The sequence below is a fragment of the Hymenobacter sp. 15J16-1T3B genome, from assembly GCF_020711235.1.
In the GTDB taxonomy this organism is placed as follows: Bacteria; Bacteroidota; Bacteroidia; order Cytophagales; family Hymenobacteraceae; genus Solirubrum.
Genome location: NZ_JAJFAV010000018.1, coordinates 56721 through 113372, shown reverse-complemented (window position 1 = coordinate 113372; position 56652 = coordinate 56721). Strand labels below are relative to the sequence as shown.

General features: G+C 61.2%; 54 protein-coding genes (1 of these 54 cut by a window edge). 33 read left to right on the top strand and 21 right to left on the bottom strand.

The annotated features are described in order from the left end of the window. A protein-coding gene (locus LJ737_RS23555; protein ID WP_227769224.1) for a hypothetical protein crosses the window boundary here: on the top strand, window positions 1-56 show its 3' portion. The gene continues 334 nt to the left of window position 1, outside the view; 56 of the gene's 390 nt are visible here — the last part of the coding sequence; its start codon lies beyond the left edge, outside the window; it ends in the stop codon at window positions 54-56. 138 nt (window positions 57-194) lie between these two features. Here LJ737_RS23555 and LJ737_RS23550 read toward each other — a convergent pair whose 3' ends face one another. Further along, window positions 195-455, bottom strand: a complete 261-nt coding sequence (locus LJ737_RS23550) for a hypothetical protein (RefSeq protein WP_227769223.1) — start codon at window positions 453-455, stop codon at window positions 195-197. Window positions 456-1000: 545 nt separating this feature from the next. Here LJ737_RS23550 and LJ737_RS23545 point away from each other — a divergent pair. The 3 genes from LJ737_RS23545 to LJ737_RS23535 are packed head-to-tail and all read left to right on the top strand — an operon-like array spanning window position 1001 to window position 2205. Further along, complete coding sequence (locus LJ737_RS23545) at window positions 1001-1444, top strand: hypothetical protein (RefSeq protein WP_227769222.1); 444 nt, start codon at window positions 1001-1003, stop codon at window positions 1442-1444. Window positions 1445-1496: 52 nt separating this feature from the next. Then, on the top strand, window positions 1497-1826 hold the full coding sequence (locus LJ737_RS23540) for a hypothetical protein (protein WP_227769221.1): 330 nt from the start codon (window positions 1497-1499) through the stop codon (window positions 1824-1826). A 1-nt stretch (window position 1827) separates the two neighbouring features. Next, entirely contained in the window at window positions 1828-2205 is a 378-nt protein-coding gene (locus tag LJ737_RS23535) for a hypothetical protein (RefSeq protein WP_227769220.1), read from the top strand. A 204-nt stretch (window positions 2206-2409) separates the two neighbouring features. On the opposite strand, the gene LJ737_RS23530 is transcribed toward LJ737_RS23535, so the two are convergent. From LJ737_RS23530 to LJ737_RS23485, 10 genes are all read right to left on the bottom strand, one after another. Beyond that, window positions 2410-3738, bottom strand: coding sequence for an ATP-binding protein (locus LJ737_RS23530; RefSeq protein WP_227769219.1), 1329 nt, complete (start codon window positions 3736-3738; stop codon window positions 2410-2412). 277 nt (window positions 3739-4015) lie between these two features. Then, entirely contained in the window at window positions 4016-5788 is a 1773-nt protein-coding gene (locus tag LJ737_RS23525) for a hypothetical protein (protein WP_227769218.1), read from the bottom strand. Window positions 5789-5905: 117 nt separating this feature from the next. Next, window positions 5906-7156: a type II restriction enzyme NmeDI-related protein gene (locus LJ737_RS23520; protein ID WP_227769217.1), complete on the bottom strand. Its 1251-nt coding sequence runs from the start codon at window positions 7154-7156 to the stop codon at window positions 5906-5908. 125 nt (window positions 7157-7281) lie between these two features. After that, a complete protein-coding gene (locus tag LJ737_RS27210) occupies window positions 7282-7752 on the bottom strand; it encodes a DUF6122 family protein (protein ID WP_227769216.1) in 471 nt (156 codons plus the stop codon). A gap of 384 nt (window positions 7753-8136) precedes the next feature. Then, a complete protein-coding gene (locus tag LJ737_RS23510; protein ID WP_227769215.1) occupies window positions 8137-8751 on the bottom strand; it encodes a DUF305 domain-containing protein in 615 nt (204 codons plus the stop codon). A 137-nt stretch (window positions 8752-8888) separates the two neighbouring features. Next, window positions 8889-9887 carry a DUF4396 domain-containing protein gene (locus tag LJ737_RS23505; protein WP_227769214.1) on the bottom strand — a complete coding sequence of 333 codons (999 nt, stop codon included), beginning with the start codon at window positions 9885-9887 and terminating at the stop codon, window positions 8889-8891. Window positions 9888-9985: 98 nt separating this feature from the next. Beyond that, a complete protein-coding gene (locus LJ737_RS23500) occupies window positions 9986-10615 on the bottom strand; it encodes a DUF305 domain-containing protein (protein ID WP_227769213.1) in 630 nt (209 codons plus the stop codon). A 116-nt stretch (window positions 10616-10731) separates the two neighbouring features. Continuing rightward, window positions 10732-11337: a helix-turn-helix domain-containing protein gene (locus tag LJ737_RS23495; RefSeq protein ID WP_126696167.1), complete on the bottom strand. Its 606-nt coding sequence runs from the start codon at window positions 11335-11337 to the stop codon at window positions 10732-10734. Window positions 11338-11363: 26 nt separating this feature from the next. Next, the gene (locus LJ737_RS23490) at window positions 11364-11741 is read right to left on the bottom strand and encodes a cupredoxin domain-containing protein (protein ID WP_126696168.1); all 378 of its coding nucleotides are present in this window, start codon (window positions 11739-11741) and stop codon (window positions 11364-11366) included. A gap of 40 nt (window positions 11742-11781) precedes the next feature. Further along, a complete protein-coding gene (locus tag LJ737_RS23485) occupies window positions 11782-14112 on the bottom strand; it encodes a heavy metal translocating P-type ATPase (RefSeq protein WP_227769212.1) in 2331 nt (776 codons plus the stop codon). Window positions 14113-14507: 395 nt separating this feature from the next. Between LJ737_RS23485 and LJ737_RS23480 the strand changes: the two genes are divergently transcribed. The 12 genes from LJ737_RS23480 (at window position 14508) to LJ737_RS23430 (ending at window position 25751) form a co-directional block, all read left to right on the top strand. After that, entirely contained in the window at window positions 14508-15008 is a 501-nt protein-coding gene (locus tag LJ737_RS23480; protein WP_227769211.1) for a hypothetical protein, read from the top strand. A 130-nt stretch (window positions 15009-15138) separates the two neighbouring features. Then, window positions 15139-15270 (top strand): hypothetical protein, encoded by a 132-nt coding sequence (locus tag LJ737_RS27000; protein WP_262510241.1) that lies wholly within the window; start codon window positions 15139-15141, stop codon window positions 15268-15270. A 64-nt stretch (window positions 15271-15334) separates the two neighbouring features. Next, window positions 15335-16300 carry a DUF8832 domain-containing protein gene (locus LJ737_RS23475; protein ID WP_227769210.1) on the top strand — a complete coding sequence of 322 codons (966 nt, stop codon included), beginning with the start codon at window positions 15335-15337 and terminating at the stop codon, window positions 16298-16300. Between the two features lie 50 nt (window positions 16301-16350). Next, window positions 16351-17082: a DUF305 domain-containing protein gene (locus LJ737_RS23470; protein WP_227769209.1), complete on the top strand. Its 732-nt coding sequence runs from the start codon at window positions 16351-16353 to the stop codon at window positions 17080-17082. Between the two features lie 49 nt (window positions 17083-17131). Beyond that, a complete protein-coding gene (locus LJ737_RS23465; protein WP_227769208.1) occupies window positions 17132-17677 on the top strand; it encodes a heavy metal-binding domain-containing protein in 546 nt (181 codons plus the stop codon). Window positions 17678-17779: 102 nt separating this feature from the next. Further along, a complete protein-coding gene (locus LJ737_RS23460; RefSeq protein WP_126696174.1) occupies window positions 17780-19030 on the top strand; it encodes a TolC family protein in 1251 nt (416 codons plus the stop codon). Window position 19031: 1 nt separating this feature from the next. Next, window positions 19032-19658: a hypothetical protein gene (locus tag LJ737_RS23455; RefSeq protein WP_227769207.1), complete on the top strand. Its 627-nt coding sequence runs from the start codon at window positions 19032-19034 to the stop codon at window positions 19656-19658. A 13-nt stretch (window positions 19659-19671) separates the two neighbouring features. Next, window positions 19672-20817, top strand: coding sequence for an efflux RND transporter periplasmic adaptor subunit (locus LJ737_RS23450; RefSeq protein WP_227769206.1), 1146 nt, complete (start codon window positions 19672-19674; stop codon window positions 20815-20817). A gap of 16 nt (window positions 20818-20833) precedes the next feature. Continuing rightward, window positions 20834-21322: a YybH family protein gene (locus LJ737_RS23445; RefSeq protein ID WP_227769205.1), complete on the top strand. Its 489-nt coding sequence runs from the start codon at window positions 20834-20836 to the stop codon at window positions 21320-21322. Between the two features lie 81 nt (window positions 21323-21403). Then, window positions 21404-24631: an efflux RND transporter permease subunit gene (locus LJ737_RS23440; RefSeq protein ID WP_227769204.1), complete on the top strand. Its 3228-nt coding sequence runs from the start codon at window positions 21404-21406 to the stop codon at window positions 24629-24631. A gap of 11 nt (window positions 24632-24642) precedes the next feature. Continuing rightward, entirely contained in the window at window positions 24643-25263 is a 621-nt protein-coding gene (locus LJ737_RS23435; RefSeq protein WP_227769203.1) for a helix-turn-helix transcriptional regulator, read from the top strand. A gap of 146 nt (window positions 25264-25409) precedes the next feature. Further along, window positions 25410-25751: a four-helix bundle copper-binding protein gene (locus tag LJ737_RS23430; RefSeq protein ID WP_227769202.1), complete on the top strand. Its 342-nt coding sequence runs from the start codon at window positions 25410-25412 to the stop codon at window positions 25749-25751. 63 nt (window positions 25752-25814) lie between these two features. Here LJ737_RS23430 and LJ737_RS23425 read toward each other — a convergent pair whose 3' ends face one another. Both LJ737_RS23425 and LJ737_RS23420 read right to left on the bottom strand, forming a co-directional pair. Next, window positions 25815-27803: a RecQ family ATP-dependent DNA helicase gene (locus LJ737_RS23425; RefSeq protein ID WP_227769201.1), complete on the bottom strand. Its 1989-nt coding sequence runs from the start codon at window positions 27801-27803 to the stop codon at window positions 25815-25817. After that, window positions 27793-28782: a hypothetical protein gene (locus tag LJ737_RS23420; protein WP_227769200.1), complete on the bottom strand. Its 990-nt coding sequence runs from the start codon at window positions 28780-28782 to the stop codon at window positions 27793-27795. Before LJ737_RS23420 ends, LJ737_RS23425 begins: the two co-directional genes overlap by 11 nt. Before the next feature lie 220 nt (window positions 28783-29002). Between LJ737_RS23420 and LJ737_RS23415 the strand changes: the two genes are divergently transcribed. From LJ737_RS23415 to LJ737_RS23400, 4 genes are all read left to right on the top strand, one after another. Next, the gene (locus tag LJ737_RS23415) at window positions 29003-29212 is read left to right on the top strand and encodes a heavy-metal-associated domain-containing protein (protein ID WP_110980459.1); all 210 of its coding nucleotides are present in this window, start codon (window positions 29003-29005) and stop codon (window positions 29210-29212) included. A 290-nt stretch (window positions 29213-29502) separates the two neighbouring features. Continuing rightward, a complete protein-coding gene (locus tag LJ737_RS23410) occupies window positions 29503-30654 on the top strand; it encodes a DUF2231 domain-containing protein (RefSeq protein WP_227769199.1) in 1152 nt (383 codons plus the stop codon). Further along, window positions 30641-33130, top strand: coding sequence for a multicopper oxidase domain-containing protein (locus LJ737_RS23405; protein ID WP_227769198.1), 2490 nt, complete (start codon window positions 30641-30643; stop codon window positions 33128-33130). The genes LJ737_RS23410 and LJ737_RS23405 overlap by 14 nt, the downstream gene beginning before the upstream one ends. A gap of 78 nt (window positions 33131-33208) precedes the next feature. Then, on the top strand, window positions 33209-33658 hold the full coding sequence (locus LJ737_RS23400) for a DUF305 domain-containing protein (protein WP_227769197.1): 450 nt from the start codon (window positions 33209-33211) through the stop codon (window positions 33656-33658). A 56-nt stretch (window positions 33659-33714) separates the two neighbouring features. Here the strand turns inward: LJ737_RS23400 and LJ737_RS23395 are convergent, their stop codons facing one another. Next, window positions 33715-34641, bottom strand: coding sequence for a toxin-antitoxin system YwqK family antitoxin (locus LJ737_RS23395; protein ID WP_227769196.1), 927 nt, complete (start codon window positions 34639-34641; stop codon window positions 33715-33717). Window positions 34642-34796: 155 nt separating this feature from the next. Here LJ737_RS23395 and LJ737_RS23390 point away from each other — a divergent pair, with 155 nt between their 5' ends. The 6 genes from LJ737_RS23390 (at window position 34797) to LJ737_RS23365 (ending at window position 42756) form a co-directional block, all read left to right on the top strand. Further along, on the top strand, window positions 34797-35810 hold the full coding sequence (locus LJ737_RS23390; protein WP_227769195.1) for a tyrosine-type recombinase/integrase: 1014 nt from the start codon (window positions 34797-34799) through the stop codon (window positions 35808-35810). Window positions 35811-36037: 227 nt separating this feature from the next. Further along, window positions 36038-37294, top strand: a complete 1257-nt coding sequence (locus LJ737_RS23385; RefSeq protein WP_126696185.1) for an ImmA/IrrE family metallo-endopeptidase — start codon at window positions 36038-36040, stop codon at window positions 37292-37294. Between the two features lie 6 nt (window positions 37295-37300). Beyond that, window positions 37301-37834: a hypothetical protein gene (locus tag LJ737_RS23380; protein WP_227769193.1), complete on the top strand. Its 534-nt coding sequence runs from the start codon at window positions 37301-37303 to the stop codon at window positions 37832-37834. Window positions 37835-37857: 23 nt separating this feature from the next. Next, complete coding sequence (locus LJ737_RS23375; RefSeq protein ID WP_227769192.1) at window positions 37858-38388, top strand: hypothetical protein; 531 nt, start codon at window positions 37858-37860, stop codon at window positions 38386-38388. Window positions 38389-38498: 110 nt separating this feature from the next. Beyond that, window positions 38499-40082: a site-specific DNA-methyltransferase gene (locus tag LJ737_RS23370; protein WP_227769191.1), complete on the top strand. Its 1584-nt coding sequence runs from the start codon at window positions 38499-38501 to the stop codon at window positions 40080-40082. A gap of 10 nt (window positions 40083-40092) precedes the next feature. Continuing rightward, on the top strand, window positions 40093-42756 hold the full coding sequence (locus tag LJ737_RS23365; protein ID WP_227769190.1) for a DEAD/DEAH box helicase: 2664 nt from the start codon (window positions 40093-40095) through the stop codon (window positions 42754-42756). Window positions 42757-42793: 37 nt separating this feature from the next. Here LJ737_RS23365 and LJ737_RS27205 read toward each other — a convergent pair whose 3' ends face one another. After that, window positions 42794-43387, bottom strand: coding sequence for an ImmA/IrrE family metallo-endopeptidase (locus LJ737_RS27205; RefSeq protein WP_184094132.1), 594 nt, complete (start codon window positions 43385-43387; stop codon window positions 42794-42796). Between the two features lie 15 nt (window positions 43388-43402). Further along, complete coding sequence (locus LJ737_RS23355) at window positions 43403-43771, bottom strand: helix-turn-helix domain-containing protein (RefSeq protein WP_126696191.1); 369 nt, start codon at window positions 43769-43771, stop codon at window positions 43403-43405. A 121-nt stretch (window positions 43772-43892) separates the two neighbouring features. Between LJ737_RS23355 and LJ737_RS23350 the strand changes: the two genes are divergently transcribed. The 4 genes from LJ737_RS23350 to LJ737_RS23335 are packed head-to-tail and all read left to right on the top strand — an operon-like array spanning window position 43893 to window position 47018. After that, the gene (locus LJ737_RS23350) at window positions 43893-45041 is read left to right on the top strand and encodes a CBASS cGAMP-activated phospholipase (protein WP_227769189.1); all 1149 of its coding nucleotides are present in this window, start codon (window positions 43893-43895) and stop codon (window positions 45039-45041) included. A gap of 17 nt (window positions 45042-45058) precedes the next feature. Continuing rightward, window positions 45059-46516: a CBASS cGAMP synthase gene (locus tag LJ737_RS23345; protein ID WP_183405412.1), complete on the top strand. Its 1458-nt coding sequence runs from the start codon at window positions 45059-45061 to the stop codon at window positions 46514-46516. 17 nt (window positions 46517-46533) lie between these two features. Then, a complete protein-coding gene (locus LJ737_RS23340; protein WP_183405411.1) occupies window positions 46534-46728 on the top strand; it encodes a hypothetical protein in 195 nt (64 codons plus the stop codon). Window positions 46729-46739: 11 nt separating this feature from the next. Then, window positions 46740-47018 carry a DUF3892 domain-containing protein gene (locus tag LJ737_RS23335; RefSeq protein ID WP_183405410.1) on the top strand — a complete coding sequence of 93 codons (279 nt, stop codon included), beginning with the start codon at window positions 46740-46742 and terminating at the stop codon, window positions 47016-47018. Between the two features lie 78 nt (window positions 47019-47096). On the opposite strand, the gene LJ737_RS23330 is transcribed toward LJ737_RS23335, so the two are convergent. The 5 genes from LJ737_RS23330 to LJ737_RS23310 all read right to left on the bottom strand — a co-directional run bounded on the left by LJ737_RS23330 (window position 47097) and on the right by LJ737_RS23310 (window position 52693). Further along, window positions 47097-48461 (bottom strand): Fic/DOC family protein, encoded by a 1365-nt coding sequence (locus LJ737_RS23330; RefSeq protein ID WP_183405409.1) that lies wholly within the window; start codon window positions 48459-48461, stop codon window positions 47097-47099. Next, a complete protein-coding gene (locus LJ737_RS23325) occupies window positions 48461-48733 on the bottom strand; it encodes an antitoxin VbhA family protein (RefSeq protein ID WP_183405408.1) in 273 nt (90 codons plus the stop codon). Before LJ737_RS23325 ends, LJ737_RS23330 begins: the two co-directional genes overlap by 1 nt. A 79-nt stretch (window positions 48734-48812) precedes the next feature. Beyond that, window positions 48813-51068 (bottom strand): type IV secretory system conjugative DNA transfer family protein, encoded by a 2256-nt coding sequence (locus tag LJ737_RS23320; RefSeq protein ID WP_227769188.1) that lies wholly within the window; start codon window positions 51066-51068, stop codon window positions 48813-48815. Window positions 51069-51093: 25 nt separating this feature from the next. Then, window positions 51094-52128: a DUF5712 family protein gene (locus tag LJ737_RS23315; protein WP_227769187.1), complete on the bottom strand. Its 1035-nt coding sequence runs from the start codon at window positions 52126-52128 to the stop codon at window positions 51094-51096. A gap of 7 nt (window positions 52129-52135) precedes the next feature. After that, window positions 52136-52693: a BfmA/BtgA family mobilization protein gene (locus LJ737_RS23310; RefSeq protein WP_227769186.1), complete on the bottom strand. Its 558-nt coding sequence runs from the start codon at window positions 52691-52693 to the stop codon at window positions 52136-52138. 885 nt (window positions 52694-53578) lie between these two features. Between LJ737_RS23310 and LJ737_RS23305 the strand changes: the two genes are divergently transcribed. The 3 genes from LJ737_RS23305 (at window position 53579) to LJ737_RS23295 (ending at window position 56649) form a co-directional block, all read left to right on the top strand. After that, window positions 53579-54346 carry a ParA family protein gene (locus LJ737_RS23305; RefSeq protein ID WP_123823395.1) on the top strand — a complete coding sequence of 256 codons (768 nt, stop codon included), beginning with the start codon at window positions 53579-53581 and terminating at the stop codon, window positions 54344-54346. A gap of 311 nt (window positions 54347-54657) precedes the next feature. Further along, on the top strand, window positions 54658-54831 hold the full coding sequence (locus LJ737_RS23300) for a hypothetical protein (RefSeq protein WP_227769185.1): 174 nt from the start codon (window positions 54658-54660) through the stop codon (window positions 54829-54831). Between the two features lie 873 nt (window positions 54832-55704). Next, complete coding sequence (locus tag LJ737_RS23295) at window positions 55705-56649, top strand: replication initiation protein (protein ID WP_227769184.1); 945 nt, start codon at window positions 55705-55707, stop codon at window positions 56647-56649. The last annotated feature ends 3 nt before the right edge of the window (window positions 56650-56652 follow it).

Genomic DNA, 56652 nt, shown 5'->3' with positions numbered 1-56652 from the left:
AAACCGGGCGCGGTGCCAATGCGCAGGCCGTTCCGGTGTATGTGATTGGGCAGTAGGGAAGAATTGTACCCCGTCCTGCCCACGGACAGCCCCGGGCGCTGCCGGCCTCCCGCCGTGGGTGCGGCTGGCCCCAACCAGAGGTCCCAACAAAGGCCGACCAGGTTTCCTGGTCGGCCTTTGTTCTTGGGGCTTGATTACTCCGCTTCGACCAGCTCGCGCTGCAGGCATGCCCGCAGCTGCTCGTAGGCTTCCGGGCACAGCCGGATAACCGGCTCCTGGGCGGTGCAATACAGCAAGGTGGGGTCGGCCAGCGCCACGGCCCGGGCCCAGGCAGCCGCGGGCACTTCCGCGGAAAGGGGTAACAACGGGGTGAACTCTTCTTGGATAAGCCGAATCACCAGCGCCTGCACGGTCGGGCAGAAGCTGGAAAAGCGGCGATAGGGGCTCGCGGCCATAGCAGTAACGTCAACGGAAAGGAATGAAAACGCCTCGCCTGCGGCCAACTTGGGGGCCGGGCGGGAAGTGGGACAGCAGCCACCCGGCTACCGAGTAGGGCGCGGGGCAGAGCTGCGGCGGGGTAGCGTTACGCGAGGGAGCCCACAAACAGGGCGGGCCGCTGCTGGATGGGCAGCGGCTGCCGGCGAGCCCAGCTCAGCCAGTCTGCGGCAAGGCCTGCTGACGAGGGGCTACTAGGCAAAGCGTAGGATTTCAGAGCCAGCATACTCGGCAATCAGTTTGTCAGGCAAAGCTAGCCATTCCGCCCAAACCGGACGGGAGTTTGGCATTTAAGCCTGCAAAATTGTTAGGTACCGGGCCCGAATGTTGCCATGAGCATAGCCGACGCTCGTCACGGCCGGTGCCTTACTCGGTTGAAGCCGAGCTTGAGCACCCGTCGCACGCCTCGTCAGAACGCCGGCACTCGCTCTTTATTGGAAATTATTTGCCAATTTCAGCTTCTTCCTTACGTTTTATCCCCATCAGCTATCCTAGAGCTCCGTCCATGGAACAACAGAACGCCTTGGCCAACCTGCCGGAGCTTTTGCACCAGCTCGAAGCGGACCTGAACGACCCGGCCGTGTATTACTTACTGGGCGGCCACTACTACGACCGCGACAACCACCCGCGGCGCCGACATTATCCGGCCGTGTTTTCCCTGCACCACGGTGAGGTTGCCAACCTGGAGGTCGGGCCGGACTTTCTGGCCTTCGACGCGGAATTTGTGCGCTACCCGGAAGACAACGAGCCGCACGCGCCCGGTCCTTGGGTAGACCGCTTTCGGGCGACTATTCCCTTTGCGCAGCTCTACCAGCTGCTGCGCAAAGTCGTGCCTGCCGGGGAGGCAGTAGGCGAAACGCTTACCTTTCTGCCGACTGAGGCGGTGTACTACAACGAGCGGGTTCACCGCGAGCATTACCCGACCCCGTGGACCATGAACCAACTCTGATTGTTGCCTTATGCCCCGTGAGCCGCACGCATTAGTCGCCGTTCTGCACCACGTGCATGCCGGCCTTGCCAACCCGCAGCACCATTACCTGGTGTGCACGAACTACTTTCAGACCGAAAGCGGGCCCGTCATGCTCGGTACTCTGCACCTGCACCAGAGTACGGTCTGGCAGCTGGTCATCGGCGCGGAAGACTTCACCTGCGAAGTGCTGCTTGATTCCACCGACCTCCAGCACCGCTCGCCCATCCGGGTGTCCTACGACCAGGTCTGGCAGGTCATGCAGGGCGACGGTCCTCAGTTTGACGGGGATAACCAGGAAGACCTGCTCTACGAAAACACCGGCGCCCTCTCGGCCTTTGCCCAGCAAGGGCTGCCCCAGTAAGATGGAAGAACTGCTCCAGCCCCGCCACCCGCTCGACCAGCACCACCAAGCGCAGCTGCAGGCCCTGCAGCAGCTGACCGAAAGCCAGCGGGCCGAAATGGCCCGGCTGTTCCGCTTGGGCAACGCCACCTACCGCTACCAGCAACTGGCCGACGGGGAGGTGACGGAAGCGGATTACCAGCACTGGCTGGAAGGACTTCCGGAGCGCTTTCGCCAGGCCATGGAGCGGGACGGCTTTGAAAGCGCCAAACGCAGCCTGGCCCTGCGCCGGCACGCGCTGGAGCGGCGCGACGTGGGCTACGCCGCGTTCATGCAGGCCATTCTCTCCCCGGAGGACTGGGCCTTTGAGCAGCAACAGCGCGCAGCTACAGGCTTGTAGCCAGGCTTCAACAGCGCCTAGCTGTCTCACTATTCGCGCCCAGCAGCGCACTAGCCGTGCCTCTAGGTGGTCATGTTAGTAGCCCCGTGAGCCCATGATGAGCCCATTTCAATGGCACTGAAACGTACCAAAAATGGCGTTTACACGCTCTGTTGGCACTTTTAGCAATTCCTACCCGCGAGTGGTGAGCCCTTTGTGAGCCCTTTAGGATTCGGTGAGCGTGTACTGCGTGCCCACCCCTGTTTTGCCGGACTTCTGCAGCCAGCCGCCCTTTTCTAACTCGCTCAGGTAGCGGGTGGCGGTGGGCTTGCTTACGCCCAGCTGCTGCTGCACCACGGTGTTGGTGATGCTGCCGTGCTGCGCGGCGTAGAGGAGCACCGGCGCCAGGTCGGCGCGCACGCCCTGGGCCTGCCAGTAGGCCACCGAGTAGGCGGCAAACGCCACCACGAAGCCCGAGGCCTCGAAGTAGAAGCGCGGGGCCGGCAGGTGCGCCGCGCGGCACTCGTTCAGCATCTTGATGGTGCCGCGGCCCCAGGATTCGATGTAGCCGGCCCGGAACAGGGTGTTGGCCACGTCCGGGTTGAAGGGCTTGGACGGGTGCTTGCGCAGCAGGTTCTCCACCGTCCAGCTGTCGGGCAGGTGGCCCTCGTTCCAGAACTGCAGGCGGTCCTGGTACACGCTAATCTGCACGGGCGCGCCGCCGCTGTAATCTTTGTGAGCCAGCGCGTTGAGTAGCGCCTCGCGCAGGGCCGCCGCCGGAAAGGGCGGCTCCTCGACCCGGCCGGCGCCTTCGTAGCGCACCTGGGCCCGGGCGTACTTGGTTTGCAACAAATCCAGCGTGCGCTCCACCTGCACGAGCAGGGGCCCGTGCACCTCGTCCTGGTAGCGTAAATCGTCGTCGGTGGCAAAGAAGCCAATCTTGACGTAGGCACCGGTGATGAACCGCTCGGGCGTGGGGTGAAACAGCAGCACGGCGGCCCGCTTCAGGTACTCCCCGTCGATGAGGTTCAGGTTGTCGAGCAGGGCTTCGTTACCATCGTGCAGCACCTGCTCGTCCACGCGCCCGCTTCTAGCGGCGCGCTGGCGAAACAAGTCAAAGGCTTCCGCCGACAAATCCGCCGCCGCGACGCCCGGTACCAGCACGCCGTCCCAGCGCTTGCCCTGCTTTTGCAGCAGAAACGCGCTCAGCGCCGGTCCGCGTAGCTCCTGCTTGGTGCTGCCGCTGCGGAAATGGTACTGACCGCGGTAGCTGATGGGGTAGGGGTACGGCTCAACGACAATTTCCAGAAACTCCAGCCCGCCTTCCTCGTGGCGGTTGACTTCCACCAGGATGCCCATCAAATCGCGCACCTGGTTGGGCAAATCTTCCAGCAGTTTGCGGATGCCCGGCAGGCCCACCACCTGCCCGTCGTCGTTTTTGCCGATGAAGATGCGGCCCCCTTGGGCATTGGCAAAGCCGCAAATCCACTGAAAGTACTCCGGCCGCCACGATTCCTTCCACTCGATGTTTTGCTGCTCGCGGGTGGTGCTCATGGATAAAGGAGAGGCGACGGGTACAGGAACAGGCTGGCTAATAGGTGGGCAAGTTACCCAATTCCAAGGCGGCAAAAAGCACGAAACAGCCCGGCGTTAGTGGCCCTGCAGCTGCCGCAGGAAGCCCACTATCTTAACCAGGGGCTAGTTGGCTTGGACCGGCTCAGCAGGCGGTGGCAGAAGCTTGCAGAGAATAACTTCAACAGGACCAAGTGCTAAGGAGCTTTAGCCGTTCGGAAAGGTTTTGGAGAAAACGCTAAACAGGCGCGTACCCTTGTTATTCATCCGTTGCCCCTTTGTTGATAATGGGCAACAATCCATAAAGACTTTGCATTGGGAGCGGCGCCATCCCTCTTTCGCTCGCGTAATTTTCCAAGAACAAAGCAAAAGGATGAGCCTGCTGCATCATCAGCTTCTCGGCTTCCGCATCGTTTTTCACCACGCTGAGGTCGGGATGTATGTAGCTATAGTACTCCTCCAGAACGTCTTCAAATGCAAGTTGCTGGTCCCGGAAATGCTCATGAAAGGCCAAAACCGTGTCAACGTCCACCATCACCAGCGGACGCACGTTGTGCACAGGCAAGCCTTTTTCGGCGCGCAACGCCAACTGCTCTTGGAACCAATCGTTAACCAACACGTTCAGGCCGGGCACGTTGTAGAGGCGGTCATGAAGTACCAACACCGGGTAGATGACCAGCTCTGCCGGGTCGTAGTCGGTATCCAGTGGAAACTCTTTTTCCAACAGCCGGGCTACGTTGCGCAGCAGCTGCCGAGCGGCCTTGTCTACGAGTCTGCCTTTTTTGTTGGTTTCGTAATCAAACCGCTTGCGCACCTCTTCAAAGTAGGCCGTAAAATCAGTTCCGGCCTTTGCGTTCTTCGGCACCAAGACATCTTTTGATTCGAATAGAATAGCACGCTGTCCGTTGCGGAAATAGTAGTCCGGTTCACCCTGACCTTTTAATGTCTTGCTTTCCTTGATGACGGTGCCAGTAAGGGCTAAGCCACGGCCTTGAAAAGCGGCATCAAGCAAACCGTAGAGCAGGTGCTGCTCCGAGAAGAAGTCGCAGTAAACCGAACGCCAATCGCTTACCTGCTCCGCCTCCGGGAGCAACTTATTGAGCCTATTGAATTGAAAGTACAGTCCCTTGTGCAGCATTTCCACCACCAACACGGGGTAGATGAGCACGAAAACTCCCGGCTCTTCCTCATACAAGGGCGTTTCCCGCAAACTCGTGAAATCCTCCTTGTCCAGCTCCTGGCCGGGCTGCAGCGCAAAATGGTTAAGAAACGCTCGACTGGCTTCAAATTCTGGCCCGGGTGCAACCGCAACGCTGATACGGCCCGGCTTGTCTGCATAGATTACCGGCTTGACCAGCCCAGCAATTTGACGGGTGTACTCCTGCCAAGTGGTACACCCGTAATAAGTCAGGAAAGACTGAAGTAAAGGACTGAATCTCTCATCTGACTCCAAAAATTCAAAAAAACGCGCCGACTTGATGAGCTGCGCCCACAACACCTGCACCGGTTGCTGATTTATCAGCTCAAAGTCCGAGAACATACTCGTGAGCGCGAAGCGCGGTACAGTCGGTGTAGGCAGCAGCTGTTTAGCGGCGGCGCTGGCGGCACTCTGTTGGTCGATATAAGGCGTGTTAACTAGTATGCAGGCCAGAAAGAGACTGGCTTCCAGTTCCTCGTCACTTACTGTATGCGGCTCGTCCGGTCGCTCGAAGGCATATTCAAACAGTTGCAGCAAGGGCTTGGGATGAAGCACATTCAGGGCGTCTTTTCCGTACTGCTGGCCAAAGCTTAAGACGTGGGCATAGGCGCGCTGCGCAAAGGGCTTTTCGACGAGTCCACGCTCTCCGAAAATGCGCTCAAAGTCCATTTTTAGGGTACGCTCGGCAGCCGGCACGCGGTTCTGATAGCCAAGCAGTTGCGTGACGCATCGTAAAAGCCAGAAACGACTGACCCCGCGAAGCAAATCAGCTAAAGTAGGAGGGGTAGCGCTATCAAAAAGGTCGTTAAATCCAACAATCAGTCGTCTGGTCATTGCGTAAAGTAAATTGTGTCGAAGGGTCTATTGGTATCAACAACTTCTACCCCCTTCAACAAAACAATGACCTTCGCCGTTAGCGTTCGGCTTCATGGGTGAAGCTGTTTCACTACGCTACGCCACTGCGCGCGCAATCTTGAGCATGGCCTCCGGCGAATGGCCGAACTTGCACAGCGCCTCGCAGTGCTGGCGCAGCTCCGAAAACAGGATGTAGCGAATCGTGGCCCCAGCCGCGCGGATGGCCGGGCGCGAGAGTTGGGCCTGCACTTCCTTTTCGCGGGCGTCGGGCACGACCAGGTAGAGGGCCGTCTCGTGCTCGGGCATGGAAAAGGCTAAATCCGTCAGGCGTAGAATACCGCTGTAGATGCTGGTGCTTTTCTCCACTTCGAAAGCGGCTACCACGCGATTGGTGCCGGGCGCAAACCACACCACGTCAATCAGGCGGATGGTGGTGGCCACCTCGGCCGATACGGGCAGCTCGGGGTGCTGGTCGAGGCACAAAAACGAGAGCTTCTGGCCGGCGCATATCCGGTTGCGGTCGTTGATGGCCGTCGTCACGTCGCAGCCCAGGGCCTTGCCCACGCGCAGCAGGTGGTGCTGCATCTCGGTGTGCTGGTTTTCCTCCTGGGCCTCGGTCTGCACCTCCTGGTGGCGCTTGCGGGCCTGCTGCTGGTACTTGTCGCGGTCCTCGTCGCTGGCAAACTGCTGGTCGCCGGCAATCATCTTCTTCACGCCCACGTCGAAGAGCAGCCCGCTTAGGGCGCCGTAATCGAGGCTCAGGTGCTGGCGGTGCTCCTGGTTCAGGTCGCGCAGCCGCGCGCGCATGCGCAGGTACTCCGACCAGGAGCCCAGCTTGATTTTCTCCCCGAACAGCGCGTTGAAGCCGTTGACGATGGCCGTGTTGAAGGGCGGCATCAAGGTGGGGTGCAGGAAATACAGGATGCTGGCCACGGCCGGCCCCAGCCCCTTGATCTTGCGGCGGTCAAGCAGGTCAATTTCCTTGAGCAGCTGCTGCTCGGTGGTGGCCGCCAGGCAGCTCTCCAGAAACTGGCCGAAGGCACGCTTGTTCTCCTCGTGCTCGTAGATGTCGGGAATGCGCAGCTTGGGCTTCCAGTAGAAGGGGTGGGCCGCGCCCTGAAACACCTGCTTCTGCTCGCTGATGACGCTGAGCACGAACTCCAGCGAGGTGCCCTTGAAGTCGTTGCCGAAGCTGCCCGCCTTGATGTCCTTGACCACCTGCTGCACCCCGCGCCGGATGGAGCGGAAAGCCTTCAGGCGCTCCTCGTTGTTGATGAACCAGGTGTTGTAAACAGACTCGGAATCGGCCTTGTATTGCTGAATAAGGGACGGTAGCGCAGCGGACATAACGCGGAACGGTGAATTAAAACCCTAAGATGGACAGAACCTGCGTACCGCCCAACCAGAGGCCAAGCACGGGGGCTGGTACGTCGCCTTAGCGGCCGGCATGGTTGCTCGTAACACAAGCGGCGTCACCCGTCTGCCTTACGGCCCAGCAGCTTCCGCACCCAGTCGACCACTGGCCGAATGCGAGCGTTGAGGTAGCACTCGCGGCAGTAGCGAAAGGTCCACAAGCAGTCCACCGTATCCGTGAACAGGTGAAAGAGCACGCCCACGCCGATAATATTCACCGGCGGGGGCAGCAGCAGCAGCGCATACACCGGGATGGCATAAAACGAGTGCAGCGGATGATACCCCACACTGCAGCGCATGGGGTCGAAGACGGGGGTGGCCAGCAGGTGGTCCAGGTCGATGAGCATGGTGGCCAGCAGAATGAGGTAGGCGCTGGGCCACATCGCGGGGAACAGCACCAGCGCCAGCACCGCCGGAAACAGAAAGTGCAAGCTGTAGTGCACCAGCGTTTGCGCCCGGAAAAACCGACGGGCGGGTAGCTGATGGGGCTCGCGCAACGCCGCCGCCCGGGTGGCGGTATCGCCGGCCACCGTGCTGGTGTCAGACGGCCTTTCGGCTACCCGGCTCGCCTGCTGCTCCCGGGTAGAGGGACGGGAGTTCCCCGTGTCCGCAACCCGGGGCTGGGGCCGCACTGGCACCGCTACCGAGCGTGGTGCGCTGGCGGGCAACGCAGGGCCGACCACCCGTGCCGATTCCGGGCGCGGCGCCGACCGCGGCGGGGCGGCTCCGGCCGCGCCGGCAAACCGGGGCACGAATGCGGCAGCACGGCACCCACCGAGTAGCAGGGCCAGGCCGGCGGCGATACACCGAAGCAGGCAAAGCACGGGGAAAGGATGCATGGGGGTGCAGTACAAGAGGACGAAAACGAAAAAGGCAGCTCGGGCGGAGCTGCCTTTCCCCAAACCGGCCGGCGCCTACCGGTTGCGGGTCAGCCAGTTCTGCAGGGTTGCAATTTCCTGGCGCTGGTCGGTAATGATGGCCTGGGCCAGGGCGCGGGTCGTGCTCTGGCGGCCGTGCTGCAGCAAGGCCTCGGAGTTGTCAATGGCCGCCTGGTGGTGGTCGACCATGAGCTGGGCGAAGTCGTAATCCGGCCGGCCCGTCATCGTGCGCGCGTCACTGGCGGCCATCATGCGGTCCATGTTGGTTTTCTGCAGCTGGTTGAACTGCGGCACCAATGGGGTTTGCGGCTGGTGGCTGCTCAGAAAGGCGTTGAACTGCCCAATCTCTCCCTGCTGCTTGGTGATGATGTCCTGGGCAAGGGTTTTCATTTCCTGGTTCGAGCCGGTGCGCAGCTCTTCCTGGGCCATCTGGATGGCGGCCTCGTGGTGCAGCACCATCTGCGCGGCAAAGTCGTGGTCCGGGTCCTGGGTCTTGGCCTGCGCGTCCATCTGCGTCATCATGTCCATCATGATTTTCATGTAGGGACTCTCGTGGTTCATGTCGTCCATGTCGTGGTCCTTCTTGCAGGCGGTCAAGAAGAGTCCCAGCGCGAGGAGGCACAGCAGGGGCAGGCGTAGGTAACGGGTCATGGGGAGGGTACGAGGTGGAAACAACTCCTCAGAAACGTCGAGCTTAGTCTGCTTGGTTCTACATCAAAACCGCCATTGGCTTGCATAATTTCCAGTGTAACGCTAGCCAGGGGAACTGGCAAGCCACCGCGGCACCGTCACATCTGGTGCCCGGGCATCGCCATGCCGGGCATGTCCATCATGGGCTCGCCGGGGCGCATGGACAAGTCGCCGTAGCGCGCCGCCAGCCAGTAGCCCACCGCCAGCATCAGCAGGGTAAGCACCGTGACCACGGCCTTGCGCCCGCTGGACACTTGTTGCCCACCGCCCATCGCCATACCCGGCATATCGTGGGCGGACGCGGCCATCGTGTGCCCGGCGTGAAGGGAAGCGGCTGGATCAGCGGGCGCCGCGTGGTGCATACCGGCCATTGGACGCCCTGCAGGCGCAGCCGGACTTACCTCTTCCCGGGAGGCCCCGCCTTTGCCCAAGGCCCGCTCGGTGCCCATGCCGTGCTTGAGCTGGTTTTTGACCAGCCAGTAGTTCACCGGGTACGACACGACCACGCCCACCAGCGTCGCGGCCGACATCACCGCCCAGAACCAGGGCGAGGTGGCTTCCATGGCCCGCATGTCGCGGCTCATCAGGATGACCATCGTGGGCAGCATGCCGGCCATCATGGCGTTCATCGACATCCACTCCGGCAGAAAGGATTCGCGCAAGGCCTGGCCGTAGCTCATGCGCATCATGTCCTTCATGAACAGGGCCTGGAAGATGAACAAGCCGAAGACGAAGCCCGCCAGGTACTCCACCCAGATGTCCACGCCCATGCGCAGCCGGAAGTAGCCGGTGATGGCCGCGGCCACGATGATGCCCGTGGCGTCGCCGGCCGCGCAGTGAATGGTGGAGCCCACCGCCTGCTTCCACATGGGGGCCACGAACTGCTCGTGCGTACCGGGCGCCGGCTCCCGGCAGGAAAACCAGTAAATCAGCAGCCCCACGGGGCCGGTATAGAGCGTCACCAGCACCCAGCCGTACTTCATCACCTTCATCTCCGGGGTGCTGGTAAACAGGTCCCAGGCCACGTAGGCCACGGACAGGGCCGTCAGGGCAAACCACACCCACAGCAGGTACTCGGGAAACAGGGGCGTATTCATGGCGTGTAGCAGCGGGGCAGTAGGGTAGAAAGGGGGCGGGAACAGAAAAGAGCGGCTTTGGGGAAAGCCGCTCTTAGCAAGTGGGGAAGGAAAACCGGTTAGAATTTCTTGTGGGCCAGCAGCCAGGCCTGCAGGTCCTTGATTTCCATTTCCTGGTCGTCGATGATGTTGTGGGCCAGCGTTTTCATGGCATTCTCGCGGCCGTACTCGATTTCCGCCTGGGAGTTTTCGATGGCGCTGCGGTGGTGGTCGACCATGAGCTGGGCGAAGTCATAGTCAATGTCGCCGGTGAGCGGCCGCAAGTCGTTGGCTTGCATCATGCGCTCCATGCTCTCCATCTGCTTCGTGTTGAACGCGGGCACGGCCGGGGCGTGGGCGGGGTGGCTGCTCAGAAACGCGTCGAGCTGCTGAATCTCGGCCTGCTGCTTGGTGATGATGGTCTGGGCCATCTGCTTCATGTCGGCGTCCTTGCCGCTGCGCAGCTCCTCCTGGCTCATGGTGATGGCGCCCTGATGGTGCATCTTCATCATCATGGCGAAGTCGTTGTCCGGGTCCTGGGTCTTGGTCATGGCCATCATCTGCGTCATCATGTCGTGCATCATGCGCATGAAGACGTTGTCGTCGTGGGCCTGCACTTTCAGGCCGTCGGAATCGTCCTTGTTACACGCGGTCAGGGTAGTGAAGGCAAGCAGGCAAGCAAGCAAGGGGAGGCGAAGGGAGCGAAGCATAGCAACTGGGGTTTAAAGCGTCGGCAACAAAAACGTTACCAGGCTAAACGGCGGAGTACAGTGTCCGTTTGCGCACGATTGGCCCGAAACCCTTGCAAAGTTTCCAGCCCAGAGCCCTACGTGAGCTCGGCCAGGCTCAGGCGCCCGGCGCTGCCCGGCCCCAGCCGCTGGTAATCCGAGGGCGACATGCCCGTGACCTGCCGAAACTGGTTCGTCAGGTGGGCTGCGCTGCTGTAGCCGAGCCGCTTGGCCACGCTGGCCACGTTTTCGTCCTGGTAGCTGAGCAACTCCTTGGCCCGCTCCACTTTTTGGCGGATGATGTATTTCTCCAGCGTGAGCCCCTCGCGCACGGAGAACTGGTGCGACAGGTACGCGTACGAGCGGCCCACCCGCTCGCTGATGTAGTGCGAGTAGGTGTGAAACGGCTGCTGCTCGGCCGGCGTGTAGTGCACCAGCTCCACCACCACGGCTTTTACCTGCTCGATGAGCTGGTCGCGCGGGTCTTCGACCAGGGCGAAGCCGTACGCCTGCAGCGCCTCCTGCACCCGCTGCTCGTCCACGGGGCTACCGTCGGCGGTGCGCACGTTGGCCGCGCCCAGGGCCACGGCGTCCACCAGCAGCCCGGCCTTTTCCAGCTCGCGCTGCACCACGCGCAGGCAGCGGGGGCACACCATGTTCCGGATGGACAGGCGCACGCCCCCGGCCGCGGGAGCGGGCAACACGGACGTGGCGGACTGCGGCATCATCATCATTTTACGACCAGGCTGCCCCGCAGCATGTGCATGCCGCAGGTAAACTCAAAGGTACCCGCTTGCTGGGGCAACAACTCAATGGCCGTGGTTTTAAACGGCGCCAGCTCGCGCCGGATGTTGAAGTCGGGCAGCAGCAGCTCCTCGGAGCAGGAGTTTTCCTCGTCGCGGTAGAAGTTGAGCTGCACGGGCTTGCCGTGCTCCACCTCAATAACGTTGGGCGAGTAGCCGCCCTTCACCACGATGTCGACCTGCTGAATGCCGGCCGACGTCGAAACCGCCGCAGCCACCCGGTGCGGAGCCAGAAAGAAAAACCAGCCCACGAAGCCCAGCAGGCCCACGCCCACCAGCGTCACGATTATCTGCGTCGTATCCATCAGAAGAAGAAACAAAAGGGAAAGAACATTACCGCCGGCCCTAGGCCGTCCGCTTGTAGCCGCGCAGGCGCAAGGAGTTGGTCAGCACCGACACCGAGCTCAGGGCCATGGCGCCGGCCGCCAGCATGGGCGAGAGCAGCCAGCCGGTGATGGGGTACAGCAAGCCCGCCGCAATGGGAATGCCCAGCGTGTTGTAGATGAAGGCGAAGAACAGGTTCTGCTTGATGGTGCGCATGGTCTGGCGCGAGAGGTCCATGGCCGTGACCACACCCTGCAGGTCGGAGCGCATGAGGGTAATGCCGGCCGCTTCCATGGCCACGTCCGTACCGCCGCCCATCGCCAGGCCAATGTCGGCCTGGGCCAGCGCCGGGGCGTCGTTGATGCCGTCGCCCACCATGGCCACGGTGCGGCCCTCGGCCTGCAGCTGCTTCACCTTGCCGGCCTTGTCGGCGGGCAGCACTTCGGCAAAGTAGCGCGTGATGCCCACCTGCTCGGCCACCTTGGCGGCCGTCTGCGGGTTGTCGCCGGTCATCATCACCACCTCGATGCCCTCGGCCTGCAGGGCCTGGATGGCGGCCCGGCTGGACTCGCGCACGGTGTCGGCCACCCCAATCAGGGCCACGACCTGCCCGCCGGTGGCGGCGTAGAGCACCGTCTTGGCCTCGCTGAGCAGCCGGGTGGCGGCCTGCTCGGTGGCGGCCGATACGGCTACCTGGTGCTCGTCGAGCAAGCGGCGGTTGCCCAGCAGGTAGGCCTGGCCGTCCACGGTGGCGCCGGCGCCCCGTCCTTCAAACGCGCGGAAGCCCGTGGCCGGCAGCAGCGCGGCGCCCTGCGCGTCGGCGTAGCGCACCACGGCTTCGGCCAGCGGGTGCTCGCTCTGCCGCTCCACGGCGGCCAGCCGCGGCAGCAGCTGGGCCGGGTTGGCGCCGGCGGTGGGCAGGAAATCGGTGACGCTGGGCTCGCCGCGGGTAATGGTGCCGGTTTTGTCGAGCAGCACGGTGGTTACCTTCTCGGCTTTTTCCAGCGCTTCAGCGTTGCGAATCAGCACGCCGTGCTCGGCGCCCTTGCCGGTGCCCACCATGATGGCCGTGGGCGTGGCCAGGCCCAGCGCGCAGGGGCAGGCAATGATGAGCACGGCCACGAAGTTGACCAGCGCCAGCGGCAGGCGCGAGGCGTCGGGGGCGAAATCAAACCAGAGGATAAACGTGCTGATGGCAATCATGATGACCACCGGCACGAACACGGCGCTGACCTTGTCGGCCAGCTGCTGAATGGGGGCGCGGCTGCCCTGGGCTTCCTCCACCAGTTTCACAATCTGGGCCAGCATCGTCTCCGAGCCCACCTTGCTGACGCGGAAGCGGAAGGAGCCGGTTTTGTTGAGCGTGGCCCCGAACACCGCGTCGCCTTCCTTCTTTTCCACGGGCAGGCTCTCGCCTGTGAGCATGCTCTCGTCCACGGCCGAGTGGCCGGCGAGCAGCACGCCGTCGGTGGCCACCTTCTCGCCGGGCCGCACCAGCACTTCGTCGCCAATCACCACGTCTTCAATCGGCACGTCCACTTCCTGACCGCCCCGCACCACGCGGGCCGTCTTGGCCTGCAGGCCCATCAGGGCTTTAATAGCCGCCGACGTCTTGGTCTTGGCCCGGCTCTCCAGCACCTTGCCCAGCAGAATGAGGGCAATGATGGTGGCCGTGGTGTCGTAGTAGACCTCGGGCATAATGCCGTGCTGCATGAACCAGTGCGGAATCAGCGTGGCGGCCAGGCTGTAGCCAAAGGCCGCGCCCGTGCCCACGGCAATGAGCGTGTCCATGCTGGCGGTGCGGTGCTTGAAGCCGTTCCAGGCCGACACGTAAAACTCGCGGCCGCTGTAGAAGAGCACCGGCAGGGTCAGGGCCAGCAGCACGTAGTTCAGCAGGGGCATGGAGATGCGGCTCATCAGCGCCGGCCAGAGCATGAGCATGCTCAGCGGCATGATGACCACGGCCAGCGCCACGGCCACCTGAAAGCGGCGCTTCAGCTTCTGGTAGGCCTGGGCTTTGCGCGCGTCCAGCTCCTGGTCGGAGGCCAGCACATTGGGCGACGCCGGGGCCGCGGGCTCGTGCACGCCGTAGCCGGCCTGCTCCACGGCGGCCTTGAGGCCCGCGCGGTCAATCTGGCCCGGCAGGTATTCAATGGTAGCCTTTTCACTGGCCAGGTTGACGGTGGCCCGCTGCACGCCGGGCGTGCGGTTGAGGGCCTTCTCCACGAAGTTGGAGCAGGAGGCGCAGGTCATGCCCTCGATGTTGAGGGTGGCCGTCTGGGTCCCGCCTGCGGGGGCCGCGGGCTGGGCCGGCTCCGCCGGCGCGGGGTGGTGATGGGGTATGGTATCCACGGGATGTCGCTTTAAACGGGCGGCGGTGCCGCCGCTTGCAATGGGAACACGAAGTAAACTCGGTTCGGTACCCATTGGATGTGCAGAATTGCGCTTGGCGCTTGCAACATTTGTACTTGCCCGGGGCCTGACGCCTCGCACGTGTACAATTCTGCCCGGGGCTTACATAATTTCCACGTCGGCCAGCCGACGAACCGGCTCCGCAGGCACAGGTGTACGCCTGATTCGGCGCGTAAACGCCACGCAGCCCCCTTTTTCGGGAAAGTGAAGCGAAAGGAGGTAGCAGAGGCCGCAAGCCGGCCCCGCGTCGCGGTGAAGTACTATTTAAACCTTTCGAATAATTTTGCCGTTGCTTCAGACCAATGTTCCGACTCAAGACCCATTCTAGACGCGCTGTGGCGGCCTCCTTGCTGGTGGTCTTCCTCAACGTGTTCTTTGGGCAAGTCGTGTGCGCGCTGGCGATGCCGGCCGCGCCGGCGCCGGTCGCCGCCCACAAGCACCCGGCCGGCACCCCGGCCCATCAGCACGGGCACGGCCACGGGCATAAGCACGACCACGGGCACCAGCATTCGGCGACTCACGCGCACGGCAAGGGCCACGACGCGGCCAGCACGCACCACCACGACGATAAAGCCCCGGGCTCGCACCAGCACGGCCCCAAGGGCGCCTGCTGCCAGGACGACGCCGCGGCCGTGTGGGCCGCGCTGGGCCACCCGCCCAAGGCCGGCATTGAAAAGATGACCTTCATGCCGGTGGCCTTGCCGCCGGCCCCCCAAGGCGTGGTGGTTCGCTTTCAGCAGTGGGACCGCACGCAGCCCGTGCTGCTGGTGGCCCGCCGGCACCTGAAGCCCAAAATACCCGACATCCGCATTTTCATTCGGTCCCTGACGGTCTGATTGCTCCGACGCGCTACGGCTCGCGCCGGCACGGCTTTGCTGTGTCCGGGGCGGGCCTTTTCGTTTGCCCGTCGCGCCGGTTTCCCGGCCCCCCTCCTCCCCCCATTTTCCTGGTTTTCATCTCCCGGCAATGAAGAGTTGTTGCGAAGAAGCCGGTGCGCCGCCCCCGCGTGGGCCGGGCCGCCGCCTGCTCGCTTACCTGCTCTACGCCGTGCTGGCCGCCGCCCTGGGCTTCGTGCTCTGGCAACAGTGGCAGGCCTAAGCGCACGCGAGAGCCCCCCGCCGTCCAGTTACGGCCCCGATGTGTATCACTCATTTCCCACACCATGTTTCGCGTACCCGTTACCCTGCTGGCCGTAGCCAGCGCCCTGACCATCACCGCCGGCTGCTCCTCCGACTCCGCGTCGAGCAGCGCCACCAACTCCGTGACCACGCCGACCGAGGGGCCGGCCGAAGGCACGGCCGAGCACAGCGGCGGCCACACCTACGCCTGCCCCATGCACCCGGAAGTCACCAGCACCAAGGCGGGCGAGAAGTGCCCTAAGTGCGGCATGAAGCTCGAACACAACGACCACGCGGCCGGCAACGGCAAGACCTACGCCATACAGTTTGCGGCGGCGCCCGCCCCGCCCACGGCCGGCCAGCCCGCGCAGCTGCTGTTCACGCCCCAGGAAGTGGGCAACGAGGCCGCGCCCGTGCCCCTGGCCGTGGTGCACGAGAAGAAGATTCACCTCATCATCGTCAGCAAGGACCTAGGCCAGTTCTACCACGAGCACCCCGAGTACACGGCCGAGGGCAACTACAAGGTCAGCTACACCTTCCCCAAGGGCGGCGACTATGTGCTGTTTCAGGACTACACGCCCACCGGTGCCGGCCACCAGCTGGGCCGCCAGCCCCTCACGGTGAAGGGGCCAGCTTATGCCCCGGTAAAGTTCAAAAACGACGACATGCAGTGGGCCGGCGACGGCTACCAGGCCACGCTCAGCTTTGACAAGCCCCTGCAGACCGGCCAGCTGCTGGGCATGAAAATCAACATCACCAAAGACGGGCAGCCGGTGACGGACCTCGACAACTACCTCGGTGCCCTGGGCCACGTGGTGGTCATCAGCGAAGACACCGAGCGCTACCTGCACGTGCACCCCAACGACCAGGCCGACAAGGGCCCGGCCATCGGCTTCAACACCAACTTCGAGGCCCCCGGCCTGTACCGCGTCTTCCTGCAGTTCAACCACGGCGGCCAGATTCACACCGGCGACTTCACCATCAACGTGAAGGGCCCGGCCGCCAGCTAAGACCAGCTGTTTTCAATTCCTTTTTCCAACCCCTCAACCAAACCAACCCCATGAAAAAGCCTGCTTTTTTCCTCGCCGCCCTCTGTTCGGGCACCCTGCTGCTGGGCAGCTGCAACAGCGATAAATCAGCCGACAGCACGGCCACGACCACGGAAACCACGTCGACGGACGCCACGGCTTCCGGGGACATGGCCGGCATGAACCACGACGCGCCCGCCGGGGAAGGCGCCGCGGCCACTGGCAGCGACTCGCCCATGGTGACGGCCATGAACGACATGATGGCCAAGATGCACGCCATGAAGCCCAAGGGCAACACCGACCACGACTTTGCCCACCACATGATGGAGCATCACCGCGGCGCCATTGCCATGGCCGACATCGAGCTGCGCGACGGCAAAGACGCCACCATGCGCCAGATGGCCGAGAAGATTAAAGCCGACCAGCAAAAGGAAATCGGTGAGTTGGAGCCCATTGCCGAACGCCTCGACAGCGCGCCCACCAATTACAAGCCCCAGGACCCGGCCGACCCCTTCACCAGCAAGATGAAGGCGTCGATGGACGCCATGATGAAAAACATGCCCCCGATGGTAACCAACCCGGACATGAACTTCAACATGATGATGACGGTGCACCACCAAAGCGCGGTGGACATGGCCCAGGCCGAGCTGGCCCACGGCAAGGACACCAAGCTCAAGGAAATGGCCCAGAAGATGATTGACGCCCAGCAGAAGGAAATCGCCGACTTCAAGGCCTGGCACGAGCAGAACGCCGACAAAATGTAGCCCCGGCTACCGCTTCCACTTTCCCATTACCCCCCTTTTACTCCTTCCCATGAAGATGTTGCATTTGCTGGCGGCCACCCTATTGCTCGCCGCACCGCTCTCCCTCTCCGCCCAGCACGCGCACAAGCCCGGTGCCGCGGGCCACGGCCACAACGCCGCCGGCGAAACCCACGCCCACACGGCCCCGCACGGGGGCATCGTGCGCACGGCGGGCAAGTACCACGTGGAACTGGTGCTCCAAGGCGGCCAGATGACCGTGTACCTGCTCGACGGCAAGGAGCAGACCCAAGCCAACAAGGGCCTAACGGGCACGGCCATGGTCCAGCAGGGCGGCAAAACCACCACCGTTCCGCTGGCGGCGTACGGCGATGACCAGCTGCGCGGCGCACTGCCGGCCGGGGCGACGCCCACCACGGCCATTATTACGCTGCGCCGCGGCGGCGAAACCATCAGTGCCCGCTTCGACAAGCTGGCCAGCACAAGCGCCAAAGCCAAAGCCGCGGCCTACGAGTGCCCCATGAAGTGCGCGGGCAGCGCCAGCGACAAGCCCGGCTCCTGCCCCACGTGCGGCATGGCCCTGGTGAAAAAAGCGTAGGCGGAGCCTGTTTTTCGGACGCCCGGCGTCCGGGCCCTCTCCGTCCGGGCCGTCCGCCGCTGCCACGGCGGGCGGCCCCCTGACGGGCCCTAACCTGAACCTATGAAGTATCTGACCATGAGAAGCGCGGTGAGTAGCGTGCTGGTGCTGGCCTGGCTCCTCCTGCTGGGGCCGGGCCGGGAAGCAGCGCGCGCGCAAACCCCCATCCGCCTCGACAGCGCCGAAGCCCAGAGCCTGCGCCGCCACCCAAGGCTGCGGCAGGCGGAGCGGGAAATTGAGGAGCAACGCGCCCTCAAGCGCGGTTCGTTCGCGCCCGCCAACCCGGACTTTCTGTTTTCGGCCCCCACGGGGGAAATGTGGGCCCCGGGCGTGGTGCAAACCATTGACCTGCCCAACGTGTACCGGCGCCAGCGCCAGGTGGCCCAGGCCGGCGTGAGCTTGGCCGAACGCAACCGGGAGGTAAGCCGGGCCACGGTGCTGCGCGACACCCGCCTGGCGTACCTGAACCTGCAATTCGCCGAGGCGCAGGTGCGGCAGCTCACCTACCAGGACAGTTTGTTCCGGGCCCTGCGGCTGGCCACCGAGCGCCTGTTTGCCGCCGGCGAAGTCACCTCCCTGCAGCGCATCAGCACCGATGCCGAGGCCCGGCAGGTCACCGTGCAGCTGCAGCAGGCCACGGAAGACCAGCGCGCCGCCCAGCGCCGCCTGGGCTTGCTGCTGGGCCGCCCCGACGAGGCCCTGGCCACCAGCACCGACCTGCGCCGCAGCGGCCCGGAGCTGGCCCAGGCGGGCGGGACCCTGCTGGGCAGCTTGCCCGCGGCCGACAGCGCCGCCCTGGTGCGCAGCCCCACGCTGGCCGCCGCCCAGCAGAACGTAGCCCTGAGCCAATCGGGCATCAGCCTGGTGCGCGCCCGGCGCACGCCCGCGCTAACGCTGGGGTATCAGAACCAGGCGTTTGAGAATTCCCAAATCAAGTACCGCTTTCAGTTCGGCGTGTCCGTGCCCATCTGGTTCTGGACCTACCGCTCCCAACTGCAGGCCGCCACGGCCCGCAGCCAGGCGGCCGGCTACCAGCTGCAAACCCAGCGCCTGGAGCTGGGCACCCAATACCAGCAGGCCCTGGCCGACACGCGCAAGTTCTCGGCCTCGCTGGGCTACTACGAGCAGACCGGTGTGCCCCAGTCGCGGGCCATCATCAGCCAATCCCAACGACTTTTCAAGGCGGGCGAAATCAGCTATCTGGTGCTGATTCAAAGCCTCAACCAGGCCTTTACCATCCAGAACACTTACCTGACCACCATCCGCGATTACCGTCAGGCCCTCATCGAACTCAACTACCTGCGGGGTGAATAACATGAAACAACTCCTGATTCTGCTGCTGGGCCTGCTGCTCGCGGGGGCGGCCGCCGCCCACGGGGGCGAAGACCACGGCGACGGCGCCAAGGCCTCGACCCCGGCCGGCGCCACCTCGTTCTCGGTGGCGGCGCTGTCGGAGCAGTTCGAGGTGCTGCTGCGCTACGAGCCGCTGGAAGGCGGCCAACCCGCCGACCTGCGCCTGTTCCTCTCCGACTACGCCACCAACGCGCCTATCAAAGGCGCCAAGCTTACCCTGACCAATCCCGAAGATGCGTCGCTAAAGTGGGCGGTGACGGAAAAAGGGCCGGGCGAATACCTGGTCGAAGGCCAGTTTCCGGCCAACAAGGCCTACAGCTTCGCCCTCAACGTCGTGGCGGGCGAGCAAGCCGACCTGCTGCTGCTGGAAGGCATCAAGGTGGGGGAGAAGCTGCCGGTGGCGGCGGTGCCCGCGGCCGCCACGGCGCCCGGGCTCTTCTCCTCCTGGAAAACCGTGCTGGCCCTGGTCGGCGCCTTTCTGCTCGGCATCGGCCTGACGGCCCTGCTCATGCGCCGGCGGCGCGAGCCTGCCCTTTCCCACACCTCGGAGCAGGCGCTGACCGCCACCCGCCGCACGCCCCTCACTTAAGCCCTCTTGTTGTATGAAAACCACGCATAAGCTACTGGCGGCCACGGCCGCCGCCGGGCTGGTTCTGACGGTATTGCTTCCCCCACCGGCCCCGGTGCTAGGGCACGGCGGCGAAGACCACGGGGGGGAGGCCAAGGCCAGCACCGGCGTGGCCCTGACCGACGAGGTGCTGCTGCCCAAGGAAAGCCAGTTCCTGTTTGAGGTGCGCACCAGCCTGGCCAGCTACTCCTCGACCTACAGCCGCGCCACGCTCTACGGCACCGTGTCGGCCGCCGCCGGCGGCGAGGGCCGCATCGTGGTGCCCCAAACCGGGCGCATCGTGAGCCTGAGCGCCCAGGTAGGCCAGCCCGTGCGGGCCGGGCAGACCCTGGCCGTGCTGGAGCAAACCCTCGACGCCACCCAGCAGATTGGGCTCAGCACCGAGCGGGCCAACGCCCAAGCCGAACTGCGCGCGGCCCAGCAGGACTACGCCCGTCTGCAGAGCATCGCCGACATCGCCGCCCGCAAGGACGTGGTGGCCGCCGAGCTGCGCCTGCGCCAGGCCCGGCAAAACGCGGCCATCCTCAACGGGCAGGCCCGGCAGCGCCGCGTGCCCATCACCGCGCCCGTGAGCGGGACGGTGGACGTGTTCAACCTGGCCGTGGGCCAGCAGGTCAACCAGGGCGACGAGTTGCTGCGCGTCATCAACCCCGGCAAGCTGCGCGTGGAAGCGCAGGTGTTTGCCCAGGACCTGCCCAAGGTTACGCCCGGCGCCCAGTTTCGGGTGGAAGGCCTGCAGGGCCAGGCCGGGGTGCCCGCCCGGCTGGTGGTGTTTTCCAACGTGGTGAACCCGGTGAACCAGGCGCGCCAGCTTATCCTGGAGCTGGACGCCCCCGCCGGCAGCGCCTACCGGGCCGGCCAGGCCGTGAACGTGCAAGTGCTGGGCCAGAGCGGCAGCGGGCAGAAGCAGCTGGTGGTGCCCACCTCGGCCGTGACCGACCTGAACGGCAAGCCGGTGGTGTTCGTGCACACCGAGCCCGAGCACTTCAAGATTCGCTACGTGCAGCCCGGCGCCATCAACGGCGAGCAGACCGTGCTGGCCCAGGGCCAGGTCAACGAAAACGACCGGGTGGTAACCAGCGGCACTTACCAGCTTAAATCCATCTACCTCAACCAGTAACGTTTTTCTGCCTGCCATGCGCCGTTTCCTCCTTGCCCTGTTTGCCGCGCCGGCTCTGCCGGCCCTGGCCCAGCCCACGCCACCGGCGGCGGCGACGCCTTCGGCGGACGAAGCCGCCGTGCGGGCCGTGCTGCAGCAATACCAGCGGGCGGTGCAGCGGCTCGATACCACCGGCACCACCCGGCTGTTCGTGCCCACCTCCGTGGTCGTGGAATCGGGCAGTCGGGAAGGCACCTACGCCCACTACCGGGACCACCACCTCGGGCCGGAGCTCAAGGAGTTCAGCTCGTTCACGTTCAGCGACTACCAAGCCGACGTGACAGTGGACGGGCCCTACGCCTTCGCCACGGAGAGCTACACCTACACCATCGGGCTCAAGAAAGGCCCCAAAGAGGCTGCCGCGCCGGCGCCCATCAAGCGGCGCGGGGTGGCCACCAGCGTGCTGCGCAAAAACGCGGCCGGCCAGTGGCAGTTCGTGGTCACCCACTCCTCGGCGCGCAAGTAGCGCCGGCCCCGGCCCCCTGGGGCTACCCCTTACCCGACCGGGCGCCGCCGAGGCGCCCGGCCCGACTTTGCTTTTTCAACCATGCTTGACAAGATAATTCGCTTTGCCCTGCAGAACCGGCTGCTGATGCTGGCCTTTGCCGTGGGCCTGCTCATTGCCGGCACCTACACCGCGCGCCAGCTCCCGGTGGACGTGCTGCCCGACCTGGACCGGCCCCGCGTGACCGTGTTCCTGGAAGCGCCCGGTATGGCCCCCGAGGAAGTAGAGGCCCTGGTAACGCTGCCCGTGGAAACGGCCCTGAACGGGGCCACCGGGGTGGCGGCCGTGCGCTCCAACTCGGCCATCGGCCTGGGCATGGTGTTCGTGGAGTTCGACTACGGCACCGACATCTTCACGGCCCGCCAGATTGTGAGCGAGAAGCTGCAGACCACCGGGGAGCAGTTGCCTACCGGTATCACCCCGGTGCTGGGCCCCATTTCCTCGGTCATGGGCCAGATTATGCTCGTCGGGCTGTCGGGCGGGCCGCAGACCCACGCGGCCGACTTGCGCACGCTGGCCAACTACACCGTGCGGCAGCGCCTCTTGTCCATTCCCGGCGTGGCGCAGGTCATTCCCATCGGCGGCGACAACCTGCAGTACCAGGTGCTGCTGGACATGCCCCGGCTCAACGCCACCGGGCTAACGGTGAACCAAGTGGAAGAAGCCCTGCGCCAATCCAATTTGAACACCACCGGCAACTTCTTTGACCGCAACGGCTCGGAGGTGCTGATTCGCAACCTGGGCCGCCTGCGCTCCGTGGCCGACATCGAGAACATCATCGTGGGCTACCGGGAGCAGTCCCCCATTCGGGTGGCCGACATTGCCCAGGTCGAGTTCGGGGCCCGCTTCAAGCGCGGCGACGGCAGCGTGAACGGCAAGCCGGCCGTGATTCTGAGCATCGAAAAGCAGCCCGGCGCGGCCACCGTAGGCCTGACCGAAGCCGTGGAAAAGGCCCTGGTGGAGCTCAAGCCCTCCCTGCCCAAGGACGTGCAGGTGAACACCCGCCTGTTCAAGCAGTCGGAGTTCATCGAATCTTCGATTACCAACGTGGAAGAGGCGTTGCGCGACGGGGCCATCCTGGTGGTCATCGTGCTGTTTGCCTTCCTGCTGAACGTGCGCACCACCTTCATTTCGCTGGTGGCCATTCCGCTGTCGTTGCTGGTCACCGCGCTGGTGTTCCGCTTCGCCGGCATCAGCATCAACACCATGACGCTGGGCGGCTTGGCCATTGCCATCGGGGAGCTCGTGGACGACGCCATCGTGGACGTAGAGAACGTGTACCGGCGCCTGCGCGAGAACAAGCAGCGGGCCAACCCGCAGCCGGTGCTCAAAGTCATTTACGCGGCCTCCTCGGAAGTGCGCAACTCCATCGTGTACGCCACCATCATCGTGGTGCTGGTGTTTTTGCCGCTGTTTGCGCTGGAAGGCATGGAAGGCCGCATTTTCGCCCCGCTGGGCGTGGCCTACATCACCAGCATCGTCGCCTCGCTCTTCGTGTCGCTGACGGTCACGCCGGTGCTCTGCTACTACCTGCTGCCCAAGATGAAGCAGATGGACCACCCCGAAACCGACGGCGGGCTGGTGCGCTGGCTGAAAAAGAAGGACACGCGCCTGCTGGGTTGGGGCCTGACCCACCCCAAGCTGATTCTGGCTTCCACGGCCCTGCTGTTCGCGATGGCCGCGGCCATGGTGCCCTTCTTCGGCACCGAGTTCCTGCCGCCCTTCAACGAAGGCTCGCTGACGGTCAACTTCTCCGCGCCCGCCGGCACCTCACTGGCCGAGTCCAACAAGCTGGGCACGCTGGGCGAGCAGCAGATGCTCAAGATTCCGGAAGTGGCTTACACGGCCCGCCGCACCGGCCGCGCCGAGCTGGACGAGCACGCCGAGTCGGTCAACAACTCGGAAATCGAAGTAGCCTTTAAGACCGAAGAGGAGCTGGAAAAGGAGGGCAAGCAGATGCGCAGCCGCGAGGAGATTCTGGCCGACATGCGCCAGAAGCTCAGCCTGATTACCGGCGTGAACGTGAACATCGGCCAGCCCATCTCGCACCGCCTCGACCACCTCTTGTCGGGCGTGCGGGCCCAGGTGGCCATCAAGGTGTTCGGCAACGACTTGCTGGAGCTGCGCCGCTACGCCAACGAAATCCGCGCGGCGGCCGGCGCCGTGCCCGGGGTGGTGGACCTGCAGGTGGAAAAGCAGGTGCAGATTCCGCAGCTGCTCATCCGCCCGCGCGACCAGGCCCTGCAGGCGTACGGCATGGCCCGCGGCGAGGTAGTAAAGGACTTGGAAACGCTGTTTCAGGGCACGGTCGTGTCGCAGATGCTCGACGGGCAGAAGCGCTTTGACCTGGTCGTGAAGCTGCCCGAGGCCCAGCGCAACGACATGGCCGCCATCGGCCAGACCCGCATCGAAACCCCTACCGGGGCCATGATTCCCGTGAGCCAGGTGGCCGACATCAGCTACGAGCCGGGTCCCAACACCGTCAACCACGAAAACACCCAGCGCCGCATCACCATCTCGCTCAACGTGGCCGGGCGCGACCTGGGCTCCACCGTGAAGGAGATTCAAGCCAACATCGGCCAGCAAGTCAAGCTGCCCCCGGGCTACTACCTGACCTACGGCGGGCAGTTCGAGAGCCAGCAGTCGGCCTCGCAGAAGATTCTCTGGCTGAGTCTGTTTTCGCTGGCCGGCATCTTCCTGGTGCTCTACTCGCACTTCAAGTCCACCTACATGGTGGGGCAAATCATGCTCAACATTCCGCTGGCTCTCATCGGCTCGGTGGTGGCCGTGCTGCTCACCGGCGGCACCTTCAGCATTGCCTCGCTGGTGGGCTTCATCACGCTCACCGGCATCGCCTCGCGCAACGGCATCATGATGATTTCCCACTACATCCACCTGGTCGAGCACGAGGGCGAGCAGTTCGGCAAGCCGATGATAATCCGCGGCTCGCTGGAGCGCCTGGTGCCGGTGCTGATGACGGCCCTGGTGGCCGCGCTGGCCCTGGTGCCGCTCACGCTGGCCAAGGACGCGCCCGGTAAAGAAATCCTCTACCCCGTGGCCACCGTCATCCTGGGCGGGCTGCTCTCCTCCACCTTCCTCGACATCATCGTGACGCCGGTGGTGTTCTGGCTGGTCGGGGAAAAGGCCCTGGCTCAGTATTTCGCCGCGCACCGGGAAGTAGGCCTCGACGAGCACCCGCAAGAACTCGACGCCCAGCCGCTCACGCCCCCGTCAGACCAGGACACCTTGTCTCCATCTCCGGCCCTGTAAGCCCCTAGCCCATGGCCTCCACGCTTCTTTACATCCGGCACATGGTCTGCGCGAAGTGCATCCTGGTGGTGCGCGAGCTCCTGGTGGACCTGGGGCTGGTGCCGCTGCGCGTGGAGTTGGGGGAGGTCGAGCTGCTGGGCGAAGCCACTGCCGTGGAGTGGGACCGGCTGCGCCAGGCCCTGGAAGCGGAAGGCTTCGCCCTGCTGGACCAGCTTTCCCCGCAGCAGCGCCTGGTCGCCCACGTCAAGGAAGTGATTGCCGAGCTGCTGCGCGACGAGCCGGCCGCGCTGCGCAGCGGCCACTTCTCGCGGCGGCTGAGCGCGCGGCTAGATAGGCGCTTTGCCTACCTAAGCGACGTGTTTTCGGCTACCGAAGGCCTAAGCCTGGAACAGTACGTGATACGCCAGCGGGTGGAAGCCGCCCGGTTGTTGCTTCGGGACGGCACCCTGCCCGTGGGCCGGGTGGCGCGCCTGCTGGGCTACAGCAACCTGGGGCACCTGTCGCGGCAGTTCCAGCGCGAAACGGGCATTTCCCCCCGCGACTACCGGCGCCGGTGCCGGGAAGAAACCGACTTGTCCGCGCCCCCGCTGCCAGCGAGTCCCCTGCCCAGGCGTGATGAGCGGCCGCTGTAAACCAGGCCCGGGTAAGCAGTAGCCGGTCTGGCAGTAAATAAAGGAACAGTTGAATTATGCAGGGCATCCCGGGCAATCGTGCAAAACCAGCGACTCCGGGGCCGAGTACAGCCAGGGTAGCATCTTTCACTTAACCCTCCGTTCCCATGCACGCACAAAACCAAAGCCTCCTGGCCGCCCTCAATGCCTGCATCGCCTCGTGCGAACACTGCGCCTCGGCCTGCCTGCAGGAGCCGAACGTGCAGATGATGGCCCGCTGTATTCAGCTCGACCGCGACTGCGCCGACATCTGTGCCCTCACGGCCCGCCTGCTGGCCCGCGGCTCCGAGCACGCCCAGCACCTGCTGCGCGAGTGCGCCGAGGTCTGCAAAGCCTGCGGCGACGAGTGCGAAAAGCACGCCGCCCACATGGAGCATTGCCGCGAGTGCGCCGAAGCCTGCCGCCGCTGCGAAGAGGCCTGCCGCCAGGGCATGAGCGTTACGGCATAACAAGTTTTAGCTTATTTTAAAAAGGCGGTCTAACTACTGTTAGACTGCCTTTTTACATTATGACTAGTTACCCAAAATTTTATCGATGAGGTGTTGCGCCTGCTGACTCAGCGAAGCATTCTCTTCTGTCGTTATTAAATATCCTGGGAAATCCCGCTTATAGTGGTTCTGCTTGATGGCCCAACGGCGGGCATACTCTGGGTCGTCAAGTAAACCAAGGTGCTCCCAGTAGTAGGTGCCTGTTTGCGTTGTCACGGTGAAGTCTGGCAGGAGCAGGTATTTGCCATTCTGGTATATCGGCCGTTCATACGCATAGTCGGCACCGTTTTTATGAAGTAGATTGGCAATGATGACCTCGGATTTGGAACGCACCCATTCGCCACGCAAGGTGCGAAGCACAGGGCTGGCCCCAGCTGGGCTCACTTTCAGGTAGTCGCCCACGGCACCATGCAGTCCCTCTGAAGTGGCACTGGAATCCAGTACATGTAGCAATTGGTCCAATAAGTTGTGCTTGTATGCACGCTTCTCGGCAATGGCTGCTTCAATCTGCTCGGCAGCAGTGGTGCTGAGTGCTTCCGTGCCAGCTCTTATCAATAAGCATTTATCTAACGTGCGCCCCTTCGCCAAACGGCCTGCTCCCGTACGTAGTGCCTCGTAAAACAAGGAGAAGAACTGAGCAGGAGTGAGTTGTGGACTACGATTAAGAGTGACTACGGCAGTCCCTAAAGGCGTAATCTTTTGCAAACGGTGCACCTCGCTACCTGCTGCTACTTGAATAGCATCCAGCCGATTAAATCCTTTCGCCTCAAGCGAAACAAGACCAGCTTCCAAAAAGAATGGCAGTGCTTCCAGCACTTCGTCATCCGCGAAGGGCACCCACGTTTGTAGAGTAGTTTTACCGCTGGCGAGTTTGTGATACAAGTGCGCCAACTCCTCGGCTTTTGGAAACGATTTATCAATGAACGTGTCACGGCGTACCTGCACGTTCTTCTTGGAGTACAACAGCCAGCAGTCGGCTCCCTGATGGTCACGACCGCCACGGCCAACTTCCTGATAATATTGCTCCACGGACTCCGGCATCATAAAATGAATAACCGTGCGGATGTCCGGTATGTCGATGCCCATCCCGAAAGCATTGGTAGCAAACACCACCGTTGTGTTTCCTGAGCGCAAATCATGAAGCGCATTTTGGCGTTCCGCTGCCGACATGTCTCCATGAAAGTGAGTTGCGTTCAAGCCTCGCTCCTGAGCACGAACAGCCAAATCCTCTACGCCCCTTTTGTTGTATTTGCGGTAGAGGTAAACCAGCGTTTTAGTTTGAGGTGGCTGAGAAGTTAGTAATTCCCAGAGTCGTTCTTCCTTCTTTTCCTCCGAGGTAAAGCGTTCTACATGTAGACGAAGGTCATGACGGAGCAGGGAGCGGTCACGAAGCACGTGCTCGGCATCAATTCTAAAATCGGTAAGGATGTCACCCAACTCACGCGGGTTGATAGTAGCCGTCAATCCAAGGATGGGTGGCCATTTCTCTGCCCCGAATACATCGTCCAGAAATTGTGGAATGCGTTGATAGAATGGTCGAAAGTCAAAACCCCATTGACTAATACAGTGCGCTTCGTCTACCACCACGAGTCGCACGGCATCTCGCCGAGCCCGTAGGCAATGAGCCAAATAACCATCAATTGCGACGCGCTCCGGGCTTAGGAATAGAAAATCTGGGGTTTCTTGCCCAGTACCAAAAGCGGTGAGTCGGCTCACTTGCTCGGATGCTGGCACACTAGCGTGAATAGTGAGCACACGACAACCCTGTTCCGTGAGTTTGGCGGCCTGTTCATCCATTAAGGCCACCAGCGGAGCAATCACTACCGTGGTGCCGCCTCGGGCTTTGCCAGCAACCCAGTATATCCACGATTTGCCGCCACCAGTTGGCATCACTGCGACCGTAGAGCCATCCTCAACTACGTGGGTGATAACTCGCTCCTGGAATGGCTTCAGGGTCTTGCCATTCAAAAGCGGAAAATGCTGCCGCAGCAGTTCCTGTGCGTTAGTAAGCATCGCCGTAGGCAAACGCTTCGGCTTGCTTTAACACGTTAATATCTGCATCGTGGCACCGGGCCACGAAGCTCAAAAAGTCATGCAACAATACGAAGCGGTACTGTTCAGGGAAAGCAGCACCAGCCTGTTCCCACTTTGCTTGCAACTGGCGGGAAAGGTTGAGTGCGTAAAGCGAGAACAGGGCGTACGGATAGTAGAAGTTCTGCTGGGTTGTTCCTTCCTTCTCACTAATCATCAGAAACTCTGAGTCCTGACGACAACCGAACGTGGCTTTATCAGTCAAAAACCACAATGCCCAAATTGCATCTTGGCTACGGTAAGGAAAAATATGCGGATAGAGTTTATAGAGAAAATGGCTTTTGATGCCTCCTCCGATGACGCCGAAGACTGTGTAATCCTCCGTATCGAGTTCATCGAAACTGAGCGCTGATAATGTGTTTATTTTTAAAAACCTACCCTTCTGGTAGTCGACGGCATATTCGCGCCCAAAGAGCGCCACATTGTTCACCACTGTGTACAAATCTGATGGACTGGCGTAGCTGAAATCCTGTCGGTAGCGGTCCAGTTTCTTAGCCTTCTTATTTTGTAACGTTTTGCGAATGATGGGACACTGGTTGCGTAAGGCAGTTGCCTTGAATGAGGGCACATCCTCACCGCTCAATTCCAACATCTCTTCACTCAGCAACTGTTCGTAGTCAGCTCGGTCGTCCTCAAACTCTTCTATTGCCGAGTTGGCACGCGTGGTAAGCACTACTCCCGCCTCAACCCCGTTTTTTTCTGGACGGCGGCTTTCCCGCACTTTGAAATAGTCGTGCGACGCAAAAGACTCATAACCAGAAGAGTGCCCTTTCTGCGTTTCTATACCAGCAGTGTATAGAGGAAAGAATTTTTCAAGTCCTTGCCGTAACGCCTCCTGTACTGCTGCGATGTGCGCAGGTTCGTAACATATAGGCTCCAAATCACGATGAGGGAAGTGCATAGGGCTGGTATTATTGCGCGTGAGGGCGAAATATACGGAGCGAAAGGATTTAACTGAACCAGAATATAATGCCATAATTCCCATGCTGCACTTACCTTCTTTCGCTTCAAATCATGTAAGCGCCAAGCACAATCCTGTACCCCTAGCGGCGCACGTAGGTCTAGCTTTGTGCGTTCTACACCTGAACCCGACCCAGTCGGCTCACCTAAGTGTCACTCCCATGAAAACCCTTCAGTTTAAGACCAATATCAACTGCGGCGGCTGCATCAAAGCCGTAACCCCCACCCTGAACCAGGAAGCCGGCGCCGGCAACTGGCAGGTGGACACGGCCAACCCCGACAAGATTTTGACCGTCACCACCGACAAGCTCACCGCGGAGCAAGTGGTGCAAGCCGTCGAACAGGCCGGCTTCAAGATTGAGGCCGCGTAGGTTTCGCCTTCCATTCCTGCGAAACGCCCGGCCCCGCCGGGCGTTTTTGTTGGTGCCCCTTGCCGGCGCGCTGGACCATGGAAATTATGTAGGCCCCGCGCGTAATCGCAGCAAACATTTCAGCAGCCGGCGCGCGTAGAGCACCGTACGGCCCGTAATCTGCCGGCTCCGCTGCCTCGGCACCGAAGCGGGCAGGGCCCTTGCTATCGGGAAACCCTCAGCCCGCCGCGTTCCAGAAGAAGGAATTCGGCGCTGTTGGCGCTTCCGCCCGCCGATTCGCACCCGCCGCTATGTTTTCAGATTTCCCCAACCTGCACCCGCTGGTGGTGCACTTGCCCATCGTACTGCTCCTGCTCGGCGCCGCCTTGCAGGCATTGCGCGTGTACCGGGACTGGCCCCCGGTCAGGTGGATTACCATCGGGGTACTGGCCGGCGGCTTTCTCGGAGCCGTGGCCGCCAGCACGGTGTTCCACGCCATGCCCCTGGGGCTGGCGCCCCGGGCGGCGGCCGTGTTCGAGGCCCACGAGAAGTTTGCGGTCTACACCCTGTGGCTCTCGGGTATCACCCTGCTGCTGGCGGGCATCGGCGTGTTTTTCAAGGTGCAGGGCCGGCCCTACGAAATCCTGGTGCTGGTGGCGGCAGTGGCCACGGCGGGCGTGCTCTCCGTGGCCGGGCACCGGGGCGCGCAGCTCGTGTACGTGGAAGGAGTTGGGCCCCAGGGGCGGCTGCTCGACAACAGTCATGGCCACGGCGGGGGAAGCGCCATGCCCGGCATGGAGATGGGCGCGGATGAGCACCCGGGCAATGCTGCTTCCCCAACTGCCACCGCCCAGACCAGCCCGTCCGCGGCAACCAACGCACCCGAAATGCCCGGCATGGACATGCGGGGCCAGGCCACCCCCGACCGCGGCAACACCCCGGCTTCGGCCGGCAACGAAATGGGCACCATGGATATGTCCGGTACCCAGCCCAGCGATATGCCGCGGGCTGCCACCCGCCCAGCAGCCATGCCGGGCATGAACATGCCCGCCGCCAAGGGTCCGTCACGCATGGCCCCGGGCATGGAGATGGGCGGGGCAGCCGGCCAACAACCCATGGGCGCCATGCCGGGAATGGACAACATGCCCGGCATGCGGCGGCCATCCTCCGGGAGGAAAAGCCCAGCCAAGGCCAGCCCCACCACCGGCAGCATGGACGACATGAGCGGCATGGGCAACATGCCCGGGATGCAGGCCCCGGCGGCCACGCACGCAAAGCCGGCCGCGCCTGCGATGGGCGACATGCGCAACATGCCCGGCATGGAGAAGGGAATGCCGATGCCCGCAACCGGCACGATGCCGGGCATGGACATGCCCGCCAGTCCGCTGGATAAGTACCGCTTTGAAGACAACAACCCGGCCCGCAATACCCCCCAGCATGCGAACAAGAATGAGAAGCACTAGCGTAGTGGGGCGAGTCGTCGCCCTGTTCCTCTGGTGGCTGGCCACGCTGCCGCTGGCGGCCCAGACGCCGCAGCACCAGGCCATGCCCAAGGGAAAAGACGCCAACGCGACGGCCTCGGCGCCCCCGGACGCGGAGCTGCGCGGCCACGTGGTGGCGCCCCGCACCACCCACGCCGGCCACCGCGTCGAGTACGACCTGTACGTGGACGAGCGCAAGGTCAACTTCACGGGCCGCACCCGGCTGGCCATTGCCATCAACGGCCAGATTCCGGCCCCCACGCTGCGCTTCACGGAAGGCGACACGGCCGTCATCCGGGTGCACAACCAGATGAGCGTCGAAACCAGCATCCACTGGCACGGCCTGCTGCTGCCCAACGACCAGGACGGGGTGCCCTACCTCAACACGGCCCCCATCGAGCCCGGCGGCACCCACACCTTCACGTTTCCCCTGATTCAGAGCGGTACCTACTGGTACCACTCGCACACCATGCTACAGGAGCAGAACGGACTCTACGGCTCCATCGTCATTCAGCCCAGGCAAGTGAAGTACGAGCTGAAGGAGTACGTGCTGGTGCTCTCCGACTGGACCGACCACCCGCCCAAGGAAGTGCTGCGCTACCTCAAGCGGGCCGGCGAATGGTTTGCCGTGCAGAAGGGCGCCACCCAGAGCTACGGCGAGGCCATTGCCGCCGGCTACTTCAAGGACAAGGTCCGGCAGGAGTGGGGCCGCATGCCGGCCATGGACCTGACGGACATCTACTACAACAAGTTTCTCACCAACGGCCGCGAGCAGAGCTACTACCCCGACGCCAAGCCCGGGGAAGTGGTGCGCCTGCGCGTCATCAACGGCAGCGCCTCGTCCTACTTCTACCTGCAGTACGCCGGCGGGCCCATGCAGGTCATCGCCGCCGACGGCATCAACGTAGAGCCCTTTCCGGTGTCGAAGCTGGAAATTGCCACGGCCGAGACCTACGACCTGCTGGTGCAGGTACCGGCCGCGGGCGCGGCCGAGCTGCGGGCCACGGCCAACGACATCACGGGCTACTCCTCTAGCTACTTCGGCGCGGGCGAGCCGCTGAAAGCCCCCGACCTACCCCGCATCAATTACTTCCAGATGATGCGGGAAATGGGCAGCATGGGCAGCATGACCGGAATGGACATGGGCGGCAACGGCCAGATGGACCCCAACGGCGGCGGGATGAAGGGGATGGACATGAAAGGGGGCAGTGGGGAGATGAAAGGCATGAACATGCCGGCCGGCCGGCAATCCACGCAGGCCGCGGACCCTACCCTGAAAGGGATGGATATGAAAAACGGAACCATGCCCGCCAGCACGGCCCCCTCTCCCCAAAACCGGCCCATGAACATGCAGGAAAAGAGCGGCAAGAGCATGGGCACCATGCAGGACATGGGTAGTATGGCAGGCATGGACATGAGCGGAATGAGCGGCATGAACATGGGCGGCGCGGGCGGCGACTTTAACTACAACCAGCTGCGGGCCCTGAACCCGACCACGCTGGACTCCACCCGGCAGTGGCGCGACATCAAGCTCACGCTCACCGGCAACATGCTGCGCTACGTCTGGTCGTTCGACAACAAAACCTTGTCGGAAGCCGACAAAATCCCCATCCGCCGGGGCGAAAACGTGCGCATGACCTTCACCAACCTGACCATGATGCGCCACCCGCTGCACCTGCACGGGCACTTTTTCCGCCTGGTCAACGCCCAGGGCGCCTACTCGCCCATGAAGCACACCTTTGACGTGCCGGCCATGGGCACGGTGACCATCGAATTTGACGCCAACGAGCAGCAGGACTGGTTTTTCCACTGCCACATCCTCTACCACATGATGGCCGGCATGGCCCGCATCATCAGCTACGAGGCCAGCCCGCAGAACGAGTTTGCCCGCGAGAACTACAACATGCTCAAGCGGGAGGACAACGCCGTGTACCCGTGGTTTGACTTATCGGTGCATTCGCAGGGGGCGTACCTGGAGGGCAACCTTTCCAACAACCGTAACGCGCTCGAATTCGAGGGCCGCGTCAATTACCAGGGCAACTACGAAACCGAAACCCACCTGCTGCGCTACCTCGACAAGCGGCAGTTTCTCGCGGGCTTCGTCGGCTACGACTTCCGCGACAACAAAACCCTGCGTTCAGCCGAAGATGCCGAGGGGGGCAACCGCCGCACCCCGGAAAACAACCGCAACTTTCGCCGGCAGGCGGAAGTCGGCGTGTACTACCTGCTGCCCATGCTCGTGCGCGCCGAGCTGCGCACGGACCTGACCGGCCAGGTGCGCCTGCGCCTGGAGCGGCGCGATTTGCCGCTGAGCAATAACGTGTTCATGGACATCAGCGCCAACACCGACCGCGAGTTCACCCTGGGCTTTCGCTACATGGTCAGCAAGTACGCCTCCTTGAGCACCAACTACGACAACCAGTACGGCTGGGGCGCCGGGCTGACGTTCCACTACTAGCCCACTACTAGCGCTCGATGTATCGGGCAGTTTGGTGGTGCACAATCACCTTCCGTTTCACCTCACTTTTCTACGCTCATGAACAAGGGAAGCTATTCCAAATTTTTCCTGATGCTCGCAGCCTCGTTCGTTGTGATGCACCTCATCACTTACTTAAACACCTATGAGTGGGACCACATCTACTTCAGCATTAACCGCTTCTATATGACCACGCTCATGGTGGCCGCTATGGGCCTGCTCATGCTGGGCTTTATGGCTCATATGTACCCGGACAAAGCCAAAAACCGCATAATCGCCTTAGGCTGCGTGGTTGTGTTTGCGGGTGCATTGGCCATGTTACGCACGCAGGCGTTGGTGAATGACACGCGCTTTATGCAGTCCATGATTCCGCACCACTCCATTGCTATCATGGTCAGTGAGCGCGCCTCTATCAAAGACCCTGAAGTGCGTACCCTGGCTGATAGTATCATCAGCGCCCAGAAGCGCGAGATTGGCCAGATGAAACGCATGCTGCATCGGCTGCAGTAGTAACGGTGTGGCGGCCTTGCGAGCTCTGACTTGGCGCCTCAACCGCTTCTTGATGCTTATTTACAATCCTGAACCAGGGCGCTTACGCTCAGTGTAGCCGTAGCATCGGTGGTGTAGTTGTCGTTATTGACGCACACGTACAGCCGGCGGGTACCCGCCGGAACCGCCATGGGCCGTGTTTCCTGGGGCGTGTTTTCCGCCGCCCGAAAGCAAAGCTTGTCCCGGCTGATGGTGCCTTTGGTAGCCAGAAACTGCTGGGCAGCATTTTCGTCGGGGGTGATGTACCAATGGCATTTGGTGCTGACTGTGGGCGGAGCGTTGTTGCCCTGCTTGGTGAGGGCCGTGGCGGCGGTGCTCAGCAGCGCCGGGGCGGCCGCGCCGCCACTGCCGGCCACGGCGGCCACCGCCAGCGCCGTTGACCAGGAAATGGGCGGTTGGCCTTCGTCGCGCACGTCGAGCTTGTAGACAATACCCACCGTGCCCACGGGCAGCTCGACGGTGAACACCTTCCGGCTGGAGTGCATGCAGTTGCTGCAGTGAATGGTGGCGTTGCTCAGCGGCAACGCGTCCTGCATGACGGAAGCGCACTTGATTTCGCGCCCATCGTCGTGCCAGCTCCGAAAGTCGGCTTGCTGCGCGCCGTTCACATAGGTGCCGCGAAAGCTGACCTGGCCGTTCTCGTGCCAGCCGCAGCACAGGCCCGTGGGCTTATCCGGATTCTCCGACGCCAGTTTGCCCTCCCACTGCTTTTTCCACGACGGAAAGTAGTAGTCGCGCACGGTGCCGATGGTTTTGCCGGCCGCGTCGTGGCGGGCAATGCGGGCGTAGGCCACTTCCTCCAGTGTTTCGGTACGCTCCCAGTCGCGGTCGAAGTAAACGGTATCGGCCGGGGGCAACGTAGCAGCGGCTGGCTTGGGCCGCTGGGCCAGCGCTGTGGTACATATAATAAGGAGTAGAAAAAGCAGCGAGTAGTTTTTGGCCATAGAATACAGCAGCTGAGATGAACGAGAAGGCGGTAGGTAAATGTAACGCGAAGTTTGGCGAAGCTAAACCGGACTCCGGTCATGTGTTGCTTGTTCTTTTCCAAACTTTAGGTATCATAACTGTTAATTATGATACCTAACTTATCTTTACCCGCATGAGCACCGAACTCGCCCGAATCCCTGACCAGCCACAGGCCCTCGGCTCGCAACTCGCCACCGCGGCCGACAACGTGGCCCGCTACCTCAAGCTCGGCCTGGAGGGCGCCGACAACACGGTGCTCGCGTACTCGGCCGACCTGAAAAGCTTCGGCGAGTACTGCGAGACAAACGGCTTGTGCCCGCTGCCAGCCGACGTGGCCACCGTGGCCCGGTACGCCGCGGACCTGGCCGACATCCCGCGCAAGCTCTCGACCATCAAGCGCCACTTGGCAGCCATTCACAAGCATCATCAGCTGCGCGGCTACCCGTCGCCGGTACACTCGGACGAACTGGCGCTGGTCCTCGAAGGCATCACGCGCGCCCTGGGCAAGCGTCAGAAGCAGGCGCCGGCCTTTACCGTCGACGAGCTCAAGGAGAGCATCCGCCGCTTGGATGTGACGACTACGGCCGGGCTGCGCGACCGAGCCCTGCTGCTGCTGGGCTTCGCCGGCGCCTTCCGCCGCTCCGAGCTCGTGGCCCTGAACGTGGAGCACTTGGAGTTTACCGAGCGGGCTCTAATCGTGCACCTGCCCAAAAGCAAAACCAACCAAGCCGGTGAAGCCGAAGACAAAGCGGTCTTCTACGCTTCTACGGCAAGCTTCTGCCCGGTGCGCTGCACGCGCGCCTGGGTACATCAGTTGGGCCGCAGCACTGGGCCATTATTCGTATCGCTCAAGCGTGGGAAGGTGAAGGGCGAGGCGCTACCCACCCAAAAGCGTTTGTCCGCTCTGCGCGTAAATGGGCTGGTACAGTTACACCTGAACCATGACGAGGAAGGCCACAAGATTCCTGAGAAGAACTACTCGGCCCACTCGTTGCGTGTCTCCTTTATCACGGTCTCGGTACTGCGCGGACAGTCAAACCGATTTATTAAGAACCAGACGAAGCAAAAGACCGATGCCATGATTGACCGCTACTCCCGACTGGATGACGTGGTGAGCTTTAATGCAGCGCAGAATTTAGGGCTATAATTCAAACCCTACCGTTCCATCCGCTTTCGGTTCTACCCATTGACAGATTCATTAGCAAACCTGTTTTGCGGAGCATGTATGCAGCCAAGGCTTAGATGGCAAAGCAGAGGCGGTCATTAATGATAAGATAAGCACCGCATTACGAAAACCCGATAAAAATAGCCCAAAATCAAGTTGCACAATTTTGTGCAGTGAACTACATTTGCCAAAAGAATTGGCATTTCCCCATGAGCGACAACTTTGCAAATAGCCCCGACCTCCCATCCGATTTAATGGATGAGGTGCTCAAGTTGCTGGCGTCGTCCGATGCCCCTTCATTGGCGAGCTTAATTGAGCGGCGACGCGAGGAACTTGGTTTGTCGACGAAAGCCGCCAGCGAAATTCTGAGCATGACGCGTACCTCGTATGAGCGGCTAGTAACGGGGGCTTTGCAAAAGCTGGACGTGCTGACAGCCCTCAAGCTCGCGCACTTCCTGGACGTGAGCATCGAGCAGGTCATGAAGCTGGTGGCGGCGTCGGTAATGCCGGCAGAAGACTACAAAACGGTGGAGCGCGTGAAAGAAGCGTCCTTCATCGTGCGGAATTTCGATGTTGCGCGCTTGCGCAAACTCGGCTTTATCGAGTCGATGGACTATGGGCACATCCGGGACCGGATACTGCACTACTTCGGGCTGAATTCCTTGTATGAGTACGGCACCGAAATGGCCGCCGTACTCTTTCAGAAGTCCAATACGCGCGTGGAGGACAAGATGAAGGCCTTCTGGATAATGTCGGCTTATCAGCAGTTCCAGCGCGTGGAAAATCCGAATCCGTTCGACCCGCGGCAAGTAGAGAAGCTGGTAACCCAGATTCGCCGCTACACCCGGCAGGAGCGGGCAGGTATGCTTACAGTGATGCGGGCGCTGTACGAGGCCGGTGTTACGGTGATTATGCAGAAGGCGCTGCCCAGCACGGCGGTGCAGGGCGGGACGTTTATCGTCAACAAGAAGCCATGTATCGTTATTACCGACCACTTCAAGAGCTATCCGCTGCTCTGGCACACGCTGCTGCACGAGTTGGGCCACGTCATTTTCCACCTCGATAAGCTGGCGGTTGTCAAATACCACCTCACCGAAGGTGTGGAAGACCTGTTTTTGATTGAAGACCAGGCCAACCAGTTTGCCGACGAACTGCTGCTGCCCCGCGAGAAGTACGAATACATCAAGAATTACATCAACGTAGAGTCGTTTGTGGAGCGCTACGCGGCGCAGAACAACGTGCACCCATCTATCATCTACCACCGCTACGCCCGTGAGCTGAGCGACCGACAGGACAAAACCGGGTGGCAGTATTACGGCCGCTTTATGCCCAAGTCCGATGTGTGCGCCGCGGGCCTGAGCCGGGCCCCCTGGCTGACGCCCGATACCTCACTCGCGGCCGAAAGCGAAGAGGTACGCACCATTCTGGCGCCTACTTCTCACCCCACCACGCAACCCATTGCCTAACTTTTTATGCAAGACCATTACGACCTTCCCAGCGAAGACGAGTTTGACGAGAACCGTCCGCACGATTCGGAAAAACAGGAAAGCGACGCCCAGGAGCTGGATTTTCTGGCCCGGCTAAAACAGTTGTCGGACGACGCGCAGCAGGAGGCTGAAGGGCGGCAAGGCGCTTTTGCTTTCACTCCCGAGGAAGAAGCCGAAGACCAGCTTTTCGGGGCTGAGTTTGCCGGCGACATGCATAACCAGCAGGAGTCTTACGACTTGTACTATGCCATTCGACGCCTGCTGATGCAGGGACTGCCGCGCGGCGAAGAAAACAAGAACCTGCGCCAAATGGTGTACGACGAGAAAAACCTGCTGCTGCGCGACGGCGTGGACCGCCCGGCGGGAGGCGGCACCATCGGGGCCGATAGCCGGCAAGGCAAACCTTCGCTGGCGCGGTCGGCTTACGAGAAAACCCAGGCCTGGGCCAACCGGGGCGGCAGCGCCTACGACATCTTCCTGGAATACTACGACCTCAATAAGCAAATGCGCTTCCGCTAGTCGGTACCGCTTCGTAGGCCATCATGTGGAGCCAAGAAGAATTTAAGACAGCGGTACCCCTGGTAGTAGCGGTAATAACGGGGCTGTTCGGTGCCGGGGTAGCCGTGCTTACGTGGAAGCTGACTGGGCGTCGCGAGCGGCTGAAGCTCCGGCAGGAACAACAGATGCAGCACTACAAGTCCATAGAGGACTTATATACCAGCTTGCTGGAAATGGTGCACGAGGGCATTCGGTACACTGAAGCCCGGCTGAACTACGACGAGTACTATCAGTCGATGTCGCCGCTGCTGTCGCGGGCCATGCTGAAGGCACCTGAAGAGGTGCTTGAGCAGCTGCAGCTAGCCTGCGACGCTTTGTCGGCCTGGTCGTCGGAATACCGGCAAGGCTTACCCCGCTTGGTTGGCAATACGGGCCTTGCGATGGTGTCGACGCAGGACTTTCCGCACCAAGAAAGGGCGCGAGAACTGCGGCCCTTGCTCAACGACGAGTTGCATAAGCTGAACGCCAAGATGAAAAAGGACCTCGACGGCCGCCGCAAACAGCTTCCAACCTAGCGCCCATCTTTACCCCGCAGCCCTAGCCGCTGCAATTTTTACCGCCAGTTGCAAAGCGCAACGCCTGGTCTCGGGCGGCTTTGCTTGCTTACTCGCCTTACGCCTGCCCCATGCCTACCCTCCACTGGATTGGTAAAGACAAAGTCATCAATCACCACCAGGACGTTCCGTTCCGACTTCTTGACCACCAGTACGGCGCCCTTGCCGATGGTACCCAGACGGCCGAGCCTACCGGCAGTGGCAACCGCATCATCCACGGCGACAACCTCGAAGCCCTGAAAGCGCTGCTACCCGAGTACGAGGGCCGGGTAAAGTGCATCTACATCGACCCGCCCTACAATACAGGCAATGAGGGCTGGGTATACAACGACAACGTCAACGACCCCAAAATCAAGAAGTGGCTAAGCCAAGTCGTTGGCAAGGAAGGCGAAGACCTCTCCCGTCACGATAAGTGGCTGTGCATGATGTATCCGCGTCTCAAGCTGCTGCACAAGCTACTAGCAGAAGATGGGGCTATATTCATTTCAATAGATGAGAACGAGCAAGCACATCTAAAGCTGCTCGGTGATGAGATTTTTGGGGGCGCCAACTTTGTCAATTCACTGATTTGGGAAAAGAAGTTTAGCCCCCAAAACGACGCTAGATATTTCTCTGAGAATCATGACTTTATTGTATGCTTTGCTAAGAACAAAGCTAAATGGCAGCGTAACCTTCTAACTCGTACCGAGGAGCAAGACGAGAGGTATAAGAATCTGGACGATGATTCCCGCGGTGTATGGACCTCAAGTGACTTGACGCGGCCCGAACACCGTGATAGGGATTATTATGGTATTACTGCCCCGTCTGGGAAGGTGCTCTATCCCGCCAAGGGACGAAGCTGGAGCAGGCCACTTGAAGAACTGGAAAGGCTGAAAGCTGACAACAGATTGTGGTTCGGACCTAAAGGTGATAATATGCCCCGTTTGAAAAGATTTCTAACAGAAACCAAGCAGGGCGTAGTACCTCAGACCATCTGGAAATACCAGGAGGTAGGCCACACTCAAGAAGCCAAGCAAGAGGCAAACAGAATACTTCATGATGTAACCAGTTTCCCAACTCCAAAGCCGACTAGGCTTTTGGAGCGTATTCTTCAGTTAGCTACTGACACGAATTCCATTATCCTCGACTCCTTTGCCGGTAGCGGTACCACGGCCCACGCCGTGCTCAAGCTCAACCAGCAGGACGGCGGCAACCGCCGATTTATCTTGACGGAAATGGAAGACTACGCCGAAACCATCACGGCCGAGCGGGTCAAGCGCGTGATGCAGGGCTACGCCGGCCAGCCCGGCACCGGCGGCAGCTTCGACTACTACACCCTGGGAGCGGCCGTTTTCACCGAAACCAGCGAGCTGAACGAGCAGGCCGGCCTACTGGGCTTGCGCCAGTATATCTACTACGCCGAAACCAAGCAGCCCTTGCCGGCCTCCTCGGCCGACGACAACGCTGCCTTCCTGGCCTTGCACGACGATACAGCCTACTATTTCCACTACGCGCCCGACGAAGTCACCACCCTAAGCCACGACTTCCTGGCCACCATGCGTACCCGGGCCGGCCAGTACATCATCTACGCCGATAACTGCCTGCTCACGCCCGAATTCATGACCCAGCACGGCATTATTTTCAAGAAAATCCCCCGCGACATTTCGCGCTTCTAGCCCCCTGCCGATGGAGCTCAAACCCTACCAACAGGAGGTCATCACCGACCTCGCCCGCTTCCTCGACTGCGTGCAGGCTACCAAGCGCCTCCCCGACGCCTTCCACGATTTCTGGGCCACGCATCCGCGCACGCCGGTGAAGCCGTTTCCGGGCACGGCCATTGAGCCCTACAAAAACACGGTGCCAGGGGTGCCGCACGTCACCATCAAGGTGCCCACGGCCGGCGGCAAAACCTTCCTGGCTGCCAACGCCCTGCGCACCATCTTCGGGGCATTTCCGCCCGACCGCCCCAAGGCCGTGGTGTGGCTGGTGCCTTCCGTCACCATTCTGGAGCAGACGCTGCGCAACCTGAAAGACCCGGGCCACCCCTACCGGCAGAAAATCAACACCCACTTCGCCGGCCGAGTGGAGGTGTACGACAAAGCCGCTCTGCTGCAGGGCAGCGGCTTCTCGGCCAGCTCCGTGCAGGAGCAGCTGAGCCTGGTGGTGCTCAGCTTCGACTCGCTGCGCGCCCGCAACAAGGAAGACCGCAAGGTGTACCAGGAAAACGGCAACCTGCAGTCCTTCGGCTCGCTGCTGGGCGATGAGGAAGACATTACGCTGATGCGGGTGATTCAGGCCCTGAACCCGGTGGTAGTGGTCGATGAAAGCCACAACGCGGAAAGCGAGCTGAGCGTGGACATGCTCAAGAACCTCAACCCCGCCTTCATCCTCGACCTGACGGCCACCCCGCGCAAAAACAGCAACATCATCAGCTTCGTGGACGCGCTAGCGCTCAAAAAAGAGCACATGGTGAAGCTGCCCGTCATCGTCTACAACCACAACGACCGCACGGAAGTCATCAACTCGGCCCTGCAGCTGCAGCGCAATCTGGAGCTGCAGGCCAAACAGGAGCAAAAGGCTGGCGGGCGCTACATCCGGCCCATCGTGCTGTTTCAGGCCCAGCCCAAAACGGCCGACGACAACACCACCTTCGAGCAGCTGAAAAAGAAGCTCCTCGACCTGAAAATCCCCGAAAGCCACATCCGCATCAAGACGGCCAGCCTCAACGAGCTGAAGAACGAGGACCTGGCTTCGCCCAAGTGCGAGGTGCGCTACATCATCACGGTCAATGCCCTGAAAGAGGGTTGGGACGCGCCGTTTGCCTACATCCTGGCCTCCCTGGCCGATAAGTCGTCGGCCGTGGACGTGGAACAGATTCTGGGCCGGGTGCTGCGCCAGCCCTACGTGGCCCCGCACGCCGCACCCATGCTCAACATGAGCTACGTGCTGACGGCCTCCAGCAAGTTTCTGGAAACGCTCGACAAGATTGTAGTGGGCCTGAACAAAGCCGGCTTCAGCGCCCGCGACTACAAGGTGGCTGACCCGGCCGCGCTGGCTCCCAAACCCGACCCGCTGGCCACCTTCGTGCAGGCCCCGCTGAACTTCGACGCGCCGCCAGCTCCTACCGCGGCCGACGACCTGGCCGACATCGACGTGCGTCGCATCACGCCACTGGCACCGACTACCGACGAAGCCGCCGCGCCCGTAGCAGTAGCCGACCCGCTGGCCAGCCTGCCGGCCGCTACCGGCTCGGTGCAGGCCATTGCCGAAGCCGCCCTGACCCAGCAAGCTGAGTTTGAGAAAACCGTGGCCGCCAGCACCGCCGGCGGGGCCGCGCCTTTACCCACTGCGCTCCAATCCCTCGTGAAAACCTATCCCATCAAGGACATCTTCCGCGAGCAGGCCGCCGCTTTGGTATTGCCGCAATTCTTCTGGAAAAAACCCGCTGCCACGCTTTTCGACAGCGGCGAAGGCAGCCAGGCTGTGCTGCTGGAAAAGGAGTACCTGCTCGAAGGCTTTCCGCTGGGCAAGGCCGATACCAACATCAAGTTCGACGGTGTGTCGGCCGAACTCTACCGCGTGGACCTCGACGAAACTAAGAAGGAAGCCACGCCCACCTTCATGCGCATCGACGGCGACGCGAAGGAGCGCATCATGGCTTACATCCTGGACCCCAGCCGCAAAGACAGCCGGGTAAAGAACTTCACGCGCCGCATCCTCGACCTTATCGGCAACCTCTACCCCATTGCCGATAAGGAGATTGAGCGCTACGTGAAGCGTATTCTGGAAGACTTCACCGACGAGCAGTTCACCGACTTCGCCAACCACGAGTACACGTACACCCAGAAAATCAAGGACAGAATCCGGCAGCTGTCGGAAGACTACGCCTACAAGAAGTTCCGCGACTTCCTCGACCAGGATAAGGCCTTTATCCAGCCGGCCTACACCTTCCCGCTGCAGATTTCGCCGGGCGACACCAGCAAGGACATTACCAAGTCGCTCTACGAGCAGGAGGGCAAAATCAACGGCTTCGAGGAGCGGGTTATTAATGAAATAGCCAACCTGCCCAACATCGCCTTCTGGACCCGCAACCTCGAACGTGGCAAGGGATTCCGCATCAACGGCTTTCTGAACCACTACCCCGACTTCATCATTCAGACCAAAAGCGGCAAAACGCTGGTGGTGGAAACCAAGGGGGACCACCTGGACGCGGAGCAGAAAATCAAGCTGGGTGCCACTTGGGCGCAAAAAGCTGGTAATGCCTACCGCTACTTCATGGTGTACGAGCGCCGAGTAGTAGACGGGGCTTATAAGCTAGATGACTTCCTGAACACCGTACGGGAAATTTAGACGACGTGTGTCCTCGGGTGCTGCTTGACTATGTAGGTTAAGACCGCATATAAGCCAATTGGCGTTTAACGCCGGTTCGGTTGATGCGCAGTTGTACCATCTGGGCACTGGCTTGATAGTGTTCCATGATGGCAGCGTTATCCCACCCTTTACTCAACGCGTACAGCAACGCGGCTCGGGGCAATAGTAGAGTCCACCCGAGGCAGTCTGCTTCCAACTCCTGTTCCTCCGGGTAAAGCCGCATGTAATCGGGCAACCCATTACCTGTATCGATGGCAGATAATTGATGTCCACAAAGAATGTGCGCAACCTCATGCATTACATTACTTTGCTGCCGTGCCGGCGAATGCACCCCGTTGTGAATAATAAGGTGGGTTGATTGCTGAGACGGGTGGTACGGCATAGTAAGCGCCGACCAGTGCTTTCCGCTCGGATGGCAGAGTGTAGTTAAGCTCTCCGATGAAAGCCCAACCAACTGCTGGGCCACGACGACTTTGATGCGCAGGTGCTCACACAGACGGAAAGCACACAAGGGCTCATACGGCTTCAAGCCAAGTTCTTGGCGCAAGGATTCCGCTTTTCGCTCCGCTTTTGCGGGGAAACCGTGGGGGAGTTTGGACTTCGCTGCCACCGGGACGCTACTTTATTAGTGCCCAAGGGCCTCCTGGCTCACTTGCCGATAGGCAAGCTGAATCATTTCTATCAGCGCCTGCGCCGTTGCCTTGGGCAAAACGCGGTCGGCCCGCAGGTGAGCCACAATTTTATCGCTTCCAGCGGCGGCTGATTCGGCGGCCGTAGCGGTTTCGTCGGTAGTGGTGAATGTATCGGTAGGGACGTTTAACCATTTGCAGAGCTGCAAGAAGGTATTCACGTCTGGAACGGAGCCTTGCTCAATTCGCGAGAGAGTGGAGGCGCTGACTTCGCCTATCTCCTGGGCTACTGCTCGTAGCCCGCGACCCGCTCGCTTGGATTTCACCATCGCGGCAAGTTTGTCAGTGTCAAGTTGTACGCTCATGATGGGCTAGTGACATTGTTGCGCAAAGAAAACATTTGTTTCACCAATGGAACAATTGTTGGGGGTGTTTCGTTCGTGAAACAGTCGTGTCGCAAAGTAGACAGGCGTACCTTTTATACGCATGCCAAAACGCAACGGCGGCCTTTCTCCTGCACAAAACAAACCTAAATCCCTTGAAATGAATTCTACCCCTCCTTCGCCGGACCGGCCTTTTCGCATTTTATCCCTCGATGGTGGGGGAATCCGTGGCCTTTATACCGCTCGATTCTTAGCTGACTTGGAAGCGCAACTGCAACGAGACGGCCAAGAACATACTTCTCTCTACCAACACTTCGACTTAATCTGCGGTACGTCTACCGGCGGCATCATTGCGTTGGCGCTGGCATTAGGCATGCCGGCTCGGGAACTCGTTCACCTGTACTCGCACCACGCCAAGGACATTTTCGGTGCTGGCCGAAATCTCGTTTCCTGGCTGGGTACAGCTCGGTACTCCAATAAGAAACTGGAGGCGCTGCTGAAGGAGAAGTTTGCCCCCTACTCTCCAGACGGCAATACCCGACTGGGACACGCACGCACCCGGGTTTGCATTCCGGTGTTCAACGCTGTGTCGGGCAAGGTGAGCGTGTACAAAACCTGCCACCACAAAGACTTCATTCGGGACTACCAGATGCCGGCATATCAAGTTGGCATGTCTACGGCCGCGGCCCCTACCTATTTTGACCCCTATAGCCCGCGTTATCTCGCCGATGTAACGGAAGAAGAGGTTATCATTAGCCACAACGTGGACGGCGGCATTTTCGCCAACAACCCCGCCCTTATCGGCCTGACCGAGGCCCACGGTTGCTTGGCTGTGCCGTGGACCAATATTCGGCTGCTCTCCATCGGCACCGGCCGGCAGGCCTTCACGGAGCGCCCCGAGCAGCGGCGGTGGGGCCTGGTTTACTGGGCCAATAAAATGCGCATCCTGGACATGATACTTCATGCCCAGGCCGACCACACCGATAGCGTCTGCCAGGTGCTCAGCCGGGGCGCCGGCCGAGAGGCCCCGCAGGCTTTTTTGTACGAGCGGGTTCAGTTCGACTTTCTCAATAAACAGGAATACGTCGATTTAGACACCACCTCCCCGGCAAAGCTCACGGCGTTGCAGGAGCGGGCCAGCAACCAGTTCCGCGAACGGGGCCGGCGCATCATTGATAATTTCTGTACCGAGCCAACGGCTGCGTTTGCTCCCTGCCGCTCACTGAGCCAGCCCGCGCTGGTAGCTGCTTAACTACTGATTCCGTTTTTATGGCCAACTGCAACAAGCTGTTTCTGGACTTCAACCAGAACCTGAACGTGCTCAGCACGAAGAAAACCAAGCTCAGCACTTCCAAAAAGGAGCTTCGCCGAAAAATTACCGACCACTTCAAAGAGCACCACCCGGACTACAAGCCAAAGTTCTTTACACAGGGCTCGCAGAAGCTGGGGACGGTCATTCGCATCCACGACGACACCTGTGACCTTGACGACGGCGTGTACTTCTTGTGCAAGCCCGACGTGACAGCTACGACTTTGCAACGCTGGGTATACGAAGCCGTGCAAGACCACACCAGCGAGCCAGCCCAGTGGCGGAAAAAGTGTATCCGGGTGACTTACAAGGCCGATTATCACATCGACCTGCCTGTTTACTACATGCTGGAAGACGAGGACCATCCTCATCTGGCGGTGAAGAACGAAGGCTGGGAGGACAGCGACCCGAAGGAGTTTATCACGTGGTTCCGCAAGCAGCGCGATACCAAGGGACAACTGGTGCGGTTGGTGAAGTACCTGAAATCCTGGTGCGACTGGTGCGCCCACAAAATGCCCAGTGGGTTGTGCATGACGGTGCTGGCGGAACGCAACTTCGTGGCCAATGACCGCGACGACTGCGCCCTACGTGCCCTTCTCAAAGCCATTCGAACCGACCTAAAGCGGGAATGGAGGTGCACCATGCCCACCACGCCCCAGGATGATTTGCTGAGCAAATACTCTGACGAGCTGAAGCGGAATTTCTTCGATGCGCTGGACGAGTTTATTGATGATGCTGACGAGGCGGTAGACGACGAAAAGAACCAGTTGAGCGCCAGTAAACTCTGGCGGCACCACTTGGGCCCACGCTTCCCTGACGGGCTCGATGAGGATGTGGATGCCAAAGAAGCCAAGCTGCGCGCCTCGGCCGTGCTCATCAACAGCGGGCGCGCAGCCACCACAGCTGCCGTTGGTATCACTACCCGCGGCCACGGAGTGCCTAACCAATCACACCGCTTCGATGGAGGGCGCCATTTTCATCCACTGGCGCGACAGGGCAAAGACTGGTTTGCCGTGTTTCATCGGGAAAAGCAGTTGGTCGAGCGGCACTATCCAGCTTTTCGGTGCCAGCTGAAGCGCAATGCATTGACCTGTCGCGGTGAGGTGTCCTCGCCCGGTGGCGAAGGCACTTACCATATCAAAATTGACTACACTCCTGGCCGGCCCCCGAAAGTGTTCGTGCTCAATCCAGACATTGAATACCGGCACCACGCCCTCACGCACTTCTACCCGGCCGACAATAGCCTGTGCCTTTACTATCCCGGCGACCTAGCCTGGTCAGACAAACACCATCTGTATGACAAGACCATTCCATGGCTTGCCGAATGGTTGGTCTTCTACGAGCTGTATCAGATTACGGGCCGATGGGAAGGCCCCGCCGTGGACCATCGCCTTCACAATCAAAACACCTCTTTTTAACTTCTTCACTTCCTTTTATGACTCGCAATTTTCCAACCCCAAGCAATGAGCTTGCTGCCGTGACCAATACCATTGGGCAAGCGGTGCAAGCTTCAACCTCCGCTTTTCGCTTTTTAGGCTCGCTCAAAGGGGACACCCGTGCCGTTTTGGTGCTGCTGCTCTCGGTATGCGGCCTGCTCTGGACCATCAACTATTTTTCTACCAAGCGCTAATCCTTGCCATTATGTCTAACCGCATTACCCACATTCGCAAGCCGAACGCGAACAGCTCTCACGAGCACATCACCCACATCAAAGGCCTTAACACCTCTGGGCAAGTATTTGAATCAACCGTGGCCGTCGTGATAGCCAATCTCAAATCCGGTAACTACAAATACCACGTGCAAGCTGCCGGACGCACGATTAACGTAATCCATCAGAAAAGCGCGGCCGGCAACGAATACATCAAAACGGAACCGGATTCCACAACAAAAGACAACTTGTTGAGCCTGCCGCAATTTTAATTGAATTGCTGGTGCTAATCCTCAAAGCCCTGGCCGTAAACGGCCAGGGCTTTACTCATTTTAAGCTGATTTGTAACTCTAGCGGTCTATGCCACCGGTCCCGCGACCTTGAACACTAGCTTCACGGCGTTCCTTTTCAAAGGGCATTTTTTCCATAATTCCGACTGCACTTTTTAGTTCGCTCAGTTGACTACTACCCCTCAGTGCCGGAATCCGGTCAGCCGCGTCGATGGACTTACCAACATTTTCCCGGTTCAACCCACCGATAAAGGGTGTGCGCTCAACGTGCCGGGCTACTTCCTGAAGTCTAGCCGCGTCCAACCCTTTCCCGTGCTCGCGCAGGCCTAGTGCTACTTGCTCAGCAGCCTGCTTGAAAACAGCCTGAGCCTCTTCGTGCGTTTTGGGCTGCCCGAGCACCTTCTCAACATTAGATTCTTTCATCACGGCTAATGCTTGAACCTGCTCAGCCGCCAACCGAAACCGTTTGGCATCCGTTTGGTCCTGCCGCGTATCTGGACCCTGCAACGCGGGATGCTTGATAATCTTCTCCGCCGCCTGCTGAAACTGCTTTAAGTGGCTCTGAATTGCTGCGGGGTTTAAGTTCGTTGCCTCTACCCCCTTCCCTACCGCCACGCCCTTCTCGTAATTGCCGGCGCCGGGCATGTTGGCCACGATGTCCATCACCCGGTAGCCGGTTACCTCCAGTTCGCGCCGGGCATCCATGGCTTTCATCTCCGGGGATAACGCGGCTAGGGGACGCGCCTGGCTGGAGTCGCGGCGCTGCTCGGCTTCGAGGCCGGGCGCCGGGCTGATGACCTGTTCAAACATGGCTTTTAGCGCCTGCAGGTTCTTCGCTGCCTCTTCCGGTGCGTGCGGGCGCACGATGGCCAGGTCGCGGGCCCGGTTGAGCGTAGCCGGGTCGATGCGGGCAAAGTCGACCTGGTAGCCGGCTTCCTGGCCCAGCTGCACGAACGTGGCCTGCAGCGTGCGCCCGTTACCGTCCCGAAAGGCGTGGGTGTGGTTGTACTGGTCGAGGTAGTAGGCCGCGCGCTCGGCAAACTTTTCCTCCGACAGCCCCTTCAGGTAGTTTTCCTGGCCCAACTGCGCGCCAATGGCGTTCAGCCGCTGCTCAATCTCTTTGTAGGGGGCGTAGGTCATCGTTTCCTTGAAGCCGGTGACGTACGTGGGCTTGTGGCCCTGAAACTCCCGGTCGGCCCGGGTTTCGCCGGCCCACTGGTAGACGCCCTCAAACAGCTTCTGGTGCACCTGTTTGAGGTGGGCGTGGTCGTAGCGCCCGCCGGGGATGCCGCCCTGCAGGTTGAGCCGCTGCAGGCGCAGCAGCGAGGAGTCGGTTTCGGCCTGGGCCAGTTGCTGGGGGTCGGTAATGCCCAGCCGGTTTATCCGTACCCCGTTTTCGTCGCTGAATCGGTCGCCGGCTACCATCAGCGGGCGGCTTGGTCCTCGGGGCTGGCCGGGGCGACGCCCGGCTGGTAACGGGCCAACAGCAGCTCATCGTTGAGTTCAATGGCCTCGTCAATGCTCAGCTCTCCGTCCACGTAGCGCTGCATGATGGCCACGCTCTCCGGGCTCGGCGCCGGGCCGTTGCTCATCAGGATGGCAATGGAGTTGTTGGCGCCGCGCTCCCGCTCCTGGCGAGCCGCGAGTTGCTCGGCATCAAGGCCGGCCGGGGCCGGGGTAAAAAAGCTCTTCATCATCGGAATGGAAGTCTAGGTGTTGGGTACTTACTTAACAGCAAAAAGTGGCTTAACGTCCCTTTCTGCTGGGTTTTCGAGGCTATTCGACCTCGTTCTTGGTGGCTCCTGCTAAGGTATTTGCGTGCAGGGCCAGGGTTTCTCGGACCTGCTGGCTGACGCGCCGGTAGTTCTCCTGAACCACCACCGTGAGCGTGGCGGCGCTATCTTCTTCGCTGTCGCCGAACGTGGCCACCGGGTGCAGCGGGAAACGCTCCGGGGTGGCATCGGCCCGGGAGATGATACCCTGGAAGAAGGTGCGCTCGGTTTCCACGGTCTGCCCGATAAACTCGCCCTGCTGCAGGCTGATGGCGTCCTGCACCCGCACCAGGTTGCGCTCCTGGTAGCTGGTGCTCAGGTTGGAACTGTGGCTGCCGCGGCTGCCCGCCCCGCCCTGGCTCTTGCCGGTGCTGGTGCTGTGCATCTGCTTGTCCTCGCGGCCCACGAGCTCGGAAATGAACTTGGCCGTGTCGAGCGAGTTGACCTTGCCGAAAAACTGGTTGTTGAGGTTGGAAACCATAACCTTCATCTTTTCAGGACCATAGGCATCGGTCATCTGCGCCAAATCCTGGGTCATGTAGATGGTGGCCACCTTGTTGCTGCGGGCCGTGGCGGGCAGCAGCTCCAGCCCCGGCACGTAGACCGTGGCGGCCTCGTCGAGGAACACGTAGCTGCGGTGCTTGTGCTGCTGGTTCATGAGCTTGATGGCCACGGTGATGATGCAGCTGACCACCGGCGAAAAGGTTTCCTTTAGCGTGGGGTCGTTGCCGATGCAGAGCAATGCCGGCTGCTGGGGGTCGTTCAGGTTCAGCGAGAACCCCTCCCCTTTCGCCTCGTCGGGCGTGAGCACCCACACGATTTCCGGGGAGTTGATGCGGTTCAGTATCACCTGCAGCGTGCCCACCACGGCGGCTACCTGCTTTTCGGCCCGCTGCTCCACGGCCGTCACAATGCTGCGCACCATGCCGGCGCACTCGGGGTCGGTTTCCAGCATCGAGAGCACGTGCTTGAAGTCCTTGTGGATGGCCGTGGCCACTACGTGGGGGATGGTGCAGTAGCGCGGGAAATGCTTTTTGTAAAACCAGATGATGCCCGTCAGGTAGGCCACGGCGCTGATGTCGAAAAACTCCATCTTGCGGATGCTGGCCGGGTTTAAGTTGTTGATGATGGCCCGGGAGTACTCCTCGGCAAAAGCCACCACCGGCATGTCCGCGGCTCGCAAGGGGTTGACCCGCTCGCTGCGCGTCAGGTCGCGGAAGTTGATGACGTGCAGCACCACCGCCGGCTCGGGCTCCCCGTTGGGCAGTCGCCGCCCGGCATCCGGCCGGCGCCCGGCCAGCTCTAGCGCCTTCTGCGCCGTCTCCGCCAGCACCGGGAACTTGAAGTCGTAGATGAGTCCGGCAAAATTCTTGGCCGCCAGCTGCTCAATCACGGGCTCCCCGATGGAGTACGTTTTGCCCGCGCCGGCGCCGCCCAACACCAGCACGCCCCGGTAGGGATTGGGTACGTTCACCCAACCGCCCCCTTCCGTGGGCAAGCTGAACCCATCGGGTGTATCTACCTTCTTGCGCTCCACGCTCAGCCCAAAGTCCGGGCTTTTGGTCAGCGCCCGCAGCAGCCCCACCACAAAGCCGCTGGCCAGCACCAACGCCGCCGTCACGGGGTAGCCCACCCGGATAAAGCCGGCTGGGTACGACGCGATGCCGAGCAGCACGTAGGCGCTGAGCAGGGCCAGGCCCGCGCAGCTGGCCACCACGAGACGCACGGCCTGGGGCCGTAACGGCTTGCGGCGGGCCTGCCCCGGTTTGCGCGCCGGTGCCGGTTGCAGAAATACCAGAGCCAGGGCTACGAGCAGCAGCAGCCCCCGCAGGTACCCGCCGGCCGCGTCGTAAAACCGGCCGGCCTTCACCAGTACCTTCTGTTGAAATCCCTGCCCGGCGGTGGCCACGCGCAGGGCCGCTGTCCCACCCGTGCGCACGACCTGGTCGCCGGCCTGACTCGTGGCGGTGGCCAGCTCGGCCGCCGGCTTGCCCACCACGGGCGCCGCTTGCCGCCGCAGCCGCGTCCGCCGCGCTTCGGCCCGCTGCCGGTTGAGTACGGCCAGCCGGGCCGCCAGGCGCTGCCCGGGAGTCAGCCGGGGAGCCTGAGCGGCCTGGTGTTGCGCGGCGCGGGCCGCGGCCAGCTCCGCGGGGTGCAGCAGCACGTACCACTCGCCGGCCAGCAGGCCCGCCAGCAGCAGGGCCAGGATGAGCAAGACGGATTGTGAAGCGGACGCGGGCCGGGGTGGTTGGTTTAGCATGGGGGGGAAATAGGATGGGGTGGGTTTACATCTCGATATCCAGCTCGGCGCTGCGGCGCCCGGGCTTCTCGGCCACCTGCTCGGTGCGCTCGTCCCGGGTAGCTTGGGCGTTGCGCACCAGGTGTTGGACCGCGTGCAGGGCCGTCACCGCCTGGCGCTGCGGGGCCGGGGCCTGCTCCCGCCCGGTGCGCAGCAGCTTCAGGGCGTTGTCGATGGGTCGGCCGTCGCGGGCGCGCTCCTCCACCCGGCGCAGCATCCGGTAAAACGTCTTGTCAAACTGCCGGGCCTGGGCAATGGCCTGCACCCGGTCCGGCGCCAGGTGCTGCTCCCGGGGCACCAGCTGGTTGATGGCAGCCACGCGCCCGGCAATCTTCTCCAGCCGGCCGGCATCGTAGGCCGGGTCGCGTGGCCGGGCTGCCTTGGGCCGCAGCTTCTCGTGCGCCTGGGCCTCGTAGCCGAACTGCTGCTCAAACTGCCGGCCGGCCGCCGCTTGCCAGCGCATCAGGTCAAACCGCTGCCGGCGCCCGCCGGGGTTGAGGGTCAGCTTTTGCTCCCGGTCACGGGCGCTGACGATGATGTGCACGTGCGTCTGAAGGCCCGCGCGCTTGGCGCCGGCCTTGGCCGTGCCCGCCACTACCTCGGGGTCCGTCCCCCGGTGGGTGCGGTCCTGGTGGAGGATGGCCCCCCATACCAGGCTTTGGCTGTCCAGCTGCCGGCCACCGGGCAGCCGGAAGTTCTGCGCGTACTGGCCCATGACCTGCCGGGTGTACGCCTTGAGCTTGTCGGGGTCGTTTCCGATGTGGGCCAGCTCCTGCTCGCTGGGACTCAGCACCAGCGAGTAAAATTTGGCCTCCGTGGCCCGCAGTCCTTTCACGTTGGAGTCGATGCGTTGCAGCAGCTGCGCAGCGCCGAGCTCGTCCGAATCGGCGTTAAAAAACGTTGCTTCCTGCCCCTCCCCTACCGCTTCGTGCTGCAGATAATTCAGTGTTTGCGCGCAGCTGCCGGTATTGGTATACGCCGCTTTGCCGTGCGTTTTGGGGTTGATAAGTTTGACGTACATCGGCCTTTTAACCTGCTTTAAGTTCGCTGGAAGTAGCTCCTTCTTCTCCCGATTGCCCCGGATTTACTTTTCTTTCCACTGGCGCCTCGTGCTTTCCCGGGCCCTGTTTGCTGGCGGTCAGCAGCGCTTCTTTTACCTGCCTTTCTACCGCTTCTTCGTTGCGCTGGCGCAGCAATTGGAGCGCCTGCTGCTGCCGCTGCAGCTGCGCTTCGCTGAGCGTTTCCAGCTGCGCGTTCAGGTTGCTTACCAGGATTTCGTTCATGCGCAGCACCCGCTCCAGCGTGATGCGGGTACGCAGCATTTCTTCGAGCATGGCCGTGAGCAGCGTGCGCTCCTGCTCCTGCATGAAGCCGAAGACCCGGTCACCCAGCTTTTTTATCTGCTGCATGATGAGCTGCCCTTCGCGCGCTTCCGTGGCGCGGGGGTCGAGCCCTCGGGTAGCAAAGTACTCCACGGCCGCACTGGTGTAGGCCCCCAGGCTGGCGCCGACTTCCGCGGCCGCCGCGTCGGCTTTGCGGTAGGCAATGCTGTCGAGGGTAACCCGTTTGCGAAGCGCTGTACTCATGACATGTATGTTGTTGTTAGGCTCGCGGCCCACATTTACATCTGTAAACCAATTACTTACATTCAGATGGCCCGCTAAAACAGCTCTGCTGGTTTATAAATAACTCAGGAATAGCACGTTAGCTCTACGCCTGAGTTGTTCTTCTTGCTAAGACCATTCTACAGTTAGCAATAAGTTAGTAAGAAGCTAGTACGAAGCTTTGAACATTAGTGTTAGCTCCCGGGGCACTTCGCTTTCATTTGCCATCTAGGTTCTGAATCAAACCCGTTGCAACAGACTATGCACCCAGGCTCCTCCAAAACCTGATTTGGCTAATTGCTGGTTGCTGGCTTTGATTCAATTATGCCGCATTGCAGCTCAAGGGCACGCCGACGCGGGTTTTAAGCTGCTGGGTTCAAATCAACAGTTCTGCAATTCTGCATTTCTGTTGCTGATATACGGCACCTGCTAGCTCTAACTGGTCGCTTGTGCCGCAATTCTGCTTTTCTGTAGTTCTACAGTTCTACCAGCTGTGCCCTTACGCGTCGGCTCCCTGCTTTCTGCTTTTGTGCAAATCTGTTGTCCTGTTGTTTTGTATTTCTGTTGAATTCACGTACTCACTAGCTACCCGCCCCATCTAGCTGCGGTTCTGCAAAAACACACTTCTGCAAACCTGTTTTTCTGTTGTTGTGTGATTCTGCTTTTTTGTTATTTAACTTTTCTGCAACTTGACAGAACCGCATGACGACAGAAAAGCAGAAATGCTTTTCTGGCTAAAAACACTTCTGCTTTTCAGCAAAAGTGTTGTTCTGCGCTTCTGGCTTTCTGCTTTTCTATTACTTTTGGTTTATTGTCCTGCCGGCGCGTTGCCCCGGTACCTACCTACGCCTCAACCCCACACCCACTATGTCCAAGGTTATCAGCTTTGCCACCCAGAAGGGGGGCTCCGGTAAATCCACGCTGGCTCTGGTGCTCGCTGCCCCGCTGGCAACGGAGTACGGCTTGCGCATCGCCGTCCTCGACTGCGACTACCAGCAGAGCATTGTCAAGACCCGCGAGCAGGTGGACGCGGCCAACTTCGCCAAGCTGCGCGAAGTCAACCCCGATGCCCAGTATCCCTACGACGTGTACCCCTGGCAGCTGAGCCAGATTTTTGACTTCATCGATAATCCCGAGCACAACTACGACCTCATCATCATCGACGTGCCCGGCCGCGCCGACGGCGACGACGTGTTCAACGCCCTGACGGCCTGCGACGCGGTGATAGTGCCCCTGGTGTCGGATTACCTGGACCGGGCTTCTACGGCCGAATTTATGACCATCCTGGAGGCCATCAAGAAAGCCGCCGACGACGCCCAGATTGACTTCCAGTACTACGGCCTGCCCACCAAGCGCGTGGCGGGGCAGCGGGAGGAGAAAGAGATGGACGACTATATCGATGGACTGGGCCTGGCGCGCTTTAACTCGTACCTAGGCCACCGCAAGGCCTACACCCGGGCCTCGACGCTTTACAGCCTGCTTAACCCGGCCTGGTCGCGCTACGCCGGCGGCTCCAAGGACACGAGCGAGGAAATCCGCCGCGTGTGCGAGGAACTCATCGAGCGCCTGGGCTTGCCCGACCGCCGTTCTACCGCGGCTACCACCGTATCCACCGCTTCAACCTCCGCTAAGTAATGGGCTTCGAGAAACCACAAATCACGCCGCGCCGCCGCATTGAAGTACCCGAAGAGGCTCGCCAGCAGGCCCGGGCGGGAATGGGAGGGGAGGCCACCCGCACGGCCACCACGCCGCCGGCGCCGGTAGAGCCCATTGCGCCCCCCACGCCCACAGCTGCGCCGGTAGTTGCGGCCCCTGCCCCTGAACCCGCAGCTATGGCGCCGCAGCCCACGGTCTCGCAACCAGGACCACCGACAGCCGCTCGGGCGCGTGCCTCCACGCGGGGCCGTAAGACCGCCGCGGCCGCGGCACCAGCCCCGGAGCCCGAAGTGCCCCTGCATACGGTGCAAATCGCCAAATCCGTGGTGCAGGAGATTAAGATGAGCCTGCTGCTGGCCACGCCGGGTCCGGACACCCCGACTACCATCAAGAACTACTTGGAGGCGGCCCACCGCCACTACGATGCCTACCTGCGTAAGTCTGGCAAGCTGCCGGTTAAGTAGGGGAGGGGCTTCTCTCCGCCGACTCAGTGCAAGCAGCCTCTTCGGGGGCTGCTTTGCTTTTGGGCGGTGGGGGAGGGGAGGCGCCAGGCTGCACGCGATGCCCTCTGGCTGCGCTCACTTTTTATAAGCGCCGGTCGTCTGGCAGCCCGCCCTTGCCCGCAGGCGGCGCAACTGCTGTGTTCCGCTGAGGGAGCTAAACCGCGCACCCAGGGCAAAAAGAGGGCATTTACTGCGGATAGTGGCCTGGGGTTGCGCTTATAAAACGTGCTAGTTGGCCGCTGGGAGCACTGCCGGGACTTATAAAAAGTGGTAATTCATTGTTAGCTAATAGTTAGCAAAAAGTTAGTAAACATCTGTTTGACCTTGAAAAAAGTTGGAATGACTTATAAAAAGTGGTGCAGAGCACCGATTCCCGTCTCGGCTTCGAGAAGCTGTAGTCGCTTATAAAACGTGAGATTAACTTTGAATCAGTAACTAACGTCTTAAAAAAGTGCAATCCATTAATGACGTCTGTTTTCTTCTGTTCGTTGTGTTGTTTTCTTGTTTGTTTGGCTGGTGGTTTGCAGCCGACCATCTAAAAGCTTATCGAGGGGGGTAACATCAACCTTTGTGAGTTATTTGCTATTACTTGTTCTATTTGTAGGGCTCATAACTCGCTGATACACAGTAGTATATAATGGTATAAAACCACTTTTTATAAGCGAAAAACCACTTTTTATACCTTTTATTACCACGTTTTATAAGCGAACTCTCACGTTTTATAAGCCTAAAGACCACGTTTTATAAGCCAAAAACCACGTTCAATTACCACTGTGGTTTTTTATCCTCTGCGGGCTTACATTTGCCTTATCCCGCGTCCGTATCTGCTACCCTATGAAGCCCGAAGAAACTGCCGTTGTGGTGGTGGAGCCCACCCCCGTTGTTCGCCAGCACAATGCCATCACCCAGGCGCGCTACGACTACACCGCTTGCCAGCTCGACATATTCTTCTACCTGCTCTCCCGGCTACGCCGGGACGACACGGCCGACCAAGAATACACGATTTACGTGAAGGATGTGGAAGCGCTGACCGGGCGGCAGTGGAACTACCAGCAGCTGCGCGAAGCGACGGCCGACATGGGCTCGCGGATGTTCGAGGTGGAAAGCGAGCGCACCTACCAGCAGCTGTGGATGTTTCAGCGCGTGGAGTACATCAAGGGCAAAGGCTGCCTGCAGATTCAGCTGGCGGCGCCAATTCGCCCCTACCTGTTCAACCTCAAGGAAAATTTTACGTCCTACCAGCTGCACTCGGCCCTGAAGCTGAGCAGCAAGTACGCCAAGCGCATCTACCAGCTGGTGAGCCAATGGAAGGACAAAACCTCGACCCGTACCTACCCACTGGACGAGTTCAAGCAGATGCTGCACCTGAAAGACCCCAAGGGCAAGGAGCCGGAGCTGTTTCAGAACATCAGCCAACTTAAAGCCCGGGTGCTCGACATTGCCGTGCGCCAGGTCAGCGAGCACACCGACCTCAAGATTGACTACGAGCTGGTCAAGAAGGGCAGGGCCTACGACGCGGTGCGCTTCACCATCGCCCGCCAGCACCCCCAGCAGCTGCCCATCCCGTTCGAGCAGCCGGCTGAGGACGCCCGGGCCTTCGCTGCCCGGCAGCACCTGGACGCGCTGGGCATTACCCAGCCGCAGCTGGTGGCCACCATCCTCGGGGATGCCAAGCACCTGGACCAGCTGTTCAAGTTCACCTACCAGCTGAAAACCGATAAGGTCAAGGCGACTAAAAATCCGGGTGGGCTGTTTTTGAAAATCTGCGGGTTGCGCTAGGTG

Bases quoted from the DNA above. Each gene is read 5' to 3' on its own strand.
- LJ737_RS23435 (WP_227769203.1), top strand. From the start codon at position 24,643: ATGGCCTCCACGCTTCTTTACATCCGGCACATGGTCTGCGCGAAGTGC.
- LJ737_RS23315 (WP_227769187.1), bottom strand. From the start codon at position 52,128: ATGTACGTCAAACTTATCAACCCCAAAACGCACGGCAAAGCGGCGTAT.
- LJ737_RS27000 (WP_262510241.1), top strand. From the start codon at position 15,139: ATGAAGAGTTGTTGCGAAGAAGCCGGTGCGCCGCCCCCGCGTGGGCCG.
- LJ737_RS23475 (WP_227769210.1), top strand. From the start codon at position 15,335: ATGTTTCGCGTACCCGTTACCCTGCTGGCCGTAGCCAGCGCCCTGACC.
- LJ737_RS23375 (WP_227769192.1), top strand. From the start codon at position 37,858: ATGTGGAGCCAAGAAGAATTTAAGACAGCGGTACCCCTGGTAGTAGCG.
- LJ737_RS23500 (WP_227769213.1), bottom strand. From the start codon at position 10,615: ATGCTTCGCTCCCTTCGCCTCCCCTTGCTTGCTTGCCTGCTTGCCTTC.
- LJ737_RS23460 (WP_126696174.1), top strand. From the start codon at position 17,780: ATGAAGTATCTGACCATGAGAAGCGCGGTGAGTAGCGTGCTGGTGCTG.
- LJ737_RS23410 (WP_227769199.1), top strand. From the start codon at position 29,503: ATGTTTTCAGATTTCCCCAACCTGCACCCGCTGGTGGTGCACTTGCCC.
- LJ737_RS23390 (WP_227769195.1), top strand. From the start codon at position 34,797: ATGAGCACCGAACTCGCCCGAATCCCTGACCAGCCACAGGCCCTCGGC.
- LJ737_RS23530 (WP_227769219.1), bottom strand. From the start codon at position 3,738: ATGAGCACCACCCGCGAGCAGCAAAACATCGAGTGGAAGGAATCGTGG.
- LJ737_RS23330 (WP_183405409.1), bottom strand. From the start codon at position 48,461: ATGGTAGCCGGCGACCGATTCAGCGACGAAAACGGGGTACGGATAAAC.
- LJ737_RS23510 (WP_227769215.1), bottom strand. From the start codon at position 8,751: ATGACCCGTTACCTACGCCTGCCCCTGCTGTGCCTCCTCGCGCTGGGA.
- LJ737_RS23320 (WP_227769188.1), bottom strand. From the start codon at position 51,068: ATGCTAAACCAACCACCCCGGCCCGCGTCCGCTTCACAATCCGTCTTG.
- LJ737_RS23445 (WP_227769205.1), top strand. From the start codon at position 20,834: ATGCGCCGTTTCCTCCTTGCCCTGTTTGCCGCGCCGGCTCTGCCGGCC.
- LJ737_RS23525 (WP_227769218.1), bottom strand. From the start codon at position 5,788: ATGACCAGACGACTGATTGTTGGATTTAACGACCTTTTTGATAGCGCT.
- LJ737_RS23295 (WP_227769184.1), top strand. From the start codon at position 55,705: ATGAAGCCCGAAGAAACTGCCGTTGTGGTGGTGGAGCCCACCCCCGTT.
- LJ737_RS23440 (WP_227769204.1), top strand. From the start codon at position 21,404: ATGCTTGACAAGATAATTCGCTTTGCCCTGCAGAACCGGCTGCTGATG.
- LJ737_RS23380 (WP_227769193.1), top strand. From the start codon at position 37,301: ATGCAAGACCATTACGACCTTCCCAGCGAAGACGAGTTTGACGAGAAC.
- LJ737_RS23490 (WP_126696168.1), bottom strand. From the start codon at position 11,741: ATGGATACGACGCAGATAATCGTGACGCTGGTGGGCGTGGGCCTGCTG.
- LJ737_RS23425 (WP_227769201.1), bottom strand. From the start codon at position 27,803: ATGCTTACTAACGCACAGGAACTGCTGCGGCAGCATTTTCCGCTTTTG.
- LJ737_RS23340 (WP_183405411.1), top strand. From the start codon at position 46,534: ATGACTCGCAATTTTCCAACCCCAAGCAATGAGCTTGCTGCCGTGACC.
- LJ737_RS23405 (WP_227769198.1), top strand. From the start codon at position 30,641: ATGAGAAGCACTAGCGTAGTGGGGCGAGTCGTCGCCCTGTTCCTCTGG.
- LJ737_RS23455 (WP_227769207.1), top strand. From the start codon at position 19,032: ATGAAACAACTCCTGATTCTGCTGCTGGGCCTGCTGCTCGCGGGGGCG.
- LJ737_RS23325 (WP_183405408.1), bottom strand. From the start codon at position 48,733: ATGATGAAGAGCTTTTTTACCCCGGCCCCGGCCGGCCTTGATGCCGAG.
- LJ737_RS23310 (WP_227769186.1), bottom strand. From the start codon at position 52,693: ATGAGTACAGCGCTTCGCAAACGGGTTACCCTCGACAGCATTGCCTAC.
- LJ737_RS23400 (WP_227769197.1), top strand. From the start codon at position 33,209: ATGAACAAGGGAAGCTATTCCAAATTTTTCCTGATGCTCGCAGCCTCG.
- LJ737_RS23335 (WP_183405410.1), top strand. From the start codon at position 46,740: ATGTCTAACCGCATTACCCACATTCGCAAGCCGAACGCGAACAGCTCT.
- LJ737_RS23505 (WP_227769214.1), bottom strand. From the start codon at position 9,887: ATGAATACGCCCCTGTTTCCCGAGTACCTGCTGTGGGTGTGGTTTGCC.
- LJ737_RS23365 (WP_227769190.1), top strand. From the start codon at position 40,093: ATGGAGCTCAAACCCTACCAACAGGAGGTCATCACCGACCTCGCCCGC.
- LJ737_RS23520 (WP_227769217.1), bottom strand. From the start codon at position 7,156: ATGTCCGCTGCGCTACCGTCCCTTATTCAGCAATACAAGGCCGATTCC.
- LJ737_RS23350 (WP_227769189.1), top strand. From the start codon at position 43,893: ATGCCAAAACGCAACGGCGGCCTTTCTCCTGCACAAAACAAACCTAAA.
- LJ737_RS23470 (WP_227769209.1), top strand. From the start codon at position 16,351: ATGAAAAAGCCTGCTTTTTTCCTCGCCGCCCTCTGTTCGGGCACCCTG.
- LJ737_RS23550 (WP_227769223.1), bottom strand. From the start codon at position 455: ATGGCCGCGAGCCCCTATCGCCGCTTTTCCAGCTTCTGCCCGACCGTG.
- LJ737_RS23545 (WP_227769222.1), top strand. From the start codon at position 1,001: ATGGAACAACAGAACGCCTTGGCCAACCTGCCGGAGCTTTTGCACCAG.
- LJ737_RS23420 (WP_227769200.1), bottom strand. From the start codon at position 28,782: ATGCACTTCCCTCATCGTGATTTGGAGCCTATATGTTACGAACCTGCG.
- LJ737_RS23430 (WP_227769202.1), top strand. From the start codon at position 25,410: ATGCACGCACAAAACCAAAGCCTCCTGGCCGCCCTCAATGCCTGCATC.
- LJ737_RS23305 (WP_123823395.1), top strand. From the start codon at position 53,579: ATGTCCAAGGTTATCAGCTTTGCCACCCAGAAGGGGGGCTCCGGTAAA.
- LJ737_RS23345 (WP_183405412.1), top strand. From the start codon at position 45,059: ATGGCCAACTGCAACAAGCTGTTTCTGGACTTCAACCAGAACCTGAAC.
- LJ737_RS23465 (WP_227769208.1), top strand. From the start codon at position 17,132: ATGAAGATGTTGCATTTGCTGGCGGCCACCCTATTGCTCGCCGCACCG.
- LJ737_RS23385 (WP_126696185.1), top strand. From the start codon at position 36,038: ATGAGCGACAACTTTGCAAATAGCCCCGACCTCCCATCCGATTTAATG.
- LJ737_RS23450 (WP_227769206.1), top strand. From the start codon at position 19,672: ATGAAAACCACGCATAAGCTACTGGCGGCCACGGCCGCCGCCGGGCTG.
- LJ737_RS23535 (WP_227769220.1), top strand. From the start codon at position 1,828: ATGGAAGAACTGCTCCAGCCCCGCCACCCGCTCGACCAGCACCACCAA.
- LJ737_RS23395 (WP_227769196.1), bottom strand. From the start codon at position 34,641: ATGGCCAAAAACTACTCGCTGCTTTTTCTACTCCTTATTATATGTACC.
- LJ737_RS23355 (WP_126696191.1), bottom strand. From the start codon at position 43,771: ATGAGCGTACAACTTGACACTGACAAACTTGCCGCGATGGTGAAATCC.
- LJ737_RS23415 (WP_110980459.1), top strand. From the start codon at position 29,003: ATGAAAACCCTTCAGTTTAAGACCAATATCAACTGCGGCGGCTGCATC.
- LJ737_RS23370 (WP_227769191.1), top strand. From the start codon at position 38,499: ATGCCTACCCTCCACTGGATTGGTAAAGACAAAGTCATCAATCACCAC.